Source organism: Rhodoferax sp. BLA1, assembly GCF_013416775.1.
Taxonomy (GTDB): Bacteria; Pseudomonadota; Gammaproteobacteria; order Burkholderiales; family Burkholderiaceae_C; genus Rhodoferax.
Genome location: NZ_SZVI01000012.1, coordinates 227640 through 285310 on the forward strand (window position 1 = coordinate 227640; position 57671 = coordinate 285310).

Sequence of the window (57671 nt, forward strand, 5' to 3'; positions counted from 1 at the left end):
AAATATTGAATCACATATCCAGTCACGGTATTAAATATATAGAGTTTCCAGTTACCATCACCTACACTGAATACTCCATCCGTAAAGGACAAAGAAGCTCCAATGCTTTGCGAGTTTTGATGGAGTTATTTATGGGACATGTTTCAAAATGATATTGACTTCGCTGCTTACCGTAATATTTGCTTTTATGGCAGTATATTGTGCAATTTTCATTCGCCGGGCTGCAGTTCGCTACTTTATATTTTTTGCATACATTGCTGCTATATTTTTTGTCTGGAATCCTAACGAGACAACGATCATTGCAAACTATTTTGGTATTGGTCGAGGTCTTGATTTTGTTATGGTATTGTTTTCTGTTGCTATTGTCAATGGAACTTTTTTTATCATAAAGCATTTGAATTCCCAGCATCAAAGCATCACTAAGTTGGCGAGGCATATGGCTGTACATGAAGCGTGCAGTCCCCTGCGCGTTGGCGATACGCCTTCGGTGGGCGCTAAATGAGCCAGAATATTTGGAGAGTTGGAAAAGTAAAAGAAATGCTCAGTGACGGAGTTTCTCTGTCAAAAAAGCATTGGCTTATTGTTCTAATTTTCTCGATTGTTATTTATTTATCCTTGGGTTTGGGGGGGGCTCCGTCAGCCGTTTATCGTGCAAGCATTGCACCTGCTGAAGATAGTAATGGCCCAGTAAAAGTAGTTTTCTATGACTCTCAGTACGAAGACTATCTGGCATCAGGCGCTCTGCAGCTCCCTTCATCAGGATGGCGTGTAGCGACAGCAAGCGACTCGACAACTCTCACTGCAGAAGAGCGTTCGCCTCCTTTAGTTATTTATTCAGAAGGTGAACCCATTACCATCGGGTTGCTTCATTACGCCGATGCAGGGGTGGTTCGTGTAGCAGATGGCAATAATGTCGCAAAACTGATTTCACTGCGCAGAAGCTCTGAGTCCGTCTCCAATATAACTGTTGGAGGCAAAACTTCTGACGTAATTCAATCTGGCATCGTTGATAAGCAATTTTCCGTTATTGCGCGAATAGGATTATTTTTTTTCATTTTTATTTTACTTGTCTTGATTGCGAAGACGCAATTGAGGTGTAATCCGTGTCGGCTTGGTCAGGCTGGCACTGTAGGGTGGGGTGAAGTAGCATGTTTTGCAATTCCGTTACTCGTGTCGAGCACCTTCGTCTTGCTCGCGTATTGGCCGGGTAATGTAGCTTACGACGCGTCGTTACAGTGGCACCAAGCCATAACCAGAGGAAACATGGATGCGCCGTTGGGAATATCCGCAACGCTGTTTCTGCGATTGTTTACGCATGTTTCGACAAATCCCTCTTGGGTAATCGTTGTGCAGAGCTCATTAAGCGCTTTGGGTGTAGCTTTTATATTAAAAGAATTACGTTTCAGAGGCGTTCCTCGTTGGGTGGCACAAACCTTCTCTTTGTTAATAGCGATACAACCACAATATCCACTATTCTTTACTAATTTAGGCAAAGATGCCTTAAGTGCCGTGGGAATTATTTTTATGGCATGGTCATTGCTGTCGATTGTGCGTGAGCTAAAAACTGGTCGATTGAGGTACTTTTCTCTTTTGGTTTTTATATTCTCTGCTGTTTTTTCTGGAATGATGCGGGTCAACGTAATTCCAGCAACGGTGCTCACGACAGTATTTTTTAGTATTTTTCTTTTTTATCAGGGGCGGCGAAATATAGGGCTGGTCGTTTTATTCGTATTTGTCCTGAGTGCAATATTTGTTCCAAAAGTGTCCTTTCTTCTTTCTGATGAAGGACAATCAACTGAAGTTGCTTCCAGTGATGTGAAGTCCAGTAATACGCAAATAATTTCACATGACAAAGGATTGCCATTCGGTTTGTTTGGTAATTTTTATATCTATCATCTTTTTAGTGCAGCAGTAAATAGCGGCGTCACCCTACAGGAGGCGGATACGCGGCTATTTTTCCAAATTGCACCACGCAACGCCTGGGAGAAATATGATTGTTTTATGACGGATACGACTTTTATCGGCGTTTCCGAGGGAATGCTTTTGAATCAGAGCCAGTACAGTATTTTTTTGAAAGAACATCAGGCCGATTTGGCAGTTTCTATTTTTAATATTTTAAGAAAAAACCCTTCGATTTTTATAGATCGACAGGTTTGTATTTCAAAAGTGCTTTGGTATATAGGTTACAAGCAAAAGCCATTTCAGGCCACTTCCACATTAGGATATGACAATGTAACTAATGAATTCAAGCTGATTGCGGGTAATAATGGTTCTTTAATTTCTGAGAAATCAAGGTCTGCCATACATAAATATGTGTTGTGGTCCGAGAAGAAATCAAATTTTTGGTTTTTTTGGAAACCGGCGCTCGTGTTCTACATGGGCTTGTTTTGTGCTCTGGTTTGCTTGACCGTAAAGCGTGACATCGGATTACTTTTATTGCTTTTTTTGCCAATTGTGATGATATGCGTGTTGGCCCTAGTCATACCGTTTCCTGCATATCGATATGCATATCCAGCGACTTTGTTAATGACCTTGCTATGCACACTTGGATTCGTCTCGACTGACAGTTAATTGCGGGCTCCGGAAAAACCATGCCATTAATAGTTGTAAACAAGCGTATCTTATGGGCGGATGCCTGCCGTGTATGGGCAATTTTTGGGGTGCTGTTAATTCACTCCAGTGGTGAAGTTTTTTATAGCTACGGAAAGATCCCTATCGGCTATTGGTTATCAGCTAATTTATTGGATTCTTTAGCCAGAGTGGCGGTGCCGCTATTTGTAATGATTTCTGGTTCTTTGCTGCTAAACTCTCCTGACATCTACTCTATAAGTTTGTTTAATATCAGCAGGCGTGTTGGAAAAGTTTTGCTTCCGCTCGTTGTTTGGAGTATGGTTTACCTATGGTGGGTGGATTCAAATACGCCTGCCAAAATAATTGATCCATCCGAATGGCTGCAAAAATTTCTATCCCAGCCTGTTATGTATCATTTATGGTTTGCCTATATGATTGTCGGCTTGTACGTGTTGTTGCCGATTTTTCAAGTAATTTTTAAAGCTTGCGAAAGTAGTCATCAATTTCAAAGGTATTTTCTTGCTGTTTGGATGATTATTAACTGCCTTAGCATTTATGTTCCAATGCCATTTACCTCGCCGATGCAGATTTCCATGGTATTTGGCTACGGCGGTTACTTTATCCTTGGGGGATTGCTCAGTTCGACGCGTTGGATCAATGTTGCATTATTTAAATGGGCGACACTTTATTTAACAGGAGTTCTTGCAACCTTTTTGATCACATGGATACGAACCAAAAGCACGGGGATTCCAGACGAGTTGGCGTATGCGTATTTTAGTCCCAATGTATTGTTCGCGTCGATTGGTGCATTTATGATGATTCGTAAAATTCAATTTTCGAACGAATTGGGTTCGTACTTTTTAAAAATGCTTAGTGATGCGAGCTTCTTTGTATATTTCGTGCATGTTTTGTTGCTCGAGTTTCTTCGCTATGGAACCTTTGGATTGCAGATATCCACAAGTGAGATTCATCCAGCTATTTCCATTCCAATATTGGCGCTTGCAGTTTTTATATTTAGCCTTGCTGGGGCTGTGGTTTTCAGAATGATTCCAGGTAGCCGCCGATTTTTGGGTTGAGAAAATTTGCTTGTGACAGGATAGTTTTAATAATGAAGATGCGAGGATATAAATGAGCATTACACAGCTTTCGCCTGCCAAGGGACGAATTCTGCTGTTTAGCTATGCGTTTCCGCCGATGCAAGTGCAAATGACTGCAGCGGTGTACAAGCCTATGGCTGCTATTGCCCGCGCAGGCTTTGCGGTGGATGTCGTTTGTGCTGATTCATTTTGCAGCGAACTACCGCTGGATAGAAGTCTTTTGCCGTTTGCAGAAAATACATTTGGTGCCATTACCCGTCTTCGACCATCTTCCGGACTGGTTGGGCGCTTGCGTAATGCGTCGCGCATATTCGCAAGGGTTCCAGATCTCATGACCGTACTTCATGAATCCGCTTACGGGACGCTCATGGATATGGATCTGAGTGGCTACGATGCGGTTATGACTTGGTCCCCTTTTCATTCGATTAACGCCGTAATGGCGAAGGTCAAAAAGGCTCGCCGCAACGTTCGTTGGATTGCTCAGTTCAGTGACCCTTGGGTAGGAAACCCGCTTGAGGTCAGCCGATTCACCAAGTTTTGGAACGAGCGCAACGAGCCGATTACGGTCAATTTGGCGGATGCCATCGTACATAGTTCGCGCTATTCACTTGATCTGATGCTGAGAAACCATCCCGTGGAAATCCAGCGTAAAACCGCCGTCATACCGCATGCCTATGATGATGCACTCTTTCCACAACGCGCCAAATCCATAAACAACAAAATTGTTATGCGTTATGTCGGCGTGCTGTACGGGCGCCGGTCACCCGAGCCTTTATTTCGCGCAATGGTGGGGCTATTTGCGCGGCGTCCGGATTTGAGAGGCAAGTTGTGTATTGAATTTGTCGGCAGAGTTCCACAAGAGATGCTGCAGACACAAGCGGCTTTGGGCCTACCCGAAGACATTCTACGTTCGGTTGATAACGTATCCTTTGTGGAATCGCTGGCAAAGATGTACGATGCCGATATCTTGGTGTTAATCGAGGCAGATGTTCGCCAGAATCTGTTCCTGCCAAGCAAGCTTTCTGACTACATGGGTGCCCGCACCCCGATCGTTGGTCTGGTTCCACCGGGTGGTTCAGAGGACGCCCTCAAGCAGTTGGGGTGTTGGATGGCAAAGCCTAGCGACATTGATGGTATTTCTCGCGCGATAGAAGGAGCTGTGAGTCACGTGATGACCCGCCCTGATGCGCGGTGGTGTGATGAGTCCTATAGAAACACCTTTAGCGGCACCCAAGTTGCCTGTCAGTTTGCCGACATCGTTGCCCGACTGCAATGATGAGCGAGAAGTTCGTCCTTTTCGCGCCCGGCGTGCACACCGGAGGAGGTTATACGCTTCTGAAAGAGTTGCTTGCGACTTGGCCAACGGACCGTTCGATTTTTGCCTTTTTGGATGTCCGTGCGCCAGAGACGCGATCGCTTCCGGTCGGGTCTCATGTAATCTGGGTTTGGCCACGCATATTGAATCGTTTGTGGGCTGAGTGGCAACTGCAGCGGAATTGTGTGGCTGGAGATACGGTTTTGTGTTTTCATGGTTTGCCGCCGCTTCTAAATCTTCGTGGATATGTCGTTGTTTTTGTGCAAAACAGACTCCTGTTTGATTCGAGTTCCCTGCGTGGGTATCCACTTTTGACGAGGTTTCGCTTGGGGTGTGAACGCTGGTGGACTCGTGCAATGATGCGAAATTGCGATAGATACATTGTGCAAACGCCCTCAATGGAAACCGTTGTTCGACGTCGCTTAGGTCGCCAGGCTGCAATTTCGATATCGCCGTACATGCCCAGGGCCTTGGGTTCATCATTAGGACTTGCTGCAGCAGATTGTTCGTGGAAATTTGATTTTGTATATGTTGCGAGTGGTGATAAACATAAAAACCATGGCAACTTACTTATAGCTTGGCGTTTGTTAGCTGAGCAGGGGGTTAAGCCTTCGTTGGCACTTACGGTGGATGCTATAAATCATCCACTCGTTGCTGAAGAAATCGCGAAGCAAACAAAAATTTACAGTTTGAATATCATTAACTTAGGCAAAGTGGTGAGTGATGATATTCCAATTCTTTATGGAGCTTCCTCTGCTTTGATATTCCCGTCAAAGGTTGAATCATTCGGCTTACCACTCATTGAAGCTAGTCAAATCGGGCTACCCGTATTGGCTCCTGAACTTGACTACGTACGTGATGTCGTTGAACCCATTGAAACTTTTGACCCTGAATCCCCTACGTCTATAGCTAGGGCTGTGAGGCGGTTTCTCAGAAATCCAGATAAGCCCACTCCTGTGGGCACAGTAAAAGATTTTTTAACAGAAGTATTCAGATGAAAATATTGATCTGGACACAGTATTTTTGGCCTGAAAATTTTCATATTAATACAGTTGCATTTGATCTCAAAGCACGAGGGGTTGATGTTACAGTACTGACTGGAAAGCCTAATTACCCAGGTGGGAGAGTATTTGATGGTTACAAGGCTTCAGGTCTCAAAAGAGAAGAATGCTCTGGCATTGAGGTAATCCGAATTCCCTTGGTACCAAGAGGAGGAGCAAGAAAAGGAATTGCTCTTAATTATCTTTCTTTCGTCGTATCCGGGTATTTGTTTGCACCATATGCTCTGCGTGGCAGAGAATTTGACATTGTTTTTGTTTATGCGCCTTCGCCCTTGCTGCAGGCACTTCCAGCGATATTTATATCTTGGCTAAAACGCGCGCCGCTGATGATTTGGGTTCAAGATATTTGGCCCGATGTCTTGGTCGCAACTGGTGTCACAAAAAACAGATGGATTTTGCGCGCAGTTGGAATTGTAGTGCGCTATATTTATCAATTCTCAGATTCGATTCTGATTCAGTCTGAAGGGTTTCGCGCATCCGTCGAGCGCTGGACAAGCAGAAAAGATCGCATCCGATTTTTTCCAAATTCAGCCGATGATCAATCGCAAATACATGTGAATTCGGAAAAAAATGTTCAGCTATCCAAGAAAATTGCTGAAAAATTTTCTATCGTATTTGCTGGAAATATTGGTTCTGCGCAAGCTTGCGAGATAATTATTGATGCGGCTAAGCTTTTGCAAAATGTACCCTCTATTATTTTCCATTTGGTGGGTAGTGGTAGTATGGCCGACTTAGTATGTCGCAGTATTGCTGAAAATAAATTACCGAATGTGACGATGATTGGCAGGATGCCAGCGGAGGATATGCCTTTAATTTTTTCAAAGGCATCTGTTTTGCTTCTGACCTTGCGAGATGAGCCCGCGTTGTCATCAACTATTCCGAGCAAGCTCCAAAGCTACCTGGCAGCAGGGAGGCCGGTAATAGCCAGTTGCAACGGTGAAGCAGCAAGTGTTGTAGCAAAAGCTAACGCGGGACTTGCTTGCCCCGCCGGAGACGCGACTGCATTGGCAGATGCGGTATTGAAACTCTTCCAAATGACACCTGAAGAGCGTTCGCGTCTTGGTGAAAATGGTAGAGCATATTTTGAGGCTCATTATCGGCTACAAAGTCGTATTACTGAGCTGGTGACGCATATCCAAGATGTCATTGCACGGTATCAGTTTCCAGGCAGACAGGCATGAGAGTTCATGTCACAGGTGTAATTGGGCTAATTTGGCAGAGGCCTGATGTCTCTCGTTGGTGATGTTTGAGTTGTGCTTAAAAGTTTTTTTGAAAGTACGTCAATTGGTTGTCGGTCCAATCCAGCAGTATCAGAAATCTTACGAAGTTGTGTCGAACTTTTGGGTGCATTCACCGCAGAATTACACGAGTGAGTTGACGTCGCTGTGATAATTGAGCGCTATGTCTAAGCCGATCTATGTCACCCAACCCTATCTTCCGCCGCTTGAAGATTTCATGCCCTACCTCGAAGAAATCTGGGTTAACAAGATACTCACCAACGGAGGTCCATTTCATCAGCAACTTGAACGTGCCTTGTGCGAGTACCTTGGCGTCAAACACATAAGTCTGTTCACGAACGGAACCATCGCGCTGGTGACCGCCCTGCAGGCACTTCGCATAGCGGGTGAGGTCATTACCACGCCTTACTCCTTTGTGGCGACGGCACATTCTCTGCTGTGGAATGGCATCAAACCCGTGTTTGTGGACGTAGATCCCAATACGCTGAACCTTGACCCCGCCAAAATTGAGGCTGCCATCACGCCGCACACCACAGCCATCATGCCGGTGCATTGTTACGGCCAACCTTGCGATGTGGAGGCCATCCAAAGGATTGCCGACAACTACAACTTGCGGATCATTTATGACGCTGCCCACGCCTTTGGTGTGAGGGACAAAACGGGCAGTGTGTTGAATCATGGCGATTTGTCGGTGCTGAGCTTTCACGCCACCAAGGTGTTCAACACGTTTGAAGGTGGAGCCATCATCTGCCCTGACGCAAAGACCAAACAGCGCATTGACCATCTCAAGAACTTTGGTTTTGTGGACGAAGTCACTGTGGTGGCTCCAGGTATCAACGGAAAAATGAGTGAAATCAACGCCGCCTTTGGTGTGTTGCAGCTCAAGCACATTGACGATGCGCTTGCCAGGCGCAAAGAAATTGATAGCGCCTACCGCAAACAGCTAAACAGCCTAGAAGGTATCAGGTGTTTAAATGAAGCTGATGGAATCAAAGCTAACTATTCTTACTTTCCTGTTCTGGTGCAGCCGGATTTCCCGTTGAGCCGTGATAATTTGTACCAAAAGCTCAAAGATCAGGGCATTTATGCTCGCAGATACTTCTACCCACTTATTTCGGACTTTCCTATGTACCGCAGCATGCCATCTGCGCAGCGCGACAACCTGCCAGTGGCCGCAGATGCTGCGAGCAAAGTTTTGTGTTTGCCGATCTACCCGGCACTGGCCGTTCTAGACCAGCAGCGTGTCATTGACATACTCCGCAGAGTTTGAGCTATGGCCATGTTAAGCCGTGAGGCGATTTATGCGTTGGGGTTTGCTGCCGTTGGTGACAACGTTCAAATTTCAGACAAAGCCTCTTTTTACGGCGTGAGTCGCATTGTTCTTGGCAACCAGGTGCGCATTGACGACTTTTGTGTCCTCGCCGCTGGCATCGGGGGGATCGTGGTGGGCAATTACGTACATATTGCCGTGAGCTCATCACTGATTGGCGCTGGCACGATCACTCTGGCAGACTTCAGCGGGCTGTCATCGCGCGTTTCGGTTTACTCCAGCAGTGATGATTACTCTGGTGCAAGCCTGACCAATCCCACCGTTCCAAGTGAGTTCACGGGAGTCACCCATGCAGCTGTGTCTCTTGGCAAGCACGTCATTGTGGGTAGTGGTAGTGTCATCCTGCCAGGAGTTACGCTGGAAGATGGTGTGGCGGTCGGCGCACTCAGCTTGGTCAACCGCGACTGCAAGGCTTTTGGCATCTACGCGGGTAACCCGGCACGCCGGATCAGCGAGCGCAAACGTGATCTGCTGCTGCTAGAGCAGCAGTTCATGGTGGGTCAGGTGCGTTAGACACAATTCGATGTCCCTCAGGCAAAACATACTCGCCAACTACGTCAGTCAGATTTATGTCACGCTGATTGGCATTGTCATGGTGCCCGTCTATTTGCGATACATGGGACCAGAGGCCTATGGGCTGGTGGGCTTCTTCGCCATGATACAGGCGTGGTTTCAGTTGCTGGACCTGGGACTCACCCCCACCATGGCTCGCGAAACCGCTCGTTTCAATGGCGGTGCCTTGGATGCTTCAAGTTTGCGCCATCTGCTCAGGGGGATGGAGGGAGTCTTCATCGGCGTCGCGGTGCTGGCTAGCGCTGCCATGATGACCGCTTCGGGCACGATTGCGACTGACTGGCTGAAAGTTCAGCAACTGCCGCTGGCTGAAGTGCAAACCGCCATTGTGTTGATGGCTGCGATTGTTGCGCTGAGATGGGTGAGCGGCTTGTATCGTAGCGCAATCAACGGTTTTGAGCGCATGGTATGGCTCGGGGGATTCAACATGGCGCTGGCAACAGCCCGCTTTGTGCTGGTGATTCCGCTTTTCATGTACGTCGGAACCAGCGCCACACTGTTTTTTACTTATCAGTTGTTGCTGGCTGTACTTGAGGTAGTTTTGCTGGTGAGGCAGACCTACCGTCTGCTGCCCACACTGTCGGCAGGCGATCATAGGCCCTGGCGATACGCGCCACTGCGCGGTGTTCTGAAATTTTCGCTCAGTATTGCGTTCGCAAGCTTTGTCTGGATCCTGGCAACCCAGGCCGACAAACTGATTTTGTCCAAGCTCTTGCCTTTGACGGAGTACGGTTACTACACCTTGGTTGTGCTGATGGCTGGTGGCGTGTTGGTCATAAGCGGCCCGGTAAGCGGCGCCCTGCTACCGCGCCTCACCAAACTGGCATCTGAAGGGGACAACGCGGCGTTACTGCAGCTCTATCGCAGTGCAACACAATTGGTCGCCGTGATGGCCGTACCTGCCGCATTGGTGTTGGCACTTTTTTCCAAGCAGGTGCTTTGGGCCTGGACCGGTGACACTGTTGTCGTTGAAAAGGCTGCCCCGGTGTTGGCGCTTTACGCCGGTGGATCTGCTATTTCCGTGATTGCAGCATTCCCTTATTATTTGCAATACGCCATGGGTGACCTCAGGTTGCACCTGATCGGTAACGTTCTTTTTGTCATGCTGCTTATTCCTTGCCTGGTCGTGGCCACGTGGCAGTTCGGCATGGTTGGCGCAGCTTGGATCTGGCTGGTGCTAAACCTCGTTTATTTCCTGCTCTGGGTGCCCGTGGTCCACCGTCGTTTCGCCCCTGGTGTGCACTGGCGGTGGATGACCAGAGATGTCATGTTGACCAGTGTGCCGTCCATTGTTGCGGCTTTATTGGTGCAATACACTGTGCTGTGGCCTGCAGGCAGGTTGGCCATCACCATACAGCTTTGTGGTCTGGGCTTGCTGTTGTTATGCATCAGCAGCTTGAGCAGCAGCAAGATTCGCGAACGCGTCGCACATCGTTTCAACTATATGGAATCGTCAAATTGAGTTCGCCGACCGTCTCTGTCTGCATAGCGACCTACAACCAAGATCGCTACATCAAGGATTGCGTAACCAGTGTGTTGGCACAGATTTCAGACACGACCATTGAAATCCTGATTGGAGACGATGGATCGGGCCCTGAAACACCCGGTACCATCGCAAGATTGATTGAACTCAATCCGGGCCAAATCAGATACTTCAAGCACGAGAAAAATCTGGGGCCATCGGCCAATTACCAATTTCTGATCCGCCAAGCGCGTGGGCAGTACTTGGCCCATCTGGATGGTGACGACTTCTGGCTACCGGGCAAGCTGGCCGCGCAACTGGCTTGGTTGCAGTGCCATCCAGACAGTGTGGCTTGTTACACAAACGCAGTTGTTATAAGCGATGACCAGCAAGTGATGGGGGTCTTCAGTCCCCCTCTGTCGCAGCCTGTAGACCTGGCTTTTCTGCTGATTAGAGGCAACTTCTTGAATCTTAGCTCGCTGCTGTACCGTGCAAGTCATAAAGACGTGATTCTGGGATTTTCCAATCCATTTATTGATTACCGTATCCACTTGAACTTTGCCAGGTACGGTGCGCTTGGTCTCATCAACTCAGCCTATGTCGTCTACAGGCTGGGGTCGGAGCATTCAATGGTCAGAACCACGCCAACCTTGGTGCAGGACCTGTATTTTGAGGCTCTGGCTTCTGCGCTATCGGATCCAACGGTTTCAGGCTCGGTCCGTCGTCGAGCATCGCTGCGTTTTTGGCGAGCCATCGTGGTCGAGTGCGTGGCCAAGAGCCGTTATGCGTGGGGCTTGGCTTGGGCAGGAAAGATCCGCGCGATCTGTCCAGGCGGTATCACCAACGTGCTTTTGCCGGGCGCATTGATGGCGATGGCAACATTGCTGACCTTGGTTTTCCGTAAAGGCATGTCAAAGGTCTCTGGAAAGAACGGTTTGAAGGTACTACATGAATTTTGAACCATCGGTGCTTGGCGCACCAAGTTTCGCAGGGCGTGTTCTGGCAAGTCTAGTTCGGCGCTTCAGTCGCTTGGTACCGTCCGGTCCCTGTTATTGTGTTTGCTGCAGCAAGAACTCGCCATTCTTTTTGCCATTCGCAGGCGGCACAGGCGCAGCTCTTCTTGTCAATTGCAAACTGGATGTGGTGGGAAGCGATCTGGAGCGCTACTCATGCCCCAAATGTGAATCGAATGATCGCGAGCGACACCTGAAGTTGTATTGCCAGAAGCTGGGTATTGATCGTCTGATAGCAGGTGCTCGGATTTTGCATTTTGCGCCTGAGCGTCATTTCGCAAGTTATGTTGCCGCGGCGGGTCCAACTGAACACCTGAAGGCAGACTTGTTTCCAAGGGCTGCAGATATTCAAAAAATCGACATGTTGGCTATGCCATTTTCATCGGCCTCTTTTGACTTTGTGATCGCCAACCATGTGCTGGAGCACGTCGCCGACGACGCGCGAGCGTTGTCAGAGATTCGCCGCGTATTGCGTCCCGGTGGTCTAGCGATCCTGCAGACGCCTTACAGTGCAATGTTGGAGACCACATTCGAAGATGCAGGCATTGTTTCTAATGAAGCCCGAGAACATGCATACGGGCAGGGCGATCATGTTCGCTTGTATGGTCGGGACATATTTTCCCGCTTTGCTGCTGCTGGCTTTGAATCACGTGTCGTGCATCACGATGCTGCACTTGCCGACTTCGACGTGACAGTCTATGGCGTCAATCCACGCGAGTCGTTCTTCTTGTTTGAGTGCATCTGAGAATGGCTTCAGTCGCAAAAAACTCACTAGACTTGTTGCGCTTGGTGGCGGCCACACTTGTTCTTTACAGTCACCAACATGCGTTGACTGGGCAGGCTGAGCCCTCGTTCTTTGGCTGGAACACCTTTGGTGGTGCCGGAGTCACGATCTTCTTTTTCCTGATTGGTCTGTTGGTATGGTCAAGCTGGGAGCGTGACCCGGATTTAAAGCGTTTCTTCCTGCGCCGTTCGCTGCGCATCTTTCCTGCTCTCTGGGTGGTGGTGATCGCCTCCGTTTTCTTGTTGGGCCCGGTGGTTTCCAATCTGTCCGCGATGGACTATTTTGCATCTTCTCAAACCTGGCGGTATTTGAGTACCGCATTGCTGGTGGTCAGGAATGTTCTGCCGGGTGTATTCGCAGATAACCCGTATCCCCTGGCCGTGAATGGCTCGCTCTGGACGCTGCCGGTTGAGTTCCTGTGTTACGTCTCGGTGGCTCTGCTGGGAAGCAACAAGCTGGTATCGAAAGGTCTGGTGATCGGCATTGGTCTGTTACTTGTTGTCTTGCTCGCTTCTATTGCACCCATGCTGATCGGGGATCGATTTTCGCCACACTTCGAAATGGTTGCAGTATTCTGGTGGGGCGTCTTCTACCAATATTGCAGCGCGAACCCCTTGTCTGAAAAGCCGCATTGGCGGCAGACTATGGTGTGGGGTTTCATCGCAATGGTGATATACATCAGCGTCGGACCCAGGGGAGTTGACCGCTCCGCGATGCTGGTAGTTGCTGCGGCGCTGGTTATTGTGGCCCTCAAAATCCCAAGCGGAGCCAGGGTGACTGATCGGTTGGGAGATCTGTCGTATGGCTTGTACATTTTTGCTTTTCCCATTCAGCAGCTGTTGGCCCAGTGGAGTCATGACCGGGGGTGGAGTTTTGGCTTTTTGTTATGCCTTGCATTGGCGCTGACCAGTGCTTTTGCGTATGCATCCTGGCATCTGGTGGAAAAACAGGCGTTTAGACTCAAGCCCTCTACATGTATTGCCACATGAAGCAAGTCACTGCGGTTGTACTGAACTGGAACCGCTGGTCGGATACTCTGGCCTGCGTGGCTTCCCTGCAGCATCAGGACTATGCCAACCTCAAAGTCTTGATTGTTGACAACGATTCGACCGATGACTCGGTCAAACAGATTCGAGCTGCTGTACCAGGGATCGAGTTATTACAGAGCGGTGACAATCTTGGTTTTGGTGGCGGCTGCAACGTTGGTATCAGACGCGCAATTGCCGAAGGTGCCGACTATGTCTGGTTGATTAACAGCGATTCCACGGCTGATGCGCATGCACTGTCAGCCTTGGTTGATGTTGCGGAACAAAACCCCGCATTGGGTTCGGTTGGCTCCGTTTTATATGAGGTGGACGTGCCAACGCAGATTCAATTGTGGGGTGGTGGCCGCGTGCGGCTGTGCTGTGGGCAGTCCCGTCATCAGACGGCGCCCAGCCCACTCGACTTTATCTCGGGAGCTTCTATATTGTTGCGTCGGGATGCGCTTGTAGCCGTTGGCATGTTTGATCAGTCGGCGTATTTCATGTATTGGGAGGACACCGACCTCGGATTTCGTTTGCGTAAGGCTGGTTGGCAACTGGGCGTAGCCGAAGACTCGCGCGTCTGGCACAAGCAGTCAGCGAGTCTGGGCAAGGGCAACCCCTTGCTGGACGAATATTTCACTCGGTCAGGCGTTCGTTTTCTCAGGCGTTACGCGCCCATTCCCTCGATTTCAATTCTGTTCATGCTGGGCATGATGCTTGCCAAGCGTTCGCTCATGGGCGAATGGCGCCGAGTTCAGGCGGTCGTCAAAGGATTTTGGGAAGCATGAATAACCCCATGCCCGTTTCAGTGGTCATACCCTGCTACCGCTGCGTAAAGACGTTGGCGCGCTCTGTTGCGTCTGTGGCAGCGCAGACGAGTCTGCCCGCCGAAGTCATCTTGGTCGATGATGGCAGCGGCGATGACACGCGTTTGCTAATGCAAGAAATTGCCCGCGAGTATGCACATGGTTGGATCAGGCTAGTAGTTCTTTCGCAAAACGTCGGCGCAGCCAGTGCGCGTAACGCCGGATGGGCAATCGCAAGTCAGCCGTATGTCGCGTTCCTAGATGCTGACGACGCTTGGCATCCCAAGAAAATTGAAGTTCAGTACGGTTATATGGCAGCCAACCCCAATGTCGTCCTGAGTGGCCATGGGCACCGGTTGTTGCCCCAAAACGCCCTGCCTGATTGGAGTACAGCGTCATTTGATGTCCAATCCGTTGGCAAATGGGCCTTGCTGCTGTCCAACCAGTTTGTGACGCCATCGGTCATGTTGCAGCGCGATGTTAGGCCACGTTTCAAAGAGAAACAGCGGCACATGGAAGATCATATGTTGTGGCTTGAGATCTGCTTCAGCGGGGCGCAAGTCGTGAAGCTCCGCACGGATCTGGCGGCAGTCTATAAGAGGCAATTTGGCGTTCAGGGCTTAAGCGCGCAGCTCTGGCTGATGGAGCGTGGTGAACTTGGCAATTATCGTAGTCTCTATTGTCAGGGCATGATCAAGGGCTATCAGTTCGCCATGCTTTCTACATATTCGGCGATAAAGTATGTGCGCAGGTTGCTTGTCTATTGGGGCCATTTGAGATGGAAGAAATAGCTCCATCAAACTCTGGTGTTGTCTCTGTATCCGTTGTCAGTCACTTGCAGATCAAACTTGTGGCGCAGCTGCTGTGCGACCTTGACATGCACTGTTCGGACTCGCGTCTGGAGTTGGTTCTCACGCTCAATATGGACGAAGACCTGCCCTTTGGTCTAGATGATTTCTCATTTCCTATCAAATTGATTCGTAACCAGACAGCCAAGGGTTTTGGTTCTAACCACAATCAAGCCTTCAGGCACGCAAACGGGCAATACTTTTGTGTATTGAATCCCGACATTCGTTTGGAAAGCAATCCCTTCGACGCTTTGGTTTTCTGTTTTTCCGACGCTGACGTTGGTGTTGCCGCACCATTGGTATTGGGCCCAGATGGTATGGTTGAGGACAGCGCGCGGCGCTTTCCTACTCCGTTTAGTGTTTTTTTTAAGGCATTGGGTCGCTATAAAGAAATTGATTATGCAATTGGAGAAATGCCATTTCACCCCGATTGGGTCGGGGGAATGTGCTTGCTGTTTTCGCGAACAGTATTCGAGCGGCTGGGGGGCTTTGATGAGCGTTACTTTCTCTATTACGAAGATGTTGACATCTGCGCGCGCTTGCGATTGTTTGGGTATGAAATATTGCTCAACCCACAAGCAAAGGTAACCCACCACGCACAAAGAACCAGTCGCCGAAACTTGACTTATTTGCGCTGGCATTTCAAAAGTATGATGCGATTTTTTCTGTCGCCAGTGTTTTGGCGCGTATATCGTTTGAGGCGGTCATGAAATGCTTGGTTACTGGTGCGAGTGGCTTTGTAGGTCGATCACTCGTCGGCGAGCTACTGCAACGCGGGTGTGAGGTGCGCGCTGAAACACGTTCGGTCAACTTGATGCATGAGGATATCGAGCAGGTTAATGTTGGATCAATTGACGACAGCACGCAATGGTTTGGTGCTGTGCGCGAACTAGATGTTGTGATTCACTTGGCCGCTCGAGTGCATGTGATGCAGGACATTGCGCCCGATCCGCTTGCTGAGTTTCGTAAGACCAATACATTGGGCTCGTTGGCTCTGGCCCAGCAAGCCGCTGCTGCGGGGGTGAAGCGATTTGTGTTCCTAAGTTCGATCAAGGTCAACGGCGAAAGCACACTCACTGGAGCTCCTTTCACAGAGGAAAATCAACCCAATCCACATGATTCGTACGGTGTAAGCAAGCTAGCAGCGGAGCAGGGCCTGCAGTCTCTGTCCTTGGAAACAGGCATGGAGGTCATCATCATCCGTTCGCCGTTGGTGTATGGCCCAGGTGTCAAAGCCAACTTCGCATCCTTGATGCGCGCAGTTCAAAAGGGCTTGCCATTGCCGCTAGGTGCCATCCACAACCAACGCAGTCTGGTGGCGCTGGACAACCTGACTGATTTCATCATTACCTGCATCGCCCACCCCAAGGCAGCCAACCAGACCTTTCTGATCAGCGACGGTCAAGACCTCTCCACCACCGAGCTGGTGCAAGGTATGGCTCAGGCTGCTGGTGTATCCGCACGTTTGCTCCCGGTGCCTGTTTGGGCCTTGGAATGGGCGGGCCGATTGGTCGGCAAGGCGGATGCTATTCAGCGTTTGTGTGGAAACTTACAAATTGATAGCAGTAAGGCCAGAGACTTGCTGGGCTGGGTGCCCAAAATATCTGTACAAGAGGGTCTGCGTCGGGCGATGAATGGTAATGTCAAGAAATGAAAAGACTATTTGATTTGGCTTTGGCTATTGTTATCGCCGCCGTGTTGTTGATTCCTATCTTGCTCGTTGCTATTTCTGTGCGATTCACCTCCAAAGGTCCCATTCTGTATTGGTCTGATCGTGTGGGTGCCAATAACGAGATATTCAAAATGCCTAAATTCCGCAGTATGCGTGTGGGTACACCAGCGGTGGCGACCCATTTACTCAGCAACCCAGATGTGTATTTGACGCCGGTCGGCAGCTTTTTGCGCAAATCCAGTCTGGATGAGTTGCCGCAGTTATGGAGCATCCTGAAGGGTGATATGAGTGTTGTGGGCCCACGCCCCGCTTTGTTCAACCAACATGATCTGGTGGATCTGCGAACCCGCGCTGGAGTACATCGTCTTGTTCCTGGACTGACGGGCTGGGCGCAGGTCAATGGCCGTGATGAGTTGCCCATCCCCCAAAAAGTGGCGCTGGATATTGAATACATGCGCAGAAAATCGTTTTTTTTTGATATTCGAATCATTTTCCTGACGGCGTTGAAGGTTTTGGCAAGGGATAATGTCAGCCATTAAGAACACGGTCAACGTGTCGCCAGGGGGCACCATCATTTTTAAAAGGTAATCAACATGTCATCTCTCATCGAAATCCAGAACCAGATTGCCCTGTTGCAGAAACAGGCCGAAGAAATCAAGTCTGCCGAATTGGCGGCAACCATTGCCGATATTCTGGCCAAGATGGAAGCTTTTGGTATCACGGTGGATGATCTGGATCGTGCCAAGGGCCGTTCTCGCAAACCAGCTGCCGCTCCCAAATCTGGTAACCCGGCACCCATCAAGTACCGTGGTCCCAATGGTGAAACTTGGACTGGTCGGGGTCTGATGCCGCGCTGGCTTGCCGCTAAGGTGGCAGAGGGGCAGAGCAAGGATGCTTTTGCGGTCTAATTGGCAGTTTTTCAGGTGGGTGGATGCAAAACAGGGTTTTAGCGTGGTCGCGCTCGGTCAAACGTTTGATTGTTGTTGCTCTTGATATCTTTCTTGCCCTGTTTGCCACTTGGCTGGCGCTCACCCTGAGACTTGAACAGCTGAATTGGCCGTACGGGGCGCAGTGGTGGGTGTATGGTCTGGCGCCGCTTCTTTCCATACCGATTTTTGTGAAATTTGGCCTGTACCGGGCCATTTTCCGTTACACCGGGCAAGCCGCTTTGCAGGCCACGGCCAAGGCCATATTGCTGTATGCGCTGCTGTTGAGTGCGATGCTGTTGTGGACGCGTTGGCCTGGTGTGCCGCGCAGCTTGGGGGTATTGCAGCCCCTCATCTTTCTGTTTTTGGTGGGTGGTAGCCGAGCATGGGCACGGTTCTGGTTGGCCGACATGGGTCATACCAGTGTGATGCAAAGTGGGCGATTGCTGATTTATGGTGCGGGTGCGGCCGGCGCCCAAACAGCGGCGGCGCTGCAGTTGTCCGCACAGTATGGCGTGGTGGGTTTTGTGGATGATGATGTCGCCAAGATTGGTCGAAGCGTCAATGGCATCCCGGTTTATGCGCCTTCACACATCAGTGTGGTGATAGCCAGCCAGGGCGTCACCGACATCCTGCTGGCCATGCCCAGTGCCTCCAGAGAACGGCGCAACGCTATTCTGGAGAGTCTGCGTGATTTGCCGGTGCATGTCCGCACCTTGCCGGGCCTGTCTGACCTGGCCAGTGGCAGGGTCACGGTGCAGGATTTCCATGAACTCGAGATTGAGGATTTGTTGGGCCGTGAGCCCGTGCCTCCCCGAAGTGATCTGTTGGCGCAGGACCTGACAGGTCAGGTGGTGTTGGTCACCGGAGCAGGGGGCAGCATTGGCAGTGAGCTCACGCGCCAGATCTTGCAACAGCGACCGCGCCAATTGCTGCTGTTCGAACACAACGAGTTTGGGCTGTATGCCATTCACCAGGAATTGCAAGCGATCTGTTTGGCTGCCGGGCTGTCGGTGGAGCTGGTGCCTCTGCTCGGTAGCATCGCTAACCCGCATCGCCTGAAAGCTGTATTCAGCACCTACCAACCCGCAACGGTCTACCACGCGGCTGCTTACAAACATGTGCCGTTGGTCGAAAGCAACCCTGGCGAAGGTGTGCGCAACAATGTGTTGGGCACCCTGAACCTAGCGCAGGCGGCGGCCACGCATGGTGCACGGCGTTTTGTATTGATCAGCACTGACAAGGCGGTGCGCCCCACCAATGTCATGGGTGCCACCAAACGCATGGCTGAGCTGGTGCTGCAGGCGCTGGCGGCCCAAACTCCTGGCACCACCTTTTGTATGGTGCGTTTTGGCAATGTGCTGGGCTCCAGCGGCAGTGTGGTGCCGCTGTTTCGCAAACAGTTGGCCGCCGGTGGGCCGCTCACGGTGACCCATGCCGAGGTCACCCGTTATTTCATGACCATCCCCGAGGCCGCGCAGCTGGTGTTGCAGGCCGGTGCCATGGGGCAGGGGGGCGACGTGTTTTTGCTCGACATGGGCCAGCCGGTCAAGATTATTGACCTGGCGCGGCGCATGGTCGAGCTCTCGGGTCTGCGGGTACGTGATGCGGCTCATCCGGGGGGCGACATCGAGATCGCCATCACCGGGCTGCGCCCCGGCGAAAAGCTCTATGAAGAGCTGCTGATTGGTGACAACCCCGAGCCCACCAGCCACCCGCGCATCATGAAGGCGCATGAAGACTACCTGGACTGGCCACGTCTTGAACCCCATTTGCAGACCTTGCAGCAGGCCGGGCTTGAGGGGGATGTGGCAACCATCAAGGCCGTGTTGCAGACCTGTGTGCAGGGCTATCAGGCGCAGCCAGCGGTTCTGGACTGAGTCAGGTCGACTTGCTGCACAATTTGCAGCTTGTTTTGTCCCTTTCTTCAGTGAACCACGAACCCACCATGACCGACGTCACCCACATCCAGCCACGCGACAAAGCCGAAATCCTGGCACAGGCCCTGCCCTACATCCGCAAGTACCATGGCAAAACCATGGTCATCAAATACGGCGGCAACGCCATGACCGACCCGGCCTTGCAGCAGGACTTTGCCGAAGACGTGGTGCTCCTGAAGCTGGTGGGCATCAACCCGGTGGTGGTGCATGGGGGGGGGCCGCAGATTGAGACGGCCCTGAAGCGCCTGGGCAAAAAAGGTGAATTCATCCAGGGCATGCGCGTCACCGATGCCGAAACCATGGAAGTGGTCGAATGGGTGTTGGGTGGTGAGGTGCAGCAGGACATTGTTGGCCTGATCAACCAGGCAGGTGGCAAGGCTGTGGGCCTGACCGGGCGCGACGGTGGGATGATCCGCGCACAAAAGCTCAAGATGCTCGACAACGCCGACCCCACCAAGGAACACGATGTGGGTCAGGTCGGTGACATCGTCAGCATCGACCCCAGTGTGGTCAAGGCGCTGCAAGACGACGCGTTCATTCCGGTCATCAGCCCGATTGGGTTTGGGGAAGCCAACGAGAGTTACAACATCAACGCTGACGTGGTCGCCGCCAAACTCGCCACGGTGCTCAAGGCTGAAAAACTGCTGATGCTCACCAACATCAGCGGGGTGCTCAACAAGGCCGGTGAGTTGCTCACCGATCTGACCGCGCGGCGCATCGACGAACTGTTTGCCGACGGCACCATCAGTGGTGGCATGTTGCCCAAAATTGCTGGTGCACTGGACGCGGCCAAGAGTGGTGTGCACGCCGTCCACATCGTGGACGGCCGGGTGCCGCATGTGCTGTTGCTTGAAATCCTCACGGATCAGGCTTTTGGCACCATGATCCGCTCGCATTAAGTTGCTAACAAAAAAGTAGCTATTGGTCCTTGTGGATAAAGGGCTGGAGCCACTTTTGATGTAGATCAGCTGAAGTTGAGCAAAACTAGGGGTTTTCCCTAGAAATGCCCCTAAACCCGCATTTGTCACGGGTTCACGTTGTCTGCGGTTCGGGAAATGCTGCAAAATAGAACGATCGTTCTTTTATGCACTATGACCCGTTCCACCTCTCTTTTATCGCCTGACAGCAGCCCGTCTGCCAGCAAATCACGCCATGACCGGGCCTTGCAAAAAGGCCAGCAGACCAAGCAGCTCATCGTCGAAGCGGCCTTGCGTCTGGCCGGCCAGATTGGCTTGGAGGGCCTGAGCATCGGTGTGCTGGCCGAAGTGACCCACATGAGCAAGTCGGGCGTGTTTGCCCACTTTGGCTCGCGTGAGGAGTTGCAGCTCTCGGTGGTGCGTGAGTATTACCAGCGTTTTTCCGACGAAGTCTTTTTTCCGGCCATGCAAGAGCCGCGCGGTCTACCACGCATGCGGGCGCTGTTTGCCAACTGGATGAGCCGTGTCGCGGTGGAGCTGCAGTCCGGCTGCATCTTCATCAGCGGTGCGGTGGCTTTTGATGACCGGCCCGGTCCGGTGCGTGACGCCCTGGCCAGCGCGGTGCAGACCTGGCTCCATGCCCTGACCCGCGCCATTGAGCAGGCACGTGAAGAGGGCCACCTGGTGCCTGATGCCGACGCCGAGCAGATGGCCTTTGAGATCCACGGCCTGATTCTGTCCCTGCACTACGAAGAACGCTTTCTGAAGAACCCCGGCGCCCTGGAGCGGGCCCACACCGGCTTCGAAAACATCCTGCTGCGTTACGGCAAGCGCACCAGCCCCAACCCTCAGATTTAACAGGAGACCACCATGACCATCTACAACCCGCCCCTGCGTGACATGCAGTTTGTCATGCACGAAGTGCTCAACGTCACCCGCGATCTGGCGGCCATCCCGATGCATGCCGACATGGACGCCGACACCATCAACGCGGTGCTCGAAGAAGGTGGCAAGTTCGCTGCCGAGGTGCTGCTGCCGATCAACCGCAGTGGCGACGAAGAGCACTGTGTGCTCGACCCGGTCAGCCACGAGGTCACTACCCCCACCGGTTTCAAGGCCGCCTACAAGCAGTACATCGACAGCGGCTGGGCCGCGCTGGCGTGTGACCCGGCCTACGGCGGCCAGGGCCTGCCACTGGTGGTGAACCAATGTTTCTACGAGATGATGAACTCGGCCAACCAGGCCTGGGCGATGTACCCCGGTCTGACCCACGGCGCCTACGCTGCGCTTTACACCAACGGCACGCCAGAGCAAAAAGAAACCTACTTGCACAAGATGACCAGTGGTGAGTGGACCGGCACCATGTGCCTGACCGAGCCCCATTGCGGCACCGATTTAGGCCTGATGCGCAGCAAGGCCGAGCCGCAGGGTGACGGCACCTACAAGATCACCGGCACCAAGATTTTCATCAGCGCCGGTGAACACGACCTGAGCGACAACATCATCCACTTGGTGCTGGCGCGTCTGCCCGATGCACCACCCGGCATCAAGGGCGTCAGCCTGTTCATCGTGCCCAAATTTCTGGTGAATGCCGACGGCTCCCTGGGGGCGCGCAACAGCGTTTTTGCCTCGCGCCTGGAGCACAAGATGGGCATCAAGGCCAGCGCCACCGCCCAGATCGAGCTCGAAGGTGCCATCGGCACCCTGGTGGGTGAGCCCAACAAGGGCATGCACGGCATGTTTGTGATGATGAACGCCGCGCGCCTGGGGGTCGGCAACCAGTCGCTGGGCCTGACCGAAGTGGCTTTCCAGAACGCCCTGGCCTACGCCAAGGAGCGCATCCAGATGCGCAGCCTCTCTGGCCCCAAGTCCAAGGGTCAGCCTGCCGACCCGATCATCGTGCACCCCGATGTGCGCAAGATGCTGCTCACCGCCAAAGCCTATGCCGAAGGCGGCCGCGCCTTGTTGTGCTTCAGCGCCATGCTGCTGGAAAAAGAGCACAACCACCCCGACGAGAAAACCCGCAAAGACGCCGCCGAGATGCTCGCGCTGCTGACCCCGATCGTCAAAGCCTTCATCACCGACAACGGTCACATCGCCACCAACGCTTGCATGCAAGTGTTTGGCGGCCACGGCTACATCCGCGACAACGGCATGGAGCAGTTTGTGCGCGACAACCGCATCAACATGATCTACGAGGGCACCAACACCATCCAGAGCCTGGACCTGCTGGGCCGCAAGGTGCTGGGCAACCAGGGTGCCACCCTCAAGAAGTTCGGCAAACTCATCGCCGCCCTGGTGGCCGAGGAAGGTGTCAACGAGAAGATGGCCGAGTTCATCAACCCTATTGCGATGCTGGGGGACCAGATGACCAAGTTCACCACCGAAATCGGCTTCAAAGGTTTCCAGAACCCCGACGAGGTGGGCGCCGCTGCGGTGGACTACCTGCGTGTGGCCGGTCACATGGTGTTTGGTTACTTCTGGGCGCGTATGGCACAGGTGGCATTGCAGCAGATCGCTGCGGGCAGCACCGACCCGTTCTACACCGCCAAGCTACAGACCGCCCGCTTCTATTTTGCCAAGTTATTCCCAGAGACCTCGACCCTGATGCGCACCGCACGCACCGGTGTCAAAGTCTTGATGGACACTGACGCGGCCCTGGCCTGAAACCCGGCCAAGCCCCCAGCGTTTATTTAACTCGCACCGGAGACTATCTATGAAAAATCGCCCTCTAGCCCTGATATACAAAGGGCTGATAGCTATTGTTGCCGTAGCTGCCTGCGGCCTGGCTGCAGCCCAGATGACACCCGTGGGCAGCTGGTACAGCATCGACGACAAGACCGGTGAGATCAAAAGCCTGGTGGTGATCACTGAAAAAGACGGTGTGTTGACCGGGCGCATCGACAAGCTGCTGCGCAAAAACGCCGACCAGAACGCCATCTGCAAAGAGTGCACCGATGACCGCAAAGACCAGCGCACGCTGGGCATGGAGATCATCCGTGGCGCCAAAAAGGCCGAGGGCAAGGACGTCTGGGAAGACGGCAAGATTTTGGACCCCGAAAACGGCAAGAGCTACACCCTGCGCCTGACACCGATTGAAGACGGCAAAAAGCTCGAAGTGCGGGGTTCGGTGTTGTTCATCAGCCGCACACAAACCTGGCTACGTGTTCAGTAATAACGGGGAAACCAACATGTCTCGATTCAATGTGAAAAAAGTCGCCGTGCTCGGCGCTGGGGTCATGGGTGCGCAGATCGCCGCGCATCTGGTCAATGTCAAAGTGCCGGTCATCCTGTTTGACCTGCCCGATAACAAATCACCGTCCAAGAACGGCATCGTCAGCCGCGCGGTCGACGGCCTGAAAAAGCTCAAGCCCGCACCGCTGGGTGTGCCCGAAGATGCCGCGTTGATTGGCCAGGCCAATTACGAAGAGCACTTGGAGCAGTTGCGTGACTGCGACCTGATCATCGAAGCGATTGCCGAGCGCATGGACTGGAAGCTCGATCTGTACAAAAAGATCGCGCCGTACATTGCGCCGCATGCCATCGTTGCCTCTAACACCTCGGGCCTGTCGATCACCAAACTCAGTGAGGTTTTGCCTGAGGAAATCAAACCCCGCTTCTGCGGCATCCACTTCTTCAACCCGCCGCGCTACATGCTGCTGGTTGAGCTGATTACCACCCCCACCACCCAGCCGCAGATCCTTGATGACCTCGAAGCCTTTGTCACCAGCAGTCTGGGCAAAGGTGTCGTGCGTGCCAAAGACACGCCCAACTTCATCGCCAACCGCGTCGGTGTGGCCGGCATGCTGGCCACCATGAAAGAGGTCGAGAACTTTGGCCTGAGTTATGACGTGGTGGATGACTTGACCGGCAAGAAGCTGGGCCGCGCCAGCTCCGGTACCTTCCGCACCGCCGACGTGGTGGGCCTGGACACCATGACCCACGTGATCAAGACGCTGCAAGACACGCTGAGTGAGCAGACTGACCCGTTCTATGCGAGTTATGCCACCCCCAAGGTGCTGCAAACCCTGCTGGAAATGGGCAACCTGGGCCAGAAAACCAAGGCCGGGTTTTTCAAGAAGGTCGGGCGCGACATCCTGCGCTTTGATCTGGCCAGCAAATCCTATGTGCCAGGTGGTGAAAAGGCCGACGAGGTCTACGCTCGTATGCTCAAGAAACCCGCGGCCGAGCGCCTGCAGCTGCTGCGCAACAGCGAAGGTGCGCAGGGCCAGTTCCTGTGGGCGATTCTGCGCAACGCCTTCCACTACGCGGCCGTGCATCTGGCCGAGGTGGCCGACAACGCGCGTGATGTGGACTTTTGTATGCGCTGGGGTTTTGGCATGAAACAAGGCCCGTTCGAGCTCTGGCAGGAAGCCGGTTGGCTCACCGTGGCCAACATGGTCAAAGAAGACATCGACGCGGGCAAAGCGCTGTGCAGCGCACCGCTGCCTGACTGGGTGTTCACCGGCCCCGTCGCCGAGGCTGGTGGTGTGCACACGCCGCAAGGCTCCTGGAACCCGACCACGGGTCAGTTTGTGCCGGTGCGTTCGCTGCCGGTCTATGCACGTCAACACTTCCCCGAGAGTGTGCTGGGTGCGCAGGCACCGTCGGCTGCCAGCGCTGGCAAAACCCTGTTTGAAGACGACGCCATTCGCCTGTGGACACTCGACGACGAAATTGTCATTGCCAGCATCAAGACCAAGATGCACGCCATCAGCCCCGACGTGGTCGAGGGCCTGGTGCAGGCGGTGGACTTGGCCGAGGCCAGCTACAAAGGGGTGGTGATCTGGTCCAACGACGAGATGTTCTCAGCTGGTGCCGATCTGCAGGCCATGTTGCCCGCCTTCATGATGGGCGGCGCACAAGCCATTGACGGCGCCGAGGCCGAGATGCAAAGCGCCATGCTCAAGATCCGTTATGCCAACGTGCCGGTGGTCTCGGCTGTGCGTGGCCTGGCACTGGGCGGTGGCTGTGAGTTGGCGGTGTATTCGGCCAAACGGGTCGCCGCGATGGAAAGTTACATCGGTCTGGTGGAAGTCGGCGTGGGCCTGGTTCCCGGGGCTGGAGGTCTGACCTATATTGCCCGACGCGCTGCAGAAAACGCAGCAACTTCCACCGGCAAAGATTTGCTGCCGTTCCTGACCGAAGGTTTCACCGCCGCCGCCATGGCCAAGGTGGGCACCAGCGCCATCGAGTCGCGCAAGCTGGGTTACCTGTTGGACAGCGACGTGATCGTGCCGCACAAGGACGAGTTGCTTTACGTGGCCCTGTCTGAAGCCAAGGCGATGGCCAATGCCGGTTACCGCCCGCCGCACAAACGCACGTTTGCCGTACTGGGCCGCAGTGGTGTGGCCACCATCAAGGGTTCACTGGTCAACATGCGCGACGGCGGTTTCATCAGCCAGCATGACTTCCACATCGCCAGCCTGATTGCCAACGTGGTCTGCGGTGGGGATGTCGACGCGGGCAGCCAGGTTACCGAAGAGTATTTGATGAAACTGGAGCGGCAAGCCTTCTGCTCGCTGCTGAACCACCCGAAAACGCAGGAACGGGTCATGGGCATGATGTCGACAGGCAAGCCTGTCCGCAACTGAGTTCGTGATTGATCAAGCTACTGCGGAGCCGCCATGCGTCGTTGCAGCCCCAAAACAATCCTCACGTACAGAAGTACGTTCCGGTTGTTTTCGGGCGCCCGCGCCTAGCCTGACAGCTCCTCGCGACGCTTGCTCAACCACGAACGGCTGCGTTACCACAACGAACCACTGCATCAGCACGAGCCACCCATTTTTCTGATCATCTGAGGATCACCATGAAACAAGTTCAAGACGCCTACATCGTTGCCGCCACGCGCTCGCCCATTGGCAAATCGCATCGCGGGTTTTTCCGCAACACGCGGCCCGATGACCTATTGGTCAAGGTGCTGCAGTCGGCCCTGGCACAGGTGCCCGGTCTCGACCCCAATGCCATTGAGGATGTGGTCTGCGGCTGCGCCATCCCCGAAGGTCAGCAAGGCCTGAACATCGCGCGCATCGGCGCGGTGCTGGCCGGGCTGCCAGTCAGTGTGGGGGGTATCACCGTCAACCGTTTTTGCGCCTCGGGCCTGAGCGCGATCCAGATGGCGGCCGACCGCATCCGCGTGGGTGAGGCCGATGTGATGATCGCCGCCGGGGTCGAAAGCATGAGCATGGTGCCGATGATGGGCAATGCGCCCTCCATGTCACCCGCCATGTTTGGCAACGACGAGAACATCGGCATTGCCTATGGCATGGGCCTGACTGCCGAGAAGGTGGCGAACCAGTGGAAGGTCAGCCGCGAGGCACAAGACGCCTTTGCGGTGGAGTCGCACCGCCGCGCCCTGGCCGCACAGGCCGCCGGTGACTTTGCCGCCGAGATCACGCCGATCGAGGTGATTGACCGCGCCCCCAATCTGGCCACGGGTGAGGTCATCGAGAAAAAACGTGTGGTCAGCCTGGACGAAGGTGCGCGTGCCGACACCTCGCTCGAAGGCCTGGCCAAGCTCAAAACGGTGTTCGCCGCGCGCGGCTCGGTCACGGCAGGCAACAGCTCCCAAACCTCGGACGGTGCAGGTGCGCTGATCCTGGTCAGCGAAAAGGCGCTCAAGCAATACGGCCTGACACCGCTGGCGCGTTTTGTGAGTTTTGCCGCCAAGGGTGTGCCGCCGCAGTTCATGGGTATTGGCCCGATTGAGGCGATTCCGGTCGCCTTGCGCAACGCGGGTCTGACGCTCTCGGACATCGACTGGATTGAGCTCAATGAAGCTTTTGCCGCGCAGTCGCTGGCGGTGGTCAACACCCTCGGGCTGGACCCGGCCAAGGTCAACCCGATGGGTGGCGCCATTGCCCTGGGCCACCCGCTGGGCGCCACTGGTGCGATCCGCGCCGCCACGGTGATCCACGCGCTGCAACGCAAACAGCTCAAGTACGGCATGGTCAGCATGTGTATCGGCATGGGGCAGGGCGCGGCGGGGATTTTCGAGCGGGTTTGACGCTTCTTGCTGCTGACGGGGTCGGTGTGATGCCGTTGGCGCGTTGCCTCACAGTTGCCTTTCCCGCAGGGTGTGCATGGTCTGCGTGACATTCTTGGCACGTCGCTGCGCGGCAGCCGCTTGGGGCGCCCCCCTCATACTGGGGTACCAGAAATCGGGGGCCACCCCAAGCGGCTACCGCGCTGATCACTTGGACGCTGATGCTGGGTTTGAAGACCTGGGCCGACCGTCTTGCTTGCCGTCGTCGTCTTGTCTTCTTGGTCACCATCGCCAGCGAGATAGGCCCTTGGGGCGGGTGACGATTTCTGGTACCCCAGTATGAGGAAGTCGCCCCAAGGGCTTGTCTCGCGGGAGACAGCCAAAATGCTCACTCAAGAATGACAAGGCCAAAAAAGTGGCGCCGACCCATGGTGTTGGAAGTGCCGCTCAGTGCGAACGGCTCAAACTCACTCAGGCAAGATCCATGACAGCGCTGATAACAACACGTGTGCCAGAATTCCAAGCTCTTTAACCAGGACTGCCAATGACCGACCTTTTGATCGACACCACTGACCGGGTGATGACCATCACCTTCAACCGCGTGGACAAAAAAAATTCGTTCACCGCCGCCATGTACGCTGCCATGGCCGACGCCTTGACCAGCGCGCAGGCTGACGAGACCGTGCGCGTTGTGGTGTTCCAGGGCCATGAGACGGTGTTCAGTGCTGGCAACGACATTGCCGACTTTTTGCAGGCACCCCCGGTCTCGCCCGACGTGCCGGTGTTCCGTTTCTTGCGCGCCATCAGCAGCTTCAGCAAACCCGTGGTGGCTGCGGTGTGTGGCCCGGCGGTGGGCATTGGCACCACGCTGCTGTTCCACTGCGACCTGGTCTATGCCGGTGACAACGCCGCGTTTTCCATGCCTTTTGTGAACCTGGGCCTGTGCCCCGAGGCGGCGTCAAGCCTGCTGGCGCCACAGCGCATGGGGTATGGCCGCGCCGCCGAGGCGTTGCTGCTGGGTGACCCGTTTTTGGCCGAGGCCGCGCTCGAGATGGGGCTGGTGTGCCGCATCGTGCCGCCGACCGAGGCCAACGCCCTGGCGCAGCGCCAGGCGCAGCGGCTGGCGGCCAAACCCAGCAGCTCGGTGCTGGAAACCAAACGCCTGATGAAGCTCAGCCAGGCCAACGCGGTGGACCAGCGTATCGCCGACGAAGCCGTCATTTTTGGTCGCATGCTCGGTGAGCCCGCTGCCAAAGAGGCCTTTGGCGCCTTTATGGCCAAGCGCCAGCCTGATTTTTCAAAACTGTGAGCCAAATTGGCCGATAGCCCTCGTATCTATTGGCTAAGTAGCTGCAATTTGTATAGTTTTTGAAGGCTGAACAATATGTGTCGCGCGCGGCTGAAGCGGGTGTTGATGGCCTGTGTGCTGGGGTGGAGTCTGGTGTGTGGCGCCAGTGCGGCCACGCCCGGTGAGGTGCCCGTCGGCAGTGTGTTGCGTGAAGCGACCTTGCGCGGGCTTAACGGCCCCAACCGCAAACTCTCGGATTTCCGTGGCAGGCCGCTCATCATCAACGTCTGGGCCAGTTGGTGTCCGCCTTGTATTGCCGAAATGGACTCGCTGGAGCGCCTGGCTTGGTCGGACGCCGGGCAGCAGTTTTTGGTGATTGGTATCTCTACCGACGACTACCACCAAGCGGCCAAAGGCTTCTTGCGAAAAAGCCAGGCCACGCTGAACCATTTCATTGACGAACGTCTGATTCTGGAAAACATGCTGGGCGCTGATCGCCTGCCGCTCACCGTGCTGGTAGACGCCAAGGGCCGGGTGTTACACAAGGTGGTGGGTGCGCGCGACTGGAACAGCCCGGAATCTGTCAAACTGATTTCACAGGTGTTCCGACTAAAAACCCTCAGCCCGTTGCCGCTAAAGCGGTGATGACTCTCACACTACAAGCCTCCCGCCATGCCCCACCACACCCCATCTGCTGCCGACGTCCAGTTTGAGCCCGAGTTCATCACCGGGGTGAAAAAGGTGTTTGAAGAAAAAATTGTCTTCAACCAGTTGCTGGGTCTGAAGATCACCTCGGTGTTACCCAGCCAGGTCAAGGCACGCATCGAGATGCGCAACGAGCTGGTAGGTCACTACGCCTACAACCGCATCCACGGCGGTGTCATCAGCGCCGGGTTGGATGCCATGGGCGGGCTGGCGGTGATGGTGGCGATTGGTGCACGCCACATGGACGAATCGGTGCAGCAGCGCCTGCAGCGTTTTTCCAAGCTCGGCACCATCGACCTGCGCGTGGACTACCTGCGCCCGGGCATTGGCGAGTGGTTTGAGTTGCGTGCTGAAGTGATGCGCCTGGGCTCGCGCGTGGCCTCGACCCGCATGGAATTTCTGGGTGCTGACGGCAAGTTGCTGTCGACCGCAGCGGCGGCGTACATCGTGTCCTGAGACTCTTCCAAAAAGGTTTGTTTGTGTCAAAAGTGGTGATTGATCCGCCGGGTTCCTTCTCGGCGCCGACGCTGGTGGTGCTGGCCGCTGGCATGGGTTCGCGTTATGGTGGACTCAAACAACTGGACCCCATGGGGCCGTGTGGTGAGACGATTCTGGACTATTCGGTGTTTGACGCCTTGCGTGCAGGGTTTGGTCGCATTGTGTTTGTCATTCGCCGCACCCTGGCTGAAGCGTTCCAGTCGCAGGTGTTGGCTCGGTATGAGAACCAGGTTGACGTGTCCTGCGTGTTCCAGGACCTTGACGACCTGCCCGCTGGATACCAGCGTCCCGCCCAGCGCACCCGACCTTGGGGCACGCTGCACGCAGTGCTGGCAGCCCGCCACGTTGTGGATGATTTTTTTGCAGTCATCAACGCCGACGATTTTTATGGCCGTGACGCTTACCAATGTATGGTGGCGCACTACCAGCGGTGGGCTGCAGATGGTCGGCGGGCTGACGAGGGGGCCATGTTGGCCTACAACATTCATCAAACCCTGTCGCCCAGTGGTGGCGTCAACCGTGGCATTTGCCAGGCCCAGGCGGATCTGCTGACCTCGGTGGCAGAAATGACCGATATCCAGCTGGCGGTTGATGGATCTTGCTGGGGGCGCAATCTGCTGGGTGACCAGCAGTTGATCTCGCCCCAGGCCCGGGTGTCCATGAATTTCTGGGGGTTGACCCCCTCGCTGCTGAGTTTGATGGCGTATCAGTTCACCCGCTTTCTGGCGCAACACCCCAATGAACTCACTGCCGAGTGTTATTTGCCCAGTGTGATCGATGAGCTGATCTCCGCGCAGAAGATGGTGTGCCGCATCCTGCCTACCGACAGTGTGTGGTTTGGTGTGACCTATCCACAGGACCGGTTGGCCTGCGTCGATCAGTTGCGCCAGTTGACAGTTCGCGGTGATTACCCATCCGGGTTGTGGTCCGGCATCACATCAACCTGATTTTCCTTGAGGCAGGCGTTTTTCGGCCCAAAACATAACTACAGTTCACCCTTGGTTCTCATCGCGGACGTTGCCGCGCTACTCACTCAAATGCATAAGGAGAATTTCATGAAAACGACCCGCAGACTGTTTGCTGCACTTGCCCTGGGTTCCTTGCTGACCGTGTCCGCCTGGGCGCAGAACAAGGTCATCATTTACAGCGCAGCACCACAGGATCTGATCGACCACGTGATTCCGGCTTTTGAGAAAAGCAGCAATCTCAAGGTTGAACTGATCAAAGGTGGCTCGGGCGATTTGGTGAACCGTCTGAAGGCCGAAAAAGGCCGACAAAGTGCGGACGTGATCTTCGCGGTGTCCACCGAGGTGATTGAGGCCAATGGGGCGCTGTTTTCCAAATACACCCCTGAGAACAGCAAGTATCTCGCCAGCATTTTCAAAATCAACGATGCGGCCGTGCCTTTCACCGCAGTGGCCAACTCCTTTGGCGTGAACACCAAGCTGCTGACACCGGCGCAGTACCCCAAGACATGGATTGATCTGGGTAACCCGATCTACAAGGGCAAGATTTCAGCCGGTCGCCCTGACAAGTCGGGCTCGGCCTTCATCCAGCTGGCCTTGATCCTGCAGATTTACGGTGAAGAAAAAGGCTGGGACATCTACCGCAAGATCCTCGACAACGCCGTATTGTCCAACAGCTCGGGTGCGGTGTCCAAGTTTGTCAACGATGGCGAAGCCGCCATTGGTCTGTCCAACGAAGACACGTTGCTTAAGTTCAAAGTGGGAGGTGGCCCGGTTGAGATTCTGTACCCGACCGATGGCACCTCGGCGCTGGCTGATTCGATGGCGCTGACCGCCACCCCGGCCAACCCCGAAGGTGGCAAGGCCTTCATCAACTTCATGCTCTCGCGTGAAGCCCAGGAGATCCTCGACAGCGTGGGCCGGCGCACCGTGCGCAGCGACGTGGTCTCGAAAAACCCGCTGCTTCCCCTGAACAAGATCAATGTCTTCAAGTACAACGACGACTGGGCGGGTGCGAATCGGGCACGCATCCTGGCCAAGTGGAACGATTTGCTGTTGAACAAGAAATAAATCAGAGCTGTAGTCTCAACTTTCTCCATGGCGCTCGTTCAACTTCAAAACATCAAAAAATCCTACGGCAAACAACTGGCGCTCAAAGACGTCAGTCTGAGCATTCCCAGTGGGTCGTTTTTCACCCTGCTGGGGCCCAGTGGCTGCGGCAAGACCACCTTGCTGCGGGCGATTGCCGGTTTTCACCAGCAGGACGCGGGTGACATCCTGGTCGATGGCTTGTCCATCGGACGGCTTGGCGCCAACCAGCGTGACGTGGGTATGGTCTTTCAGGACTATGCGGTGTTTCCGCACCTGAGTGTGTTCAACAACGTGGCCTTTGGCCTGGTGCAGCAAAAGGTGCCTGCCGTAGATATCCGCCAGCGTGTTGAAGAGATGCTGTTGACCGTCCAGCTTGATCAGCTTGCGGCACGCATGCCGCATCAGCTCAGTGGTGGCCAGCAGCAACGGATTGGCCTGGCACGTGCGCTGGTGATCCGGCCCAAAGTGCTGCTGATGGATGAACCGCTCTCGAACCTGGACGCCAAGCTGCGGGTCGACCTGCGGCGTGACATCCGCTCGCTGCAGCAGTCGTTTGGCATCACCACCATCTATGTGACGCACGACCAGGAGGAAGCGTTGTCCATCTCCGACCAGGTGTGTGTCATGCACGCCGGTATCGTGCAGCAGGTGGGTGCACCGTGGACGGTTTACAACCGCCCGGCCAACCGCTTTGTGGCGTCTTTTGTCGGTGCCAACAATTTTGTACCGCTGGCTTGGGACGCTGCCGGTGGGCCGACCCTTCTGGGGCAGCCGTTGCAACTGCCCCAGGGCTTGCCGGTTCGTGCAGGGGTGCCCTGTGTGGCTTCGGTTCGGCCTGAAAACGTGCTGGTCAACCAGCCGCAGCCCGGGGCGGCCTTGCGCGTTGATGCGATCCTGCGGCAAACCATGTTCACCGGGCGTGAGCTGCAGTTGTCGGTGGAGGTGGCGGGTCATGGCCTGATGGAGGCGCTGGTGGACCCCCTTGAAAACACCATGGCGCTCAAGCCAGGCCAGACGGTTCAGTTGGTGATTGGCTACGACGACATCCTGTATTTCTCCGGTGACGATGCCGGGGTCCGGCTGTCATGACGCCGATGTTTGGCCAGGCCGCCTGGCGCCAACGGGGCTGGCTGCGCCTTGATTTCTGGTCTCTGGTCATGGTGGTGGCCGTGGCCATGGTCAGCTTTCTGCTGATCTGGCCGATCCTGCAGGTGTTGAAGCTGGGTTTTCTGGACCCGCAGACCGAAGGCTTCACGCTGGCCAACTACGCCAAGGTGCTCACGCATCCGTATTATTTGAACGCCCTCAAGAACACGGTGATTGTTGGGCTGGGAGGCATGCTGGGTGCCAGCCTACTGGGGGTGCCGCTGGCCTACTGCACTGCGCGGTATGTGATCAAGGGGCGCAGCCTGATTGCCACCCTGGCGGTGCTGGCGCTGGTGTCGCCGCCTTTCATCGGCGCCTATTCCTGGGTGGTGGTGGCTGGTAACAATGGCTGGCTGACCCAGCAGATGAAGGCGCTGGGCATCGCTTTGCCGACCATCTACGGCATGCACGGCATCATCCTGGTGTTCAGTCTGAAGTTCTTCCCGTTTGTCTACCTGATGACCGAAAGCGCCCTACGCAACATCAACCGCTCGTTTGAGGAGGCGGCGGCCAACCTGGGCTGCACACGTTGGCAGCGTTTTTACAAGGTCACGCTGCCGCTGGTGTTTCCGGCCACCAGCTCGGGCGCCATCCTGTGTTTTGTGCTGTCGATTGCCGACTTCGGCACACCCTCGATCATCGGCCGGGACCTCAGCACACTGTCCACCATCGCCTACAACCAGTACACATCCGAGATGGGTGGCCCGCCCACCATGGCGGTCAGCATCTCGATGCTGATGATCGTCATCTCGATGCTGGCGGTTTTTTTGCAGCGTTATGTGATCAACAAGCGCCGTTATGCCGGGTCGATGACCAACCTGACGGTGCCCAAGTCGCTCAGCGGCAACTACTCGGTGCTGGTGCATACCCTGTGTTATGGCGTCGCCGCGCTGGCCACGCTGCCGATTCTGGTGGTGATCTACACCTCGTTCCTGCAAACTAACGGGCCGGTGTTCAGCGGTGGGTTTGGTCTCAACAGTTATGCCCGGGTGATCCACGAGGTACCCGACGTGATCACCAACACCTTCCGCTTCTCGCTGCTGGCGACCCTGCTGATTACCGTGATGGGGGGCTTGATGTCCTACATCATCGTGCGGCGCGAGACCCGACTCTCGGGACTGCTCGATTCCGTGCTGATGGTGCCCTACGTGGTGCCGGGTGTGGTGATGGCCATCGGTTTCCTGCTGACCTTCAACACCGGGGTTCTCGATCTGGTGGGCACCGGCAGCATCATTGTGCTGATCCTGTTCATTCGCCGTCTGCCCTATGGCGTGCGCGCCACCAGTTCGGTGCTGCGCCAGATCAAGCCGTCGATCGAAGAGGCTGCCATCAGCCTGGGGGCGCCGCCGGCCAAGGCGTTCTGGAAGGTCACCGTGCCGCTGATGCTGCCCGGGGTGATTGCTGGCGCCATGATGAGTTTCATCACCGCCATCAACGAGCTGTCGTCCACCCTGCTGCTCTACACCGGCGGCACCACCACCATGCCGGTGAAGATTTACAGCGCGGTGCTCGATGGCGAGTTCGGCATTGCCGCCGCGCTGTCAACTATTCTGCTGGTCAGTTCGGGTGTGTGTGTCTATGTGGTGATGCGTTTTTCGCAGTCCAAGGAAAGTGCTTTTGTCTGAGTGCCCCTTGGTCAGCCACGGGGGCCGCCCATGCTGATTGAATCCTGTTCGGTGCCCAAGTACCGTAAGCTGAGCCAACCGGGCGACGATGTGCTGCTGGTGTTGCCTGGGCGCCTGTATGCGGTGTTTGACGGTGCCACCGACGCCACGGGGCTGCAGCTGCACGGGATGTCTTCCGGGCGTTTTGCCGCCAGCCAGGCGGCACAGGCCATGTTGGCCCATGTCACATCACCCGACCAGGCGGCGCGTTCACCCGAACACTGGCTTGTCCAGATGAACCAGGCTGTCGCCCAGGGGCTGCAAGCTGCCGGTGCCATGTCGGCACGGGTCGGCAGCACAGCGGTGGTGGTGGAAGACGCGGGTGGCGACGACTTGCGCTTTCTGATTGTTGGCGACTCGGGCGTCCGTATCAACGGTGACGAGCTGGTCTGGCTGCACAAGGATGTGGACCTGATCTTCAGCGCTGGCCGGGCCGCCATTTTTCACCTTCGGCAGTCCAGAGGCCTCGAGGGCGATGTGCTGGAGATGACCACACGCCAGTGGGTCTCGGGCGGATTGGACTGTGTGGCCCCGGCGGTCCTGTCAGCGACCGATCGTGAGGCCATCATCCAGACGACTCGCCACTGTTGTGAGGCACGCCTGCTGCCCGACGCCAAAGCGTGTCTCAGTGACTTGTTGTGTGCGGGTATTGTCCGCGGCCAACTCGGCTACGCCAACCTGTTGGGGCATTCGTTGGGGTATGCCGTGCTGGATGGCTCCACCACCCAAGGGCCGGATCTCTTGCACTTTTCACGCCCCAAATCCAGTGTGCGCAGCATTGAGCTGTTCACCGACGGCTATATGTCGGTGCCAGTTGGTTCCCGCGTGGGCGACTGGGAGGCAGAGTTTTTCCGCACCGAGGACGAGGACTTCCACAAGATCGGCACTTTTGCCAGCACCAAAGGGTCCAGTTCGACGCAATTCAGTGACGACAGAACGGTGCTGACGGTGCAGTTTCCAGTGTCCCTGTGACGCTCGGTGTCGCCTGTTTGGTGTCAAAGGTGTTGACCTGGACCGGCTGCATAATGCCCGCGGCTTGGCGCACGATCGGTTGATGGCGCACCCAGAACAGCTTGCGTTTGTCATAACGTTTGTCACGCTTTTGAAACGTCACTGTCGTATGGTTGAAAGCTTGTTTGAATTTCGCATTGGAGTTGTTGCATGTCCACCCCTTTTCCATCACGCCGCCGCGTCCTCGGTATGGCGCCTGCTGCCGGTCTGGCTGCACTGCTGCCGCATGGCCTGTTGCATGCCCAGGCTGCGGTGTCGGGCAACCTCTCGCTCTACACCTCGCAGCCCGAGCGTGATGCACGCGGCACCATCGAGGCCTTCAACGCGTTGTACCCCAACGTCAAGGTCAATGTGTTTCGTTCCGGCACCACCGAGGTGCTCAACCGCCTGCGCACCGAGGTGGCCGCTGGCAGCCCGCGCGCCGACGTGTTGCTGATTGCCGATGCGATTTCGATGGAGTCGCTCAAGGCCGATGGCCGCCTGTTGCGTATGACGCACCTCAACACCCAGCAGATCCCGGCGCGTTATTTTGACAACGAGCGCACCTACATCGGCACCAAGCTGATCAGCACCGGCATCGTGGTCAACAGCAAAGCCCCATTCAAGCCGAAGTCCTGGAAAGACCTGCTCAACCCCGCGCTCAAAGGCCAGATCGTGATGCCCAGCCCACTGTACTCGGGGGCGGCTGCCATCACCGTGGGTGCCTGGAGCCGAACCCCTGATCTGGGTTGGCCGTTCATCGAGGGCCTCAAGGCCAACAAGGCGATTGCGGTCAAGGGCAATGGTGCGGTGCTGCAGCAAGTGGCCACCGGCGAGAAGATGGTCGGTGTGCTGGTGGACTTCATGGCCTTCAACGCGGCCGCCAAAGGTTCACCGGTGGAGTTCATCACGCCCAAGGAAGGCTTGACCTATGTGACCGAACCGGCTGCCATCCTCAACACCGCCAGCAACCTGCCCGCCGCGCAGGCCTTTGTGAGTTTTCTGGTGTCACCGCAGGGGCAGAAGTTCTCCACCACGCTGGGGTACTTCCCGCTGCAGGGCAACATCACGCCGCCTGCGGGTTACCCCAAGGTCGAGAGCCTGCGCTTTATGCCGATGGATGCCGACGCCTTGCTGAAGGGTGCCGAAGCTGACCGCAAACGTTTCTCGGACATTTTTGGCGGTTAAAAATTTGAGTTTTCTGGTGGGTCGGTCAGGCATGTCGGGGTCACGCGCGCCCGCGCAAGAGCGCTGGCTGCTCTGGCTCGCGCTCGCCTTCTTGGTGGTGTTCAGCCTGTTGCCAGCGGTCTATCTGGTGCTGCAGCTGGGCCTGGCGCTGCTGGGCCCCACGCGGCAGGCCGTGCTGGCCACGCTGATGTCCCCCGATGCCTGGCGCGCCAGCCAGCACACGCTCGAAGTGGGCCTGGGCGGCGCAACCCTGGCGCTGATCTACGGTCTGGTGTTTGCGTTGTTTGTCTCGCTGACCCCGGCGCGGCCACGGCAGTGGCTGGTGTTTGCCTTTGTGGTGCAGGCGCTACTGCCGCCCCAGGTGGTGGCGTTGGCCTGGACACAGCTCTGGTTACCGCTCAAGAACACATTGATCGCCCAGGGCTGGGACAGCTGGCAGGCCATCAGCAACCCGCTGCAGTCGCGTGAAGGCATCATCCTGCTGCTGGGCATCCACTACGCACCGCTGGTGTTTTTAACGGTGCGTGCCGGTTTGCTCAACTTGTCACCCGAAGTGATCGAGGCGGCCCGTGTTTGTGGCGCCTCACCCCTCAGCATCCTGCGGCGGGTGATCCTGCCGCTGGTCTTGCCCGCGCTGGTGGCCGGTGGTGCGTTGGCATTTGTCTCGTGTATCGGTAACTTCGGCATCCCGGCGTTTTTGGGCATCCCGGCGGATTACCTGGTCTTGCCCACGCTGATCTACCGTGAGTTGTCGGGTTTTGGCTCGGCGGCCATCCCGAGTGCGCTGGTGTTGTCGGCCCTGGTGGCGCTGCTGGCCGCGCTGGGCATGGGGGTGCAGCGGGTGTTTTTACGATGTGGCAGCAGCGAGGTGATTGCTACGCGTCTGAAAATGCCACCCTTCCATCTGGGCCGCTGGCAGACCCCCGTGGCCGTTGGCCTGACGTTGTGGGTCAGCCTGCTGCTGCTGGCGCCACTGCTGGCCCTGCTGGCCAAGTCGGTGTCGCCCGGTCTGGGTATCGCGCTGACCTGGGCCAACCTCTCGCTGGAGCATTACAGCTATGTGCTGTTGCACAACGACGCCACGCTGCGCGCCTTTGTCAACAGCGTGAGTCTGTCGGTGGGCAGTGCGCTGGTGCTGGCGGTGGTGTCGCTGTTTCTGGCCTACCAGATGGCCTACCGCCGCAATGTGCTGCTGCGCCGGCTGATGCCCTGGGTCGAGGTGCCGTATGTGATTCCGGGCGTGGTGCTGGCCATTGCCATGATCCTGCTTTACCTCAAGCCGTTGCCGCTGCTGGGCTGGTCGTTTTACAACACACTGTGGATCATCTTTTTCGCCTATTTGGCGCGTTTTTTGACGATCCAGCTGCGCCCGGTGCTCAGCGGTTTTGCGCAGATGCCGCGCGAGATGCTGGAAGCGGCCGAGGTGTTTGGCGGCTCGTTTGTGAGCCGTATGTGGCACATTGTGGTGCCGCTGATTTTGCCCTCGGTCACCGCCGGGGCGCTGCTGGTGATGTTGTTGTCGCTCAACGAACTCACTGTGTCTGCCCTGCTGTGGGCCACCGGCACCGAGACGCTGGGTGTGCTGGTGTTCGGGCTGGAGCAGGGCGGCGAGTCGGCTGCCGCCTCGGCCGTGGGCATCCTTTCCATTGTGATCACGCTGCTGTGTATGTTGCTGGCATCGCGGCTGGGTCGCCGTTTACCTGAAGGTGTGTTGCCGTGGCGCGCATAAAACTACAAGACATCCACAAACATTACGGCAGTGGCGCCAATGCCTTCCATGCGCTGCGCGGTGTGTCGCTGGAGATGCACTCGGGAGAGTTTGTCGCCCTACTGGGGCCATCGGGCTCGGGCAAAACCACGCTGTTGCGTGCGGTCGCGGGACTGGAGAGCATCAACAGTGGCAGCATCCAGATTGGTGACGATCTGGTGGCCGCGCCCGGGCGCCATGTGTTGCCCGAGCGGCGCAACGTCGGCGTGGTGTTCCAGAGCCATGCCTTGTGGCCGCACATGACGGTATTTGACAACGTGTTGTTCCCGCTGCGCGAGTCCGGCCTGTCTGCAGCACAAGCCAGCCCGCGTGTGATGGAGGCATTGGCCCAGGTCGATTTGCAGGCGCTGGCTCGGCGCACGCCCGGTGAACTCTCAGGCGGGCAGAAGCAGCGCGTGGCGCTGGCGCGGGCCATGGTGGCGCAGCCGCGCGTGATCCTGTTTGACGAACCCCTGGCCAGCTTGGACGTCGAATTGCGCCGCGACATGATGCGCCACATCGACCAGATGCGCAGCACCCAGAGCAGCATGGTTTATGTGACCCACAACCAGGAAGAAGCGCTGGCGCTGGCCGACCGCGTGGTGGTGCTCAACGAAGGCCGTATCGAGCAGGTCGACACCCCCATCCGCCTGTGCCGCGAACCACAGACCGAGATGGTGGCCCGGTTTGTCGGCGCGGGCAACCTGCTACCGGCCCGGCGCATCAGTGCAGTGCAGGGTGGTTTGGCCGAGGTGGCGCTCGGTGACTACCACTTTGTCGCACGTGACACCAGCGTGGGAAGCACCCAGACCGAGCTGCGGCTGTGCTTGGCGCCCACTGCCTTTGTGGTGGCTGCGCCCAACGTCCCCGGCCTGTCCGTGTTGGTCGAGCATGTGTTTTTTCAGGGCAGCTCGTACGCGGTGGATGTGATGCTGCAGGGCGCCCTGGCCGTGCCGCTGAGCCTGGTGCTGCCGTTTGAGGCCCTACCTCGGCGCGGGGACGTGTTGCGGCTGCAGGTGCGCGACGCCTGGGTCATGCCCGAGCCGCGCGGCACAAGCCAACTTGTATAAGAAATCGGCCTCTAGCCCTTATATATCAAGGGCTAACTGCTGCTTTAATAGTAGCGTCAAACGTCCGCTGGTTTGGGCACTTCACGCGGTTTGCCGTTCTCATCAAGCGCCACATAGGTCAGCAGCGCCTCGGTCACCTTGGTGTAGCTGCCTTGTTCCAGAAAACGTTCCGCATAGACCTCGACCTTGACGGTGATCGAGGTGCGGCCAATACGCACCAGCTTGCCGTAAAAGCTCAGGATGTCGCCGACCCGCACCGGCTGTTTGAAGATGAATTCGTTGACCGCCACCGTGGCCATGCGCCCGGCGCTGTAGGTGGCGGCAATCACCGCACCGGCCATATCCACCTGCGCCATCACCCAGCCGCCAAAAATGTCGCCATTGGCGTTCACATCCCGCGGCATCGGGATCACCTTGAGCACCAGCTTCTCGTCGGTGGGCAGTTGCGCCGGGTTAGTGGCGGGGCGAGGGTTTTCAGACATGGGCACAATCCAGGGTGATAAAAACAAGGAATTGTCACCCATGCGCCGCTCTGGCGAACCTACCCCTCCGCCCACCCTGCTGCCCAACGGCCAAGTTGCCCCACGTTCCGACTGGGCCACACTGCAGCGGCTTTTCCCCTACCTCTGGCAATACAAGTGGCGCGTGATGCTCGCGCTGGCCTTTATGGTGGGTGCCAAGCTCGCCAATGTGGGTGTGCCCCTGCTGCTCAAACAGCTGGTTGACACCATGAACCCCAAGGCCGGTGTTGGCATGCCCGCGCTGGTGGTGGTGCCGCTGGGCCTGCTGCTGGCTTATGGCCTGCTGCGCCTGTCGACCACGGTGTTTGCCGAGTTGCGCGAGCTGATTTTTGCCAAGGCCACCGAAGGCGCCTCACGCGCCATCAGCCTGCAGGTGTTTCGCCACTTGCACGCCCTGAGCCTGCGCTTTCACCTGGAGCGCCAGACCGGCGGCATGACCCGTGACATCGAGCGCGGCACCCGTGCGGTGCACTCCCTGATCAGTTATTCGCTTTACAGCATCTTCCCCACGCTGATTGAGGTGGCGCTGGTGCTGAGCATCCTGGCGGTCAAGTTCGACATGTGGTTTGCCTGGATCACCATCAGTGCGCTGCTGCTCTACATCACGTTCACCATTGTGGTCACCGAGTGGCGCACCCAGTTCCGCAAACAGATGAACGAGCTGGACTCCACCGCCCACAGCCGCGCCATCGACTCGCTGCTGAACTACGAGACCGTCAAATACTTCAACAACGAAGACTTTGAGGCCAAGCGTTACGACGACAACCTGGAGCGCTACCGCAAGGCCGCGCTGAAGAGCCAGAGCACGCTGAGCATGCTCAACACTGGCCAGCAGCTGATCATTGCCGCCGGGCTGGTCGCCATGTTGTGGCGCGCCACGCAAGGTGTGGTGGATGGTCGCATGACCCTGGGCGACCTGGTGATGGTCAACGCCTTCATGATCCAGCTCTACATCCCGCTGGGCTTTCTGGGTGTGTTGTACCGCGAGATCAAACAGGGCCTGACCGACCTGGAAAAGATGTTCACCCTGATGGAGCGCGAGCGCGAGATTGCCGATGTGCCCGGTGCGCTGCCACTGGCGCTGCATGGCACCAGCGCCAACACCCTGTCGGCAGAAGCGGGCAACGCCAGCGTCAGCTTCCAACACGTGCACTTTGCCTACGACCCGGCGCGCCCGATCCTGCACGACATCAGCTTCGAGATCCCGGCGGGCAAAACCGTGGCCGTGGTTGGGCCGTCCGGCTCGGGCAAGTCGACGCTGGCGCGGCTGTTATTCCGCTTTTACGACGTGCAGCAGGGTCAGATTCAAATCGCCGGGCAAGACATCAAACAAGTCACCCAGGCCAGCGTGCGTGCGGTGATTGGCATCGTGCCGCAAGACACCGTGTTGTTCAACGACACGGTGGAATACAACATCGCCTACGGCCGCCCCGGCGCCAGCCGCGCCGAGGTGGAGGCCGCAGCCAAAGCCGCGCACATCCATAACTTCATCGCGGCCACGCCCAAGGGCTACGACACCATGGTGGGTGAGCGCGGGCTCAAACTCTCGGGCGGTGAAAAACAGCGTGTGGCCATTGCCCGCACCTTGCTCAAAAACCCGCCGATCCTGATTTTTGACGAAGCCACCAGCGCACTCGATTCCGCTAACGAACGCGCCATCCAAGCCGAGTTGCAAAGTGTGGCGCAGAACAAGACCACCCTGGTCATCGCCCACCGCCTGTCCACCGTGGTCGATGCCCATGAAATCCTAGTGATGGAAGCCGGCACCATCCTCGAGCGCGGCACCCACGCCGCCCTGCTGGCTGCCAATGGGCGATATGCGCAGATGTGGGCGTTGCAGCAGAGTGTCGAGTAGTTTGGGGTGTTTTTGGGCGCTGGCCCTTTTGGAGTAAGGGCTAGTCACTATTTAAATAGTAGTGACAGAGGTGCAGGGGAACATTGTTTCACGTAAGTCGGGTCTGCAGCTGGAGCAGTCATCTGTGATGGACTGCTGGACGGCAAGTCCGGGCCAAGAGCGGCCGGTCACCCCTGCCGCACAGCAACCATCTGAATGGCAGCTCAGCTTTGAAAGCAGCCGGATGGTCAATTCACACAACTCGGCCATTTCTGTCTTTCGGAGCCTCAGGCTTTAGAGCATGTTTGGGCTGCAAAGCGGACTGCCTGTAACTTAGAAGCGCGGGACCGTTTATGCCAAGGCGCTATAGTGGCAGTTGCTTTCGATTGCCTCGTAGCGTTGGAGGGCCTTGTGTCGAACAAGGAGGTAGATGTAGTGAAGTCGGATGCTGACTAGGCGTGATATTTAAGCCTGCCTCCTCAATCCGTTCTGGAGTTCGAAACAGCGCAATTGGCGACACATTCATGGGGGGGAGGCTATGTCTGGCAAATTGCCAACGAGCATGCAGATGCCGGAGATACTCGTGTTCGCGAGAGCGATGCTGTTTGGTGCTGTGCTGTTTGAGACTCTTTGGGTTGCATACCTTGGTGCTGGAGCGTTGGGTCGGAGTCTCTCCGAATGGGGCGTAGTAGGTTGGTTGGTGTTGGTCGGCTATGCGGCCGCGTTGCCAATTGTCTTCGTATACGCCAAGAAGCGAGGATGCTTACAGCATGCGTTGCGCATCATTCAAAGCCGTCGCATCGACTTGCTGCTGCTTGTTGGCCTCGGGGCGTTCGTGATGCACCTGTTTGATCCTCTGCTTGCCAAGTTTCATGAAGCCGTGTCGCACGCTGACATACTTTGGGCTCCAACTGCCTTTGCGGTATTGATGCTCACGTTTATTTCTCCTATCTGGCGCGAGCTGAGTCAACGCAAGCGTCCAGACACTGCGCAGCTTTGGTTTCTAGCTGATGACGAAATAAAAGGGGACGACCAGGATGCCTTGGGCGTTGCCCCGCAGGCTAAAAACTTTGCGGATACAGTGCTTACTAGTGGCATTCGGTCCGGTCTGGTATTTGGCATCGACGGGCCGTGGGGTATTGGCAAGACCAGTTTTTTGAATATGGCCAAGCAGCACTGGGAAGATGCAGCAGGCGACTCAGTGATTGTTTTTAAGTTTGAACCACTGCGCTACGCATCCGAGCCCGACCTTTCCGAGCGTTTCATCAAGGGCTTGTGCGCAGCAATTCGGCAGCAGGTCTTCGCGCCTGAGTTACTGCCTGTGGCCAGCCGCTATTCCCGGATGCTTAAGGGCAAGACCGACCTTTCCGTGTTGGGAATAAAGTTTTCATTCGAACCTTCGACGGAAACCATCGACGAGTTGCTTGAGGACATAGATGATCTGCTCAAGCAACTGGGGCGTCGCCTGATCATCATTGTCGATGACCTGGATCGACTGGAGAGCAAGCTGGTCAACAACGTGCTGTTTACCGTTCGGCGAACTTTCAAGTTGAGTCAGGCCACTTATGTTCTTTGTTATGACACCGAGAATTTGCTCGCATCGACAGCCGGTAGGGACGATGGGGCGAGGGCTCGCGAGTTTCTTGAAAAATTCATCACTGCGAAGCTGAGCCTGTTCGTGGATTTAAAAAGCATCAACGATTTTCTGGATACCGACTGGGAGAAAGCTGCCTTCAAGAGCGACAGCGTTTCGCCTACGGTCATGCGACTGCTCAGGCAGCTCATGAAGGAGGTCCAGACTCTACTCGCCAGCAACAACGGGCATCGCTACGTGCCTCTGTTAGGCGATCTGCGCAAGATCAAGCGCTTCGTCAATGCAGCGTTGCTCATGAATATGGAGAAGGTCAAACTGGATGGCACAGATTTCAACATCAAAGACCTCATCCACTTGATGCTTCTGAACCTGAATTACCCTGGGCTTTTCCGTCAGATATATGCCGCAGAAACGGAAGGGCGGGCGGGTTCGTTTAGTGTCCAGAGAAAACTAAGTGATTCAAACAAGCCAATACTAGAAAACGCTAAGGGTTTTGCGGAAACCTTCAATAAGGCTGATGAGCCAGCCAAGTTCCTCCTGCTGCAGCTTTTCGATGTAGATACCTTGGCATTCTCCTACTCCTTCGCGAGCGATGAAAATGTGCTGCGTTCGCGTGCCTGCTTCAACAGGCAGCACCGTAACCTGGAGAACTATCTTCAGCTGATCGTGCGGCTGAAGATTCCAGAGCCAACTAAAAGTTATCGCCTCTACAAAGATTTAGTCGAGTCGGTGATCGAGCATAAAAAGGAAGTGGCTGGCATTTTGCTGCAATCTGACTTTTCGCTTCGAAAATCAGAAACGCCGCATGATGAGTTTTGGAACATGCTCGTCAGTCGGGCCGATGAACTGGACAGGGGGGCCGCGAACGACACCATCAAGACCTTGGTCGAATGGCTGCCAAAGTACTCGTCTTTGGATTTCGGCCACCGCAGTATGAGGCACCGCACGGTTATATCGTTGAGGTATTTCCTTGAACGAGCTGGTTTTGGCGATCTGCCTGGGAATGGCCGAATCCGAGGCGAAGCCGATGTCCAGGAGCTGGCGACTCGACTGATTGGAAATGAAACAACTCAATCGCATCCATCTCTGATTCAGCAACTGGTTGCACCCGATCGGGGGGCTTTAGGGTGGAATGACCTAATGCTGTTGCGCATGTACTGCTCGCCAGACGTCAATTTCAATACGAACATTTGCACCGCACTTGCAAGACAAGAGGACCCTGGCGCTACAGTATTCGGAGTGGACCATGATCGCCTCGCAGTCGACTCGATGCGGAGGTTCTCGCAGAGCGTGTTCGCGGAGTTCAAGCGGTTTTATATCGACGGTCAGCTCAACTTCTTCCTTGAGGTCGACCGTCTCTCCACGGCTCAGATCTTAGGAGATGGCGGTCGCGGTATCGTGGGTGACATCGACGATCTTGAAGCCGAGATCCAGCGGTTTCTTTCAGACCTCAAAAGCTTCGTGATTTACCATCTAGCCAACATCCATTTCGGCAGTGCCCAGGGCGTTGGGTGCGGCAGGTACGATGAGTTCGACAAAAAGGACGGTGAGGGAATCCGCCAGGCGATGACTGATTACCTTCTTGGATTCTGCTTCGATCCCAGCCATGGTTTGCCCCACGCGAAGGCATTTGCAGACTTCTGCCTTCAACCTGCACCCTTCAAACTCACAGCCCCGGATGGCGTTGATGACACTTTGTACATGGTGACAGATCTGCTGGGCAAGGATGCAATAGCAAATTTCTGGTGCCGATCTGGTGATCAGATAAAGCAACAGCTGGCGTCAGTGACAGGTGCTGTCTATGGCTGCGGCGGACGTAAGACGACTTACGGTGAGTGGCTTCCAAAGTTGCTTGCTGCCCTAGATCAGCTAGTCAATGTTCCCGAGATGAGTGCACCGGACGAGTGATCAGCTGGGCGGCAAGGGTGACCGGCCGCTCCGCTCAGTTTCCTGCCGCTGACAGCGTCCCAGGCCGAATGTCCGCAACGGGGCGGGGCCAGGCGATGGCAATCGACATGCCTGTGACTCCTGTCAGCCTTAAACTGACTTTAAAAACCAGACTCTTGGGTCTTTTTCGCGGCAGCCGCCGTGGCCCCGATCAACCGTCTCTCTTCAGCAATCGCACGGCATCTTCTGGTGTACCGATAAATCTAGACAATATCAGCTAATTTGTACTAATATGACGGTATGCCAAAAGCCACCAAAGCCATCCAACAGCTACCCCCTGCCACCTTGGGTGCACTCCAGAAACTGGGTGCCGACTTGGCGGTGGCCCGCTTACGCCGCAAGGAATCGCTGCGCACCTGGGCCAAGCGCTTGGGCGTCACCCTCTCTACGCTCCAGCGTCTCGAAGCCGGCGACCCGACCGTGAGCATCGGCATCGTCGCAAGTGCCTTGTGGCTCATCAACCGAGATGGCGAGTTGGGAAACTTGGCGGCACCAGAACAGGATCAGGGTGCGCTCGAGCTGAACATTCGAGAAGCAGTGGCGCTTGGCCAGGCCCGTGCGCAGGCCTCCGCAGAAGCCCGCATGCGCACAGATCCCCCCAACAACAGCAAGAAGGACTGACATGCGTCTGGATGACTTGTACCTTTGGTACCTGGGAGACCCGACGCCTCGCTACGTGGGTGCGTTGAAGCTGGTTGCTGCTGGCAAGGGCGTCTCGCTCCACTACGCCGGGGACTGGCTTGCCAATGGATTCGCACTCAGCGAAGACTTGCCTCTCGTGGACAACGAGTTCTCCCCGCCCGGGCGGCTGAGCGCCAACGCGCCCCGCGCAGTCGGTGCCGTGGATGACGCGCGTCCGGACCGATGGGGTGAAAAAGTCATCCGGTTCATCGACAAACCCAAGCGTACGTCGTTGATGGAGATGCTCTACTACGCTGGTGACGACCGTTTTGGTGCGTTGGGGGTCTCGACCTCACCCGACACCTACCTTCCCAGAAAAGGTGGCCCCCTGCCGATGTTGGCGCAAGCCCAAGAGCTCAGCGAGGTTGTGGCCAAGATCGAAGCCGGCGACACCTTGACTGCTCTCGAAGCCAAAATCATTGAAGGGGGTGGCAGCCCGTTAGGCGGCGCAAAGCCCAAGGCGCTGATCGACATCGAGGGCGAGCAGTGGGTCATCAAGTTCTTCAACCACGAGTATGTGGATGCGCCGCTCATAGAGCACGCGACCATGACCTTGGCGGCGAAGGCCGGTATCTCCGTCGCCCAGACCCAGGTTATTCGCCTGGTGGCGGCGAACGCCGTGGCCATTCGGCGATTCGACCGCGTGAACGGTCGGCGAATTCACAGCATCTCGGCAGGCACTGCTATCCGAGCGGCAACCCCGGCCGGCAACGAGCCAGAAATGGGGTACCCACAGCTTGCCCGAATCCTTCGCAGAATCGGCGTCACCCACGGCGATGCGCATCTGGCCGATGCCCAAGAGTTGTTCCGCCGAATGGTGTTCAACATCCTGGTCGACAACACCGACGACCATGAGAAGAACCACGCACTCTTGGTCGTGAACCCCACCGCCCATGGACGGCTGAGGCTGGCACCGGCGTATGACGTACTGCCCACCAACTCCGGCCAGGGCTATCAAGAGTTCATCTGCGGGACGGACGGGCAAGATTCCACGCTGGCCAACGCGATGTCCCAGTGCGACGCGTTTGGGCTGACGCCGGCCCATGCCGCCGCGCAAGTCGTTCAAGTCATCGGGGTGGTCAACACCTGGCGCGCGCACTTTGAATCCATGGGGGTATCGGAGCGCGACCTGGACAGCTTGGCAGAACGCCTCGACGGTGACCAATTGCTGAGCCAGCGACAGACGTTTGACGCAAGCCAGTACCAGGGTGCACCTCCCAAACGCAGGCCGACAAGCCCATTTCGCAGGACTTGACGCGCGACCGACGGGTCTCTGGCCGGGAGCCTCAGAGTTTCTCGATTGCATGGCAAGTATTTGGCAGGCGGAGCGGCAAGCTGTATGCCAGCGCCCAGCCTCAAACAGTCACCGATCCATGCACGAGAAGTTATAAGCTTTTTTGGCCTCCTGCCCTTTTATCAAAAGGGTCAATAGCTAGCAAAACCATATCAAAACAGCGGCGCCAACACCGCCTCGGTGGCCAGCGCTTGGCCACCTGGCTGGTGTAGCCAGACAAAGCGCTGCGCCGGTGCCGTTGTGGTGGCGGCCTGGGCAGAGGGCAGGTGGGTTTGGTCATTGGTCAGCACCACCACGCGGCGCAGGCCGGGGGTTTCGGCCAGCACCTGCAGCTCGTGCAAACAACCCCGGTTGTGGGCCTCAAAGTTGCGCAGGTCCATCAGCACCACATCGCTGAGCTGCACCAGCTCGGCCAGCGCCTGCTGCCAGGTGTTGTCGTGGCAATAACATTCGTTGACACGGTGTCGGCCATCCACATCGGCGCGCCAGACAAACTCGGCCAAGCGGCGTGGCACATCGGCCGGGGTCTGGATAAAACGCTCACCCAGCCGCCCGTCGATGAAGGTGAAGATGTCATCCACGTCGATGGTGCGGTCCAGCAAGTCGGTGCCCGCAATCAGCACGGTGTTGCCCGTCAGGCGCCAGCGCTCAATCACCCGGTCAAACAGCTGCTGTACCTGGGCGTCCTGCTGGAACACGCGCAACACCAGCAGCGTTGGTGGCCGCCCGGCCTGCTGTGGCGTGGCCAAGCGGCGCATCCAGGCCCCGGCCAGCACAATCCATAACAGCGGTGCAAAACACACCAGGGCGCCCCAGCCCAGGCTGCTGGAGGCGGCCAGCGCCGGTCCGGTGAGTGCCACCGTCCACACCGCAGTGAACAGGTAAAACAGCTCGGACACCTGTTGCTCTCGGTAAGCCCTGGCCAGTTGGCGGCCCAGCCAGCGCGCGGGCCACCAGGCCAGCAGCCAGGGCAGCAGCGCAAACAACATCAGCGCGGCGGTGGCGCCCAGCCAACTGGCCAGCCATTGGATGAAGCCGCTGTTGGCCTTCACCAGCGCGGCCAGCCCATCCAGCCCGGCCTGTGAGGACGCACACAACAACACAAACACCGGCGCCAGCCACGGCCCCACGGCGCGGGTGGCGCCGCCCAGGCACAGCGCGGTCACCACCAGCAGCGGCAAACCGATGTCAAACGCCATCCATTGAACAAGCATCAGCAGCGTCACATTCGCATTGGTGCGCCAGCTCAGCAACAGCACGGCCAGCACAAACCAGCCCAGCATGGCCGCCACAAAACGCCAACGCGACCAGCGGCCGATCACCGCCAGCACCGGCAGCACCGGCCAGGCATAGGCAATGCCCAGCGTGGCCACGGTTTTGAAGGTGATGGGTGCGTCGGCCAGCCACTGGGTGAGCAGGGTGCGTGTGAAGGCGATCAGCAGCGTCAGCAGCAGAAACTGCGCCAGCAGCCGGTGGTAAGCGGCGCGGTTGTGCTCCAGCGTGATCGCGGCTGCCGGGGCGGGCCGTTGCGGGCTGGGGCTGTGCTCGGGCCCGGTGCTGTGGGCGGCGGCGTTCAAAGGTGCGCGCATCAGCCGCTGCATGCTGACGCGGTAACGCCAGGCCACCAGTTGGGCGCATACCACCGCCAGCAGTGTGGCGATGATCAGCAGGGTGAGGATCTTGCCGGAGGCCATGGCGCTCAGACCGGTCTGCTGGCGGGCAGAACGTGTCGGCTCACGTCAGGCTCTCTAGCAGCTGTTCCAGCAGGTGGCGCGTGGGTTTGTCAGCTGCTGACCACAGGCTCAGCAAAAAGTCGAGGTTGTCGGTCAACGCGGCCAGTTCACGCGGGCTGCTGGCCCGGCCAATCGCAGCCCGGTAGGCCGCCAGCACCGGTGCAGCTTGCGTACCGGCAGGCACTTTGGCGCGGCGGCGTGGCTGGTTGGCTGCTTGTAACAGCAGCTGGCTCAGGCTCAGGTCGGCCAGGCTGGCGGCGTCCCAGAAGTTGGGGTTGTCGGCCAGGCGCTGGCTCAGTGCACTGCGCTGTTGCGCCAGCTGGGCGGTGATGCCCGCCGTGTCGAGCTTGGGCGCGGTGTCACGTTGAGCGATGAGCAGGGTGGCGGCCAGCCAGTTGGTGAAGGCATAGGCATCGCTGTGGCGCAGCAGCGACTGCTGGTAGTGCAGCGCCATCTGGCGCAAGGCGGCCAGCTGTTGCGAGGCATCGGTTTGTAACACGGCCAGGCGTTTGTGGGCGCTGCCCAGCAGGTTCAGCCGCTCAGAGCTGGGGCTGCGTTGGCACAGCAGCTGCAGGTCGGCCACCGCGGTGTCGATGTTGTGCACCGCCTGTTGCCGCACCAGCTCGCGTTTGGCCGGGCTCAGGCGGCGCGCCGCGCGCCAGCTGTGTTGCGCCAGGCGCACCCGGAAGTTGGCATGTTGCTCCAGCACCCGCATTGGGCAGTCGCCACGCTCGGCGGCCAGGGCTTTGTCGAGCCAGTCCAGCGCCTGCTGCCACTCGCGCAATTCACCCCAGGCCAGGCCCAGCGCTGCGCAGACATCGGCGCGTTGTAACCACTGCTCGGCCTGGGCTTGTGGCACGCGGGCCAGGCGGCTGGCGATGCGTTCGCTGCCATGGCTGGTGTGGCCACCGGCGCACAGGTCGGCGCTCAGGTTGTTGAGGTCCACCACCAGCTCATGCGGTGTGCCGAAGTCGGGCCAGACGGTTTGTGTGGTGCTGCCGTCACGGTGCAGCCGGAAGTCCGGGTCGCCATAACACTGGTAGGCGCCCCAGGTGTTGACATCGGGGCAACGTGTCCAGACCTCTTCACGCGCGCGGCGCACGGCTTCACCAAACGCATCACCGGACAACATGCCCTGGTAGAAACTGGCGGCAAACACCTGCCCGGCGCGGTCGTCCACCGCCCAGCCTGCGGCAACCACGGCGCGCACCCCCATGCGGATCAGTTCCTCACCCAGATTCGCCGCCAGCCCAAGCCGGTCCAGCGGGCGCGGGCCGTCCACCCGCCCCAGGTGGCAGCAGTTGACAAACACCAGCTCGGGCACAAAGCGCAGCTGGGCGATGTCGCCCGGGGTCAGGAAGGTGTCTGCCCCCATCACCATGCCCGAGATCGGCTCGACACCCACAGCTGAACCCGGGCGCCGGTACTGGTGCACCCCATGACCGGCCAGATGCAGGATGCGCCAGCTGTTTTTGTGCAGCGCCTCCAGAATTGATGTGCTGCTCTGGTCCACACAGTCGAGCACCTCATAGCCGTTGTTACCCAGTTGTTGGGCCACTTGCTGGGTTTCCTCGCGCGCGCCGGGCAGGTCGGCAAAGTCGGCCGAGCCGCCCAGGTCGGGGTTGCCAATCACCAGCGCGGTGTTGCTCAGGCCGTGTACCGGCCGTTGGCGAAAGGTGCTGGTGCGGAACTGGCGGATAAAACCCGCCGCCACCGCAGGCGGGCGCTCACCGGTGGCCCAGCGGTTTTCGAGCAGTTCCCAGGGGTAGGGCGCGGTTTGCGCGTCCACCAGCACCACCAGGTTGCCCTGTTGGAGCGCCATTTCGCGCAGGCGCAGCGGCAGCAGCATCTCAAACAGGGTTTTGGAGGCTTCCGAGTTTTGCCCGGTGCTCTGGCTGGCGATCTGCACAAAACTCTGCGCCAGTGCCAGCTGCCCGGTGGCCAGGGTTTCTTCGGCGCGGGCGCGGTCGGTCGGGAACACAAAACGCAGGCGCCCGGTGTCCTCGGTGATCTCCAGGCGCTGGTACCACTCGGGTGAGGCCACAAAACGCACGCGCCGGTGCCCGCCTTGCCCGGTTTCCACCGCCTTGGCCTCCCAGCGCACGGCACCGGCCAGCGCCTCGTTGTCCACCAGGCGGCCCAGGGCGTCGGTAGCGGCAATCGCAATGTCCTCAAACAGCTCCAGAAACTCCAGCCGGTCGATCAGCACCCGGTTGTCCAGGCCCTGATCGGCCAGGCGCCGGTTGGCGCAGACCGCAGCGCGCAGGATCGCCTCCAGCGCATCGGCCACCGGCAGCCCGCCCGAACCGGTGCCCACCAGCAGGCAGGTCACTGCCGCCGAGCGTGGCCGCCCGCCCTCACCAAAGCGTGGGTCGGGCCAGTGCGCCACATCCAGCGCAAAGTCCAGCAGTGCGGCGCGCACCGAATCTTCCAGCAGACCTGGGCTCAAGGCCCCCACCTGGCCCAGCCCCACCACCACCGCCCCGGCCGGTTTGGCGCTGGCCGAATCGTTGAGGAACACCGTGTTGCTGCCCAGTGGGCCGGGGTAAATGCCCAGATCGAGCCGACGCGTCAGCGCACCACCCAGCTGGCGGTCCAGCACTGCTTCGGCGCTGACCACGGTGTCGCCCTGGTAGTGGCCCACCAGCACCGGGTGGCGCGCGTAGGCCAGGTTGCCGTGGCGGATGGCGATCTCGATGGGGGGCAGCGCCGCCTCCGACGCAGCTTGGGGCGCCAGCGCCTGGCCAGACCAGCCCAGGCTGCTGATGTCACCCGGCGTGGGTATACCGTCCACTGGCGGTGTGTCGGGCAACACAAAACGCTCTTCACCCGCTGCGCCACGCGAGCGCGCTGGCGGTGTGCTGGGCAGCAGCCGGGTCTGGCCGTTGACCAGCAGGTCCAGGTAACCTGGGAAGGCCCGGGGCTGGGCACACAAGGCATCGTGCGCGGTGTCTTCGGCATACCAGGTGGGCACACCGGGCAGGCAGCCCGACTGCCAGCTCACCGTGCCATCGCCCTCGTGGGTGGCAATGAACTGCAGGCGCTTCTGGTCGGGCCGCCACCAGGACGGGCCCGGACTGAGCTGGTAGTCGATCACCGTGCTGGGCTGGCAGCCAGCCACGTACACCATGTGTTGTGGGGCGGGCGGTGCACTGCGCAGCAACTGCCAGGTGGTGGCAGCCTCTTGCAGTGCGGCGGCGGGCGCGGTGGCCCAGCTGGCGCGAATGGCCTGGCGCAGCTTGTCCCAGCGGCTGGTGTCGGCAAAGTCGGGGTCGTTCGGGGCAAAGGGCAACAGCTCCAGCAGGCCCGGGTAACGCGCCACCAGGCCAATGATCTGGTCGGTGTTCTGGGTGATGTCGAGCAGCGTGAGCTTGGTCTGGGTCGGGTTAAAACCGGTCAGCCAGCGCACCGCCTCGTACGAGCCCAGGTTGGGGGTGCCCAGCATCAGAAACCGTGCGCCGGGCAGGCGGGTGATGCGCTGCCACAGCGCGCTGCCCACGCCGCCGTCCGCGATCATGGCGCGCACCACCAGACCCCCCATCGAATGGGCCACCAGGCGCAGCGGCTGGCCACTGCGTTCGGCCTGGGCCACCAGCGGCTCCAGCGTGCTGGCCAGGCGGGCAGCGGCCTGGCGCACCGAGTGGCGCCAGTCGTAGGGGAACAGCTCCACCTGGTGGCTGCGTGCCAGAAACTCGACCAGCGGGCCATAAAAGTCGTCGACCAGCCCCACCGGGCTGATGCCAGGCCGGTCCATGGCCAGGCGTTTCAGGCCACCTTTGAGCAGCGCCCAGTAGTCCAGCCACACGGTGTCGTCCTGCACGCGCAGCTGACTGCCCATGGTGCCGGGCAGCAGCACCACGATCGGGCGCGGCTTGTTGGGGCTGCTGCGGCTGCGTGTTGCGGCGGCCTGGCAGCGCGGGGCGGCGGGTGGTGGGGCGGTGAGAGGTAAAAAACCACCGCTGTCGGCGTCGCTGCGGCCCAGCGCCGCGCCCAGCCAGCGGATGCTGGCCTCGTTGCTGAAATAACGGAAGTGGTTGACCTTGGGGCCGCTGTCCTGGCGGAAACGTGCACCCGGCGCCAAGCGCGCCAGGCCGCCCCCCATGGACGCCGTGTCCACCACCAGGTCGTGCGCGTTTTTGTAGAACCAGTCGTTGGCCAGCACCTTGAGGGTGTTCCACAGGCCGTCACCGGGCTCGATGTCACCGGCGATCACACTCAGGTCGGCACTGGTGGCCAGTTCGGGCACGCCGTTGAGAAGCCGGGTCAGCGCTGAGCCGGGCACCATGGCCTCGATGCCGGGCAGGGTGCGTGGGTCGGTGCGCTCCTTCACCACGGCCAGCAGGAAATCCAGGCTGTCACCAAACAGACCGTTGCCGGTGGCCGCGTTGACCAGGTAGTCCAGCACCGAGAGCCAGCGGTCCAACCGCCCCGAGGCCAGGGTGGTGCCACGCGCTGGGCAGGCCACACGGGCAAAACGGGTGACGCGCATTTGTTTCTGGGCCAGCAGCGCCACCAGCTCCAGCAGGTGCTGGCGGTCGGCGTTGTAGTCGGCATCACGCGCCCGGGCCTCGGTGTCGGACAGCGGCGAGAGCCCGAGTTGGGGGGCGATGCTGCGGTCGGCTGCAAACAGCTGTTGCACCTTGTCAGGGGTCAGCAGTTGGTCCAGTTTGGGGCAGCCAGAGAGGGCCAGCAGCTCACCCACCAGGCCGCCGCGTGAATGGCTCACCAGATGCAACTCGGCGCCGCTGGGCAGGCGTTTGACCAGGGCCAGCGCGTTCTGGATCGGGCTCTCGGTCAGGCTGCGGTGCTCCAGCGCCAACACCCGCTCACCATACACCGGTGCCAAGGATTGGCGCAGACGCGCTGCTTCGGTGGCGCCCGGTTCCCACAGCTTGCCAAAACTGCCCGCTGTGCTGGAGGCCGTGCCATGTAAAAACACCAGCAGCGGGCCCTGGTTGGACGGGATGGGGCTGGTGTCGGGCAGGCTGCGCAGTGTCAGATCACTACTGAGGTCCAGCTGGTACAGGCCGGGCGGGTGCTCACCCAGCAGCTTTTGCTCAAAGTGTTGGCCCAGTTTGCGGGCGGATTTTTCCGCCAGGTCCAGGCCAAAAAAATCCAGCACCCGGATCGCCAGGCCCAGCAGTCCACGTTCACCTGCGCTGCTGGTGCGTGGTGTCAGTCGCGAGAACTCCCAGGCGGCACCGGCGTCGCGGCTGGGCAAGGCGCCATATTCCTGTGCCAGGTCATCCACCCGGCTCCAGAGGACAAAACCGTTGTCCAGCTCGACCCGCACCACGGTGTTGCCCGCCACCTCGATCTGGTCACCAGCCCCGTCACGTGCGGCACCGGGGATCAGCCGGTGGCTGGGTGCCATCCCCCCGAAACGTGGCGCGCGGGTGTCACTCAGGGTGCCGCGGATCTTGTACAGCTGCTCTGCCATGGGACGCTCCTGCCAGATGGAACACAACCGGTGCCGCACGCGCGACACCGGCGCGGGAACTTACGCAAAAACCTTGCTTTTCCGGGCTGTGTCACTGCCCACAATTTGGGGCGACTGCGGGTAACTGGCCGAGGGCAGGTATTTGAGGATGGCTTTGTGCCAGTCGGCGTAGCTGGCTTCTGGTTTGAGCGTTTTGAGGGCTTTGAGCGCGTAGTAGGTGAAGGCCCCGTTGTAGCGGCCCTGGATGTGCGCGTCATAACTGAAGTTGTTGGGGCCTTCTTTGCAGCCCGACAAAAGCAAGTCACCCAGCAGCCGTGAATAAGCCCCCAGCAGCGGGGAGGCGCCCGCCGGTGCCAGCACAGTGGCTGCCAGTTTGCCCGCGCGGTTTTTGGGCAAATCTTTGGCCGGCAACCAGTTGCCCATCGGCATGAAGCGTGGCCGGGTGTCGGCACCGGGCTCCGCCTTGGCGGCACGGGTCACGGTACCGGAGTGGCAGCTGTCGGCAATCAAGACCAGGCGAACACCGGGCTTGCGCGCGGCAAACAGGGTTTTGATTTCGTCGTCGGTCAAGGCCGCGCCCTTGGTCTGCAGGTCATACGGGCACAGGGCTTCATCGAGCCCGTCGGCCTCGTCACCATCGGTGTCGGGCTGGTAGCTGCCATGGCCCGAGAAGGTGATCACCAGGCTGTCGTTTTTGCTGGCCTTGCTGATCAGGTTGCTCAAGGCCGCCACCATGGCCGCCTTGGTGGCTTGATCGTCGAGCAGTTTGCTGACCCCAAAGCCGCGTGCGCCCAAACAGTCTGCCCAGTCGTTGGCGTCGTTGACACAGCCCTGCAGGTCCATGTGGGTGCCGGGGTAGTTGTTGATGCCGATACACAGTGCCTTCTTGGCCATGATGACGCTCCTTGGTGGGACAGGTTGAACAAACGGGCAGGCTTGACTCTCCAGATCTTCAGAGGAATAACAACGGCAAAAAAACCAACGAGGGGGAGGCCGATGGGTGCGCAGCGTGGCAAGTGCCAGTCGGTGTCGCTCGAGCGACTTGTGTTTGTGGGGGCAAGAAATTCTAGCGATGCAGCTATAAGACCGGTAACTTTTTGATGTGGATCAAGATGGGTATGCCACACACCAGTCGTCAGGAGGCTGGCAGCAATCAGACGACAATACGCGGCCCTGCGGCCTAACGCCCGAGCAAGCTCAGTCAAGTGAGTGCAAGCCTTTTTGGCCTCCAACCCTTGTATCAATTGGTCCGGGTGCTACTGGGATGGTAGTGATTCTCTCAGCCGGCAGTGCACCACCACGCCACTTGTCGGGTGAACGGTGGTGTGGCGAGGGCGGCATTGCATCAATTTGCCGCACCCCCAACAATCCAGACGCGCCATCAGGTCGCCAGGTGTTTTTCAACTTATCAGGAGTGTGTCCCAATGCATTTTTTCCACCACTTGCGCCTGTCGCAGAAACTCTACGGCCTGGTGTCCTTTTTTCTGTTGGCCCTGGTGCTGGCCAGTGCCCTGGGCATTGTGCAGATGAAGCAGCTCAGCGACGAGCAACGCCTGATGTACACCGAAACCGTGGTGCCGCTGCGCAAGGTGGTGGATGCTGGCCGGCAGGCGGCAGTGCACTTTCGGCGCATGTACCCCTACATCCTGAAAACCGACCCGAAGTCGCGTGAGGAAACCACCGGGCTCAATGGCAGTTCCGAAAAAGACGTGCTGGGTGCCATCGAGTTCCTGCGCAAGGAGGCCCCCACCGACGAGTTGCATGCGCTGGGTGACAAGCTGGCCGACAAGTGGGCGCAGTACAAAGGCTCGGTGCAAAAACTCTACGCAGCCGCTGACGCGGGCAATGCCGATGGCGCCATGGAAGAGCTCAAAGCCGCCACCGACCCGCTGCATGTGGAGGTGCGCAACCTGCTGATCGAGGCCGGTAAAAAGCAGGAAAGTTATTCCAAAGACGCTACCGAACGAGTTGCCGCAGCGGTGGACCGCACTGCCAACATCATCATGGGCATCATGGCGCTGGCGATTGTGATGGGCATCGGTTTTGGTGTTGCGGTGATTCGCTCGGTGCAGAAGCAGCTCGGCGGTGACCCGGCCGATGCGGTGGACGCGGTAGCCCGGGTGTCAGGGGGAGATCTGGCCACGCGGGTGGAGGTCAGCGCTGCGGATCAGAGCAGCCTGATGGCCCAGCTTGAAAAAATGCGCCTGGGTCTCTCGGACACCTTCAAGTCGGTGCGCCACTCGGCCCAGACGGTGTCTCAGGCTACCCACGAAATTTCCTCAGGCACCAACGACCTGTCGGCGCGCACCGAGCGCCAGGCGGCAGCACTGGAGGAAACCTCGTCCTCGATGGAACAGCTGGGCTCCAGCGCCTCACAAAATGCCGACAGTGCGCAGACCGCGCACCAGCTCGCAGGCAAGGCCTCGGCTGTGGCGAGCCAAGCCGGTGACATGGTGGCCCAGGTGATCCAGACCATGAAAGGCATCAACGACAGCAGCGACAAAATCGCCAACATCATTGGTGTGATCGACAGCATTGCGTTCCAGACCAACATCCTGGCCCTGAACGCGGCGGTGGAGGCCGCCCGCGCTGGTGAACAGGGCCGTGGTTTTGCGGTGGTGGCCTCTGAAGTGCGTTCACTGGCACACCGCAGTGCCGAGGCCGCCAAAGAGATCAAGGGCCTGATCGACACCAGCACCCACAACGTGGCC

The 57671-nt window shown here is 57.7% G+C and carries 46 protein-coding genes (2 of these 46 cut by a window edge); 42 read left to right on the forward strand and 4 right to left on the reverse strand.

What is annotated here, in order from left to right; translation table 11 throughout:
• From FDG13_RS13860 to FDG13_RS14040, 37 genes are all read left to right on the forward strand, one after another.
• On the forward strand, nt 1–152 hold the 3' portion of the coding sequence (locus tag FDG13_RS13860; RefSeq protein WP_180128935.1) for a glycosyltransferase family 2 protein. 529 nt of this gene lie to the left of the window's left edge; only the last 152 of its 681 coding nucleotides appear in the window; its start codon lies off the left edge, out of view; it ends in the stop codon at nt 150–152.
• On the forward strand, nt 149–502 hold the full coding sequence (locus FDG13_RS13865) for a DUF2304 domain-containing protein (RefSeq protein ID WP_180128939.1): 354 nt from the start codon (nt 149–151) through the stop codon (nt 500–502). The genes FDG13_RS13860 and FDG13_RS13865 overlap by 4 nt, the downstream gene beginning before the upstream one ends.
• Nucleotides 499–2571 carry a hypothetical protein gene (locus FDG13_RS13870; protein WP_180128942.1) on the forward strand — a complete coding sequence of 691 codons (2073 nt, stop codon included), beginning with the start codon at nt 499–501 and terminating at the stop codon, nt 2569–2571. Before FDG13_RS13865 ends, FDG13_RS13870 begins: the two co-directional genes overlap by 4 nt.
• 20 nt (nt 2572–2591) lie before the next feature.
• Nucleotides 2592–3647 carry an acyltransferase gene (locus FDG13_RS13875; RefSeq protein ID WP_180128945.1) on the forward strand — a complete coding sequence of 352 codons (1056 nt, stop codon included), beginning with the start codon at nt 2592–2594 and terminating at the stop codon, nt 3645–3647.
• A gap of 52 nt (nt 3648–3699) precedes the next feature.
• Nucleotides 3700–4944, forward strand: a complete 1245-nt coding sequence (locus FDG13_RS13880; RefSeq protein ID WP_180128948.1) for a hypothetical protein — start codon at nt 3700–3702, stop codon at nt 4942–4944.
• A 437-nt stretch (nt 4945–5381) separates the two neighbouring features.
• The gene (locus FDG13_RS13885) at nt 5382–5981 is read left to right on the forward strand and encodes a glycosyltransferase (RefSeq protein WP_180128951.1); all 600 of its coding nucleotides are present in this window, start codon (nt 5382–5384) and stop codon (nt 5979–5981) included.
• On the forward strand, nt 5978–7225 hold the full coding sequence (locus tag FDG13_RS13890; RefSeq protein WP_180128954.1) for a glycosyltransferase family 4 protein: 1248 nt from the start codon (nt 5978–5980) through the stop codon (nt 7223–7225). Before FDG13_RS13885 ends, FDG13_RS13890 begins: the two co-directional genes overlap by 4 nt.
• Before the next feature lie 220 nt (nt 7226–7445).
• The gene (locus tag FDG13_RS13895) at nt 7446–8552 is read left to right on the forward strand and encodes a DegT/DnrJ/EryC1/StrS aminotransferase family protein (RefSeq protein ID WP_180128957.1); all 1107 of its coding nucleotides are present in this window, start codon (nt 7446–7448) and stop codon (nt 8550–8552) included.
• A gap of 3 nt (nt 8553–8555) precedes the next feature.
• On the forward strand, nt 8556–9125 hold the full coding sequence (locus tag FDG13_RS13900; RefSeq protein ID WP_180128960.1) for an acyltransferase: 570 nt from the start codon (nt 8556–8558) through the stop codon (nt 9123–9125).
• A 10-nt stretch (nt 9126–9135) separates the two neighbouring features.
• The gene (locus FDG13_RS13905) at nt 9136–10647 is read left to right on the forward strand and encodes a lipopolysaccharide biosynthesis protein (protein ID WP_180128964.1); all 1512 of its coding nucleotides are present in this window, start codon (nt 9136–9138) and stop codon (nt 10645–10647) included.
• Nucleotides 10644–11606: a glycosyltransferase gene (locus FDG13_RS13910; protein WP_180128967.1), complete on the forward strand. Its 963-nt coding sequence runs from the start codon at nt 10644–10646 to the stop codon at nt 11604–11606. The genes FDG13_RS13905 and FDG13_RS13910 overlap by 4 nt, the downstream gene beginning before the upstream one ends.
• A complete protein-coding gene (locus FDG13_RS13915) occupies nt 11596–12405 on the forward strand; it encodes a class I SAM-dependent methyltransferase (protein ID WP_180128970.1) in 810 nt (269 codons plus the stop codon). Before FDG13_RS13910 ends, FDG13_RS13915 begins: the two co-directional genes overlap by 11 nt.
• Nucleotides 12406–12407: 2 nt before the next feature.
• Nucleotides 12408–13433, forward strand: a complete 1026-nt coding sequence (locus tag FDG13_RS13920; protein WP_180128973.1) for an acyltransferase — start codon at nt 12408–12410, stop codon at nt 13431–13433.
• The gene (locus FDG13_RS13925; protein WP_180128975.1) at nt 13430–14257 is read left to right on the forward strand and encodes a glycosyltransferase family 2 protein; all 828 of its coding nucleotides are present in this window, start codon (nt 13430–13432) and stop codon (nt 14255–14257) included. The genes FDG13_RS13920 and FDG13_RS13925 overlap by 4 nt, the downstream gene beginning before the upstream one ends.
• The gene (locus tag FDG13_RS13930) at nt 14254–15066 is read left to right on the forward strand and encodes a glycosyltransferase family 2 protein (protein ID WP_180128978.1); all 813 of its coding nucleotides are present in this window, start codon (nt 14254–14256) and stop codon (nt 15064–15066) included. Before FDG13_RS13925 ends, FDG13_RS13930 begins: the two co-directional genes overlap by 4 nt.
• A complete protein-coding gene (locus tag FDG13_RS13935) occupies nt 15054–15833 on the forward strand; it encodes a glycosyltransferase (RefSeq protein WP_180128980.1) in 780 nt (259 codons plus the stop codon). Before FDG13_RS13930 ends, FDG13_RS13935 begins: the two co-directional genes overlap by 13 nt.
• Nucleotides 15830–16777 (forward strand): SDR family oxidoreductase, encoded by a 948-nt coding sequence (locus FDG13_RS13940; protein WP_180128983.1) that lies wholly within the window; start codon nt 15830–15832, stop codon nt 16775–16777. The genes FDG13_RS13935 and FDG13_RS13940 overlap by 4 nt, the downstream gene beginning before the upstream one ends.
• On the forward strand, nt 16774–17334 hold the full coding sequence (locus FDG13_RS13945; protein ID WP_180128986.1) for a sugar transferase: 561 nt from the start codon (nt 16774–16776) through the stop codon (nt 17332–17334). Before FDG13_RS13940 ends, FDG13_RS13945 begins: the two co-directional genes overlap by 4 nt.
• A gap of 54 nt (nt 17335–17388) precedes the next feature.
• Complete coding sequence (locus tag FDG13_RS13950; protein ID WP_180128988.1) at nt 17389–17703, forward strand: H-NS family nucleoid-associated regulatory protein; 315 nt, start codon at nt 17389–17391, stop codon at nt 17701–17703.
• 23 nt (nt 17704–17726) lie between these two features.
• A complete protein-coding gene (locus FDG13_RS13955) occupies nt 17727–19601 on the forward strand; it encodes a nucleoside-diphosphate sugar epimerase/dehydratase (RefSeq protein WP_180128990.1) in 1875 nt (624 codons plus the stop codon).
• A gap of 68 nt (nt 19602–19669) precedes the next feature.
• Entirely contained in the window at nt 19670–20560 is an 891-nt protein-coding gene (gene argB / locus FDG13_RS13960; RefSeq protein ID WP_078366833.1) for an acetylglutamate kinase, read from the forward strand.
• Between the two features lie 192 nt (nt 20561–20752).
• Complete coding sequence (locus tag FDG13_RS13965) at nt 20753–21436, forward strand: TetR/AcrR family transcriptional regulator (RefSeq protein ID WP_180128992.1); 684 nt, start codon at nt 20753–20755, stop codon at nt 21434–21436.
• A gap of 12 nt (nt 21437–21448) precedes the next feature.
• Nucleotides 21449–23245 (forward strand): acyl-CoA dehydrogenase C-terminal domain-containing protein, encoded by a 1797-nt coding sequence (locus tag FDG13_RS13970; RefSeq protein ID WP_180128995.1) that lies wholly within the window; start codon nt 21449–21451, stop codon nt 23243–23245.
• A 49-nt stretch (nt 23246–23294) separates the two neighbouring features.
• Nucleotides 23295–23753 carry a DUF2147 domain-containing protein gene (locus tag FDG13_RS13975; RefSeq protein WP_180128998.1) on the forward strand — a complete coding sequence of 153 codons (459 nt, stop codon included), beginning with the start codon at nt 23295–23297 and terminating at the stop codon, nt 23751–23753.
• Nucleotides 23754–23769: 16 nt separating this feature from the next.
• Nucleotides 23770–26172 (forward strand): 3-hydroxyacyl-CoA dehydrogenase/enoyl-CoA hydratase family protein, encoded by a 2403-nt coding sequence (locus FDG13_RS13980; protein ID WP_180129000.1) that lies wholly within the window; start codon nt 23770–23772, stop codon nt 26170–26172.
• Nucleotides 26173–26387: 215 nt separating this feature from the next.
• Nucleotides 26388–27584, forward strand: a complete 1197-nt coding sequence (locus tag FDG13_RS13985; RefSeq protein WP_180129003.1) for an acetyl-CoA C-acyltransferase — start codon at nt 26388–26390, stop codon at nt 27582–27584.
• A 523-nt stretch (nt 27585–28107) separates the two neighbouring features.
• Nucleotides 28108–28872: an enoyl-CoA hydratase gene (locus FDG13_RS13990; protein WP_180129005.1), complete on the forward strand. Its 765-nt coding sequence runs from the start codon at nt 28108–28110 to the stop codon at nt 28870–28872.
• A 75-nt stretch (nt 28873–28947) separates the two neighbouring features.
• Nucleotides 28948–29496 (forward strand): TlpA disulfide reductase family protein, encoded by a 549-nt coding sequence (locus FDG13_RS13995; RefSeq protein ID WP_255435256.1) that lies wholly within the window; start codon nt 28948–28950, stop codon nt 29494–29496.
• Between the two features lie 27 nt (nt 29497–29523).
• Nucleotides 29524–30012, forward strand: a complete 489-nt coding sequence (locus FDG13_RS14000; RefSeq protein ID WP_180129008.1) for a thioesterase family protein — start codon at nt 29524–29526, stop codon at nt 30010–30012.
• Nucleotides 30013–30035: 23 nt separating this feature from the next.
• Nucleotides 30036–31001 carry a sugar phosphate nucleotidyltransferase gene (locus tag FDG13_RS14005; RefSeq protein WP_218942730.1) on the forward strand — a complete coding sequence of 322 codons (966 nt, stop codon included), beginning with the start codon at nt 30036–30038 and terminating at the stop codon, nt 30999–31001.
• 108 nt (nt 31002–31109) lie between these two features.
• Nucleotides 31110–32090, forward strand: coding sequence for an extracellular solute-binding protein (locus tag FDG13_RS14010; protein WP_180129011.1), 981 nt, complete (start codon nt 31110–31112; stop codon nt 32088–32090).
• Nucleotides 32091–32117: 27 nt separating this feature from the next.
• A complete protein-coding gene (locus tag FDG13_RS14015) occupies nt 32118–33200 on the forward strand; it encodes an ABC transporter ATP-binding protein (RefSeq protein WP_180129013.1) in 1083 nt (360 codons plus the stop codon).
• Nucleotides 33197–34882: an iron ABC transporter permease gene (locus FDG13_RS14020; protein ID WP_180129016.1), complete on the forward strand. Its 1686-nt coding sequence runs from the start codon at nt 33197–33199 to the stop codon at nt 34880–34882. Before FDG13_RS14015 ends, FDG13_RS14020 begins: the two co-directional genes overlap by 4 nt.
• Nucleotides 34883–34912: 30 nt before the next feature.
• Nucleotides 34913–35893, forward strand: coding sequence for a hypothetical protein (locus tag FDG13_RS14025; RefSeq protein WP_180129019.1), 981 nt, complete (start codon nt 34913–34915; stop codon nt 35891–35893).
• A 189-nt stretch (nt 35894–36082) separates the two neighbouring features.
• The gene (locus tag FDG13_RS14030; RefSeq protein ID WP_180129021.1) at nt 36083–37099 is read left to right on the forward strand and encodes an ABC transporter substrate-binding protein; all 1017 of its coding nucleotides are present in this window, start codon (nt 36083–36085) and stop codon (nt 37097–37099) included.
• 31 nt (nt 37100–37130) lie between these two features.
• Nucleotides 37131–38828 (forward strand): iron ABC transporter permease, encoded by a 1698-nt coding sequence (locus FDG13_RS14035; protein WP_180129024.1) that lies wholly within the window; start codon nt 37131–37133, stop codon nt 38826–38828.
• Nucleotides 38816–39916, forward strand: coding sequence for an ABC transporter ATP-binding protein (locus FDG13_RS14040; protein WP_180129027.1), 1101 nt, complete (start codon nt 38816–38818; stop codon nt 39914–39916). Before FDG13_RS14035 ends, FDG13_RS14040 begins: the two co-directional genes overlap by 13 nt.
• A 56-nt stretch (nt 39917–39972) precedes the next feature.
• Here the strand turns inward: FDG13_RS14040 and FDG13_RS14045 are convergent, their stop codons facing one another.
• Complete coding sequence (locus FDG13_RS14045) at nt 39973–40398, reverse strand: acyl-CoA thioesterase (protein ID WP_078364439.1); 426 nt, start codon at nt 40396–40398, stop codon at nt 39973–39975.
• 40 nt (nt 40399–40438) lie between these two features.
• Between FDG13_RS14045 and FDG13_RS14050 the strand changes: the two genes are divergently transcribed.
• The 4 genes from FDG13_RS14050 (at nt 40439) to FDG13_RS14065 (ending at nt 47748) form a co-directional block, all read left to right on the forward strand.
• On the forward strand, nt 40439–42292 hold the full coding sequence (locus FDG13_RS14050) for an ABC transporter ATP-binding protein/permease (protein WP_180129029.1): 1854 nt from the start codon (nt 40439–40441) through the stop codon (nt 42290–42292).
• Nucleotides 42293–42809: 517 nt separating this feature from the next.
• A complete protein-coding gene (locus FDG13_RS14055) occupies nt 42810–45773 on the forward strand; it encodes a P-loop NTPase fold protein (protein ID WP_180129032.1) in 2964 nt (987 codons plus the stop codon).
• 279 nt (nt 45774–46052) lie between these two features.
• Nucleotides 46053–46433: an XRE family transcriptional regulator gene (locus FDG13_RS14060; protein ID WP_180129034.1), complete on the forward strand. Its 381-nt coding sequence runs from the start codon at nt 46053–46055 to the stop codon at nt 46431–46433.
• A gap of 1 nt (nt 46434) precedes the next feature.
• Entirely contained in the window at nt 46435–47748 is a 1314-nt protein-coding gene (locus FDG13_RS14065) for a type II toxin-antitoxin system HipA family toxin (RefSeq protein ID WP_180129037.1), read from the forward strand.
• 191 nt (nt 47749–47939) lie between these two features.
• On the opposite strand, the gene FDG13_RS14070 is transcribed toward FDG13_RS14065, so the two are convergent.
• The 3 genes from FDG13_RS14070 to FDG13_RS14080 are packed head-to-tail and all read right to left on the reverse strand — an operon-like array spanning nt 47940 to nt 55854.
• Nucleotides 47940–49481 carry a hypothetical protein gene (locus FDG13_RS14070; RefSeq protein ID WP_180129043.1) on the reverse strand — a complete coding sequence of 514 codons (1542 nt, stop codon included), beginning with the start codon at nt 49479–49481 and terminating at the stop codon, nt 47940–47942.
• Nucleotides 49482–49521: 40 nt separating this feature from the next.
• Nucleotides 49522–54960, reverse strand: a complete 5439-nt coding sequence (locus FDG13_RS14075) for a CHAT domain-containing protein (RefSeq protein ID WP_180129044.1) — start codon at nt 54958–54960, stop codon at nt 49522–49524.
• 60 nt (nt 54961–55020) lie between these two features.
• The gene (locus FDG13_RS14080) at nt 55021–55854 is read right to left on the reverse strand and encodes a caspase family protein (RefSeq protein ID WP_180129045.1); all 834 of its coding nucleotides are present in this window, start codon (nt 55852–55854) and stop codon (nt 55021–55023) included.
• A 530-nt stretch (nt 55855–56384) separates the two neighbouring features.
• Between FDG13_RS14080 and FDG13_RS14085 the strand changes: the two genes are divergently transcribed.
• Nucleotides 56385–57671, forward strand: the 5' portion of a protein-coding gene (locus FDG13_RS14085) for a methyl-accepting chemotaxis protein (protein WP_180129046.1). Its footprint extends 309 nt past the window's final position; only the first 1287 of its 1596 coding nucleotides appear in the window; the start codon lies at nt 56385–56387; the stop codon falls past the right edge of the window.

Coding starts and splice junctions, on each gene's coding strand:
- FDG13_RS14035 (WP_180129024.1), top strand. CDS start 37,131: ATGTCGGGGTCACGCGCGCCCGCGCAAGAGCGCTGGCTGCTCTGGCTC.
- FDG13_RS14080 (WP_180129045.1), bottom strand. CDS start 55,854: ATGGCCAAGAAGGCACTGTGTATCGGCATCAACAACTACCCCGGCACC.
- FDG13_RS13950 (WP_180128988.1), top strand. CDS start 17,389: ATGTCATCTCTCATCGAAATCCAGAACCAGATTGCCCTGTTGCAGAAA.
- FDG13_RS13915 (WP_180128970.1), top strand. CDS start 11,596: ATGAATTTTGAACCATCGGTGCTTGGCGCACCAAGTTTCGCAGGGCGT.
- FDG13_RS13965 (WP_180128992.1), top strand. CDS start 20,753: ATGACCCGTTCCACCTCTCTTTTATCGCCTGACAGCAGCCCGTCTGCC.
- FDG13_RS13885 (WP_180128951.1), top strand. CDS start 5,382: ATGGAAACCGTTGTTCGACGTCGCTTAGGTCGCCAGGCTGCAATTTCG.
- FDG13_RS13990 (WP_180129005.1), top strand. CDS start 28,108: ATGACCGACCTTTTGATCGACACCACTGACCGGGTGATGACCATCACC.
- FDG13_RS13870 (WP_180128942.1), top strand. CDS start 499: ATGAGCCAGAATATTTGGAGAGTTGGAAAAGTAAAAGAAATGCTCAGT.
- FDG13_RS13945 (WP_180128986.1), top strand. CDS start 16,774: ATGAAAAGACTATTTGATTTGGCTTTGGCTATTGTTATCGCCGCCGTG.
- FDG13_RS13980 (WP_180129000.1), top strand. CDS start 23,770: ATGTCTCGATTCAATGTGAAAAAAGTCGCCGTGCTCGGCGCTGGGGTC.
- FDG13_RS13920 (WP_180128973.1), top strand. CDS start 12,408: ATGGCTTCAGTCGCAAAAAACTCACTAGACTTGTTGCGCTTGGTGGCG.
- FDG13_RS14015 (WP_180129013.1), top strand. CDS start 32,118: ATGGCGCTCGTTCAACTTCAAAACATCAAAAAATCCTACGGCAAACAA.
- FDG13_RS13900 (WP_180128960.1), top strand. CDS start 8,556: ATGGCCATGTTAAGCCGTGAGGCGATTTATGCGTTGGGGTTTGCTGCC.
- FDG13_RS13935 (WP_180128980.1), top strand. CDS start 15,054: ATGGAAGAAATAGCTCCATCAAACTCTGGTGTTGTCTCTGTATCCGTT.
- FDG13_RS13925 (WP_180128975.1), top strand. CDS start 13,430: ATGAAGCAAGTCACTGCGGTTGTACTGAACTGGAACCGCTGGTCGGAT.
- FDG13_RS13955 (WP_180128990.1), top strand. CDS start 17,727: ATGCAAAACAGGGTTTTAGCGTGGTCGCGCTCGGTCAAACGTTTGATT.
- FDG13_RS14065 (WP_180129037.1), top strand. CDS start 46,435: ATGCGTCTGGATGACTTGTACCTTTGGTACCTGGGAGACCCGACGCCT.
- FDG13_RS13875 (WP_180128945.1), top strand. CDS start 2,592: ATGCCATTAATAGTTGTAAACAAGCGTATCTTATGGGCGGATGCCTGC.
- FDG13_RS13890 (WP_180128954.1), top strand. CDS start 5,978: ATGAAAATATTGATCTGGACACAGTATTTTTGGCCTGAAAATTTTCAT.
- FDG13_RS14060 (WP_180129034.1), top strand. CDS start 46,053: ATGCCAAAAGCCACCAAAGCCATCCAACAGCTACCCCCTGCCACCTTG.
- FDG13_RS14055 (WP_180129032.1), top strand. CDS start 42,810: ATGTCTGGCAAATTGCCAACGAGCATGCAGATGCCGGAGATACTCGTG.
- FDG13_RS14010 (WP_180129011.1), top strand. CDS start 31,110: ATGAAAACGACCCGCAGACTGTTTGCTGCACTTGCCCTGGGTTCCTTG.
- FDG13_RS13995 (WP_255435256.1), top strand. CDS start 28,948: ATGTGTCGCGCGCGGCTGAAGCGGGTGTTGATGGCCTGTGTGCTGGGG.
- FDG13_RS14030 (WP_180129021.1), top strand. CDS start 36,083: ATGTCCACCCCTTTTCCATCACGCCGCCGCGTCCTCGGTATGGCGCCT.
- FDG13_RS13895 (WP_180128957.1), top strand. CDS start 7,446: ATGTCTAAGCCGATCTATGTCACCCAACCCTATCTTCCGCCGCTTGAA.
- FDG13_RS13865 (WP_180128939.1), top strand. CDS start 149: ATGATATTGACTTCGCTGCTTACCGTAATATTTGCTTTTATGGCAGTA.
- FDG13_RS14000 (WP_180129008.1), top strand. CDS start 29,524: ATGCCCCACCACACCCCATCTGCTGCCGACGTCCAGTTTGAGCCCGAG.
- FDG13_RS14050 (WP_180129029.1), top strand. CDS start 40,439: ATGCGCCGCTCTGGCGAACCTACCCCTCCGCCCACCCTGCTGCCCAAC.
- argB (WP_078366833.1), top strand. CDS start 19,670: ATGACCGACGTCACCCACATCCAGCCACGCGACAAAGCCGAAATCCTG.
- FDG13_RS14070 (WP_180129043.1), bottom strand. CDS start 49,481: ATGGCCTCCGGCAAGATCCTCACCCTGCTGATCATCGCCACACTGCTG.
- FDG13_RS14025 (WP_180129019.1), top strand. CDS start 34,913: ATGCTGATTGAATCCTGTTCGGTGCCCAAGTACCGTAAGCTGAGCCAA.
- FDG13_RS14045 (WP_078364439.1), bottom strand. CDS start 40,398: ATGTCTGAAAACCCTCGCCCCGCCACTAACCCGGCGCAACTGCCCACC.
- FDG13_RS13930 (WP_180128978.1), top strand. CDS start 14,254: ATGAATAACCCCATGCCCGTTTCAGTGGTCATACCCTGCTACCGCTGC.
- FDG13_RS13940 (WP_180128983.1), top strand. CDS start 15,830: ATGAAATGCTTGGTTACTGGTGCGAGTGGCTTTGTAGGTCGATCACTC.
- FDG13_RS13970 (WP_180128995.1), top strand. CDS start 21,449: ATGACCATCTACAACCCGCCCCTGCGTGACATGCAGTTTGTCATGCAC.
- FDG13_RS13985 (WP_180129003.1), top strand. CDS start 26,388: ATGAAACAAGTTCAAGACGCCTACATCGTTGCCGCCACGCGCTCGCCC.
- FDG13_RS13880 (WP_180128948.1), top strand. CDS start 3,700: ATGAGCATTACACAGCTTTCGCCTGCCAAGGGACGAATTCTGCTGTTT.
- FDG13_RS13975 (WP_180128998.1), top strand. CDS start 23,295: ATGAAAAATCGCCCTCTAGCCCTGATATACAAAGGGCTGATAGCTATT.
- FDG13_RS14075 (WP_180129044.1), bottom strand. CDS start 54,960: ATGGCAGAGCAGCTGTACAAGATCCGCGGCACCCTGAGTGACACCCGC.
- FDG13_RS13905 (WP_180128964.1), top strand. CDS start 9,136: ATGTCCCTCAGGCAAAACATACTCGCCAACTACGTCAGTCAGATTTAT.
- FDG13_RS14020 (WP_180129016.1), top strand. CDS start 33,197: ATGACGCCGATGTTTGGCCAGGCCGCCTGGCGCCAACGGGGCTGGCTG.